Raw genomic sequence first — 57,403 nt, 5'->3', positions numbered from 1 at the left:
AACCTCGCACAGGTGCTCGAAACCATACCTTTGGTAAAAGTCTTTGGCGTTAACATCAATGCAGTCAACCACAACAGCTACTGCTCGCATGTTCTCATTGACCCTTGTTAGGTGCTCTAACGCATTCATTAGCGCGGCCTCTCCTACGCCTTGTCCTTGAGTCTTCTTATCTACCGCTAACTGAGCCACCAGAAATAGTGGTATAGGATAGCGCGGCAGTTTACTTGCTATTGCTTGCGGCAAAGACTCAGCTTGCATCGTTGTTACTGACGTACAGTAAAACGCGCACACGGAGTGCTTGCCGTTGCTTTCTGGCTCAGAGTACGGAAGAACCTTAGTAATGCTCACCCCCGCCTTAAAGTTTTGCAGCGCGTGTTTGGCTAGAAAGGTGTTAAGCCCGGCGATCCCGCAGTCAAACGTGTTGCGCTCATGCTTTGCCTTGTTCAGTTCCTCAAAGTCTTTCGAGTAGGCGATATCCAATTACTTGAAACCTTGTTCTTTATATCGGGCAAATGCGCTCTGTAGTTTTGCGTTAGGCTTAGCTGGCTGTTCGCAAGCGGCCATAAACTGAGTAAAAATATCTTCCCTCACCGAGAAAGACTCATGCTCAGAGATAACCCGCTCTACATCGGCTTCGAGAAGTCTAACAACGTATTCAGTTAAGCTATTTCTGCCAAGCAATGCGCTAGCCTTTTCAGCCTTGCGTCTAAGCTTATCGTCAAGGCGCATTTCAAATCGTTTAGTTGCCATGGCCATATCTCCTTCGGGCGCTTATTGAAGCTATCCCGATTAAAATTATTAGTATCGCTCTAATATCAGCGTGTACGTATCAATGTACGTACACTTTGATATTACGACCGGAAGCAAAAAACAGCAAGTATACTAGCTGTTTCTTTCGCATTATCTGCGCATTAGACATGCCAAAAGCTCAACGCTTGTGATTCAAGAGGGCGGTGCAATCAAAGCCAGCGCAGCAGGCAAGAAAGCATGGCCGGCACCAATAGAGCTAGAAGGGTCAAAGTCAAATTTAATGGGCATCGACTCTGCTGACTTTCGTGCCAATGCACTTCTGTCCAAAGGCGAGCTAACGGGACCTGCGGGATTTAGCTCATAGTGTTCACTTTCTCCGCGAAGTGACTGCCAGACCAGGTCTGAGCTAATGCAGGTTAAGGTAGTTGGTCGCGCAACGTATCTAGTTTCTTGTCACTGGCGCTTAACACCCTTTCTTTGCTGTCTGTCCAAAGGTAGAGCGATGTGGTCTCTATGCTGTCATGCCCTGCGTCTGCTTGAATGTGAAGTAATGGCCGTTCGTTGTAGTTGGCATCATGGGTGATGCCGGTGTGGCGAATGCTGTGGGCGCTCATTTCTTTAACCCTCAATGCTTCAACTTCGAATCCATCAGCTTTGAGTCTGTCCGAGGCATTGTTGAAGACCAGTGCAACCAGATCATGGATCCGACGTTTGCCTAGTCCGGCTTCGCGAACGCCGGCATGTCGACCATGTGGCGCTGCTTGCGTGCGAATGAATAGCGGCGTTTGTTCACCAAGTGAGGGTAAATCGCTAAGCCGAAGATACTTGCGGTAACGTGTAATGGATCTCAGTAGTGCTTTGCTCACAGAGATCGCTCGCCACTTCCGACCTTTACCAAGAACATGAAACTGCCATAAGCTGGTGGTTTCAGGGATGCGTCTAAAGTGTCCCCAGTTCAGCTCATAACTTGGCCTCGCAGCCACTTCCGATATGCGTGGATAGCACGAGTACATCAACGATATCAGGAATAAGGTACGCTCGTGCTCAGAATGCTGTTCAGCCATCTGCTCTGCGGTCTCGATAACATAGCTCCATTCCAGTTGCGTCATCGCTTTGTCCCGCAAACTGTTCGCTTCCATGCTGCTCTCGACCTTGCGTTTTTCCGCTTTAAGTAGGGGAGCGGCTGGGTTGCCCGGCGTTATCTCGTACTCGGCATAGTGATTAAATAGCATTGAAAGCAACGCGAGCTTTTGAACACGCCGTTCGGGGCTTAAGCCTTGCCATTGGTTGCCTTTGGTCACGACGAACGGGCGCCAGTTAGGGTTGGGAACAGGATCTGAATACCCGGGATGCTTGATGAACTGCTTTCTGGAAGCATCGGTAATGAATTCGGTCTGTGGGGTGCTACACCATTGCAAGTAGCTCAATAAGTGCCGTTTGTTCAGCGCTCGAAGCGGTACCGGCCTTTCTTCTTTGCGCCATAACCAGATCAGAAACAGGGTTGCTTCAGAGCGCATAGTGGTAAAGCTAGGTGAGCCAGGTGTAAGCTCCTCTAAGTAGTCAGCGGTAGCATCATAGATAGCCAACACATCATCGTCGATGCAGGCGTTGAGTGCTTGGAGGTGGCGATAAATGTACGAGTTTGCCTCATTGAAACTATTGCCGCTCTCAAATAACGGAATGAGCGGGGGAGGGGTGTACTGTGTTGGCATGGCGTTGGCTTTGTTGGCTGACTGCATCGATGTTACAGCTGAGCGTTAAAGCAATCAAACACCTGCTCGGGTGATTGCTGTTCTTTTGCGTCTTCAGTGACCTGATGAAAGTGCTCAATAAAATGTTGAAAAGAGTCTCGTTCATCATGGCGAAGCGTCGTAACACCAAAGGTCATTTGATAGTTACGTAAATGGTTAATGTTCCTGAGAACGCTGGCCGTGCCTTTTTGCAGGCACTCTAACCATTGACGGTTGCTTGCAAACTCTGCTGGTGGCGAGGCTTGTAGTGTCCTGCAACACTTCTCGATGCCGTCTATGGCTTGGAAGTACAGCTCGCTGGCTCGAGCTTCAGTGAGCCCGCAGTGGTTGACTGCCCAGTTAATCAGATCGCTTTTTCCCGGGAATATGTTGCCTTGTGTGCCCTTAGATGAGGCGGTGGTGCCCGTCGGTAGTGCCTGATGCAGGTTGTCGGCACTGTCATAGGCGAGTCCTGTGTTCAGTAATGTCGTGATGAGGACGTCGTAGGTTGGGCTCATACGATAGCGCGTTTTCTGACCTTGAGGCGTTGCAACCGTTTCTTTAAGCAAGGTCAGGTTCTTAAGGTGTAAGTCATTATTTTGCACAATCACTGACGTGGCGGATTGCAAGAATAGGTTCTCAAAGGCGTCATTTAGCTGCTCTGGATCGGTAATTACATCCCTAAGCGCTCCCGCGACTTGTTCCATGGAGCAATCATACTTCGCATTCGACGATTTGTTTAACAGCGCGGCAAAGTCAAATGGTGCAATCCGACGCTCCAGCAGGGGCTCTTTAGTAATGTCGGGAATATCGAAGCGTTCAATAATGATAAACGGCGGGCAGTCTTTGGGAATGTCCTTGCCAGTGATGGTCCGGCGTAAGCCAGACTGGGTGATGTGTTGCTCAATCTTTGTTTGTAGCTTTTCTTGTGATGTGCTCGGTAATTCGGTGGGGGGCACATGGTAAAACGTAGAATCAGGGTTACTGTAATAGTTGACCAGCTGGAACGTTGGCACTTCCAGGCCGGCGGCTCTCGCCATGGTTAAGCCTAGCCATTCAGCGATGGCAGTGTAGCGAAACTGATCGGCAGTCATGGGGAATTTGGCGATGTGCGTGAACGGCATATTGCCGTCTTGTCGGCGGATAGTCTTTATCCCGTTGCTATCTTCGCTCAACGAAATCGCAAGCTTTATCTGCATGCCCGACAATTGCGACGTGTCTTGATCGCGACTGATGGCTTCAATACTGGCGCCGATTTGATCGTCAAAGTGGGGGACATCATCAATACGCCCCTCAAACACCACGGAATCATCCAGCCGAGTTGTTAAATAATCAACCATGGGCGCGTGAAATCGCATGTCAAATGGGTCATCTGCATGTCGGCTTGAGACGGAGTAGGGGTTCTGGCGGGTGGTGGCACCCATGATTTCGTTTAGCTTGTCTGGTTGAAACCAAAAATTCCCGATAAGTCTGGTTGCATCTTGTGCAACTTGTTGAACTGGTAGCGAGGTGGCTTCCCGCTTCAGCTCGGGCAGTAGGCTGTAGATAAGACAGGCATCAAGGGAAGGGGTGCGTTCGATATCGAGTGGTTTGGCCCAGTCATTGGGGGTCACGTGGAAGATATCGCCATTAGCCAGTTCGACAATGGTTGCGAAGCGCTTCTCGTACCAATTCAAATGAAAACTGGCACGTGAGCGTGTTACCAATGGGCCTTCCAAAAATAAGTGCTCTTCTAAGCGGTCGTGGTGCTCTTTGCAAAACAATTGGATCTTGCTGAGGTTGGACGCCAATTGGCGGGTAACTGGATGGTCTGATGGAAATGTGTTGCCGGAGCTGACCTGAAATTGCAGTTCTTTGATATTGCCCACCAGCTCACTCATATTGCGAGCAGAAAAGGAGTTGCGAATATAGTTGCGAAGCAGATGATCAAGGCCTGATTGGCCGTCATAGTAGGTGCTTGGAGCTATACCCAGTTGAGCGATAGCATTAAGCCGATAACCAGCCATCCCTGCTAACGTATCTCGTGCCAGCTCGGCATCTTTGGCGTCCTTCATGTGGCTTAGCATGGAGGAGGGGATCGGCGGATTGGCAACATCCACTATTTCAGTCAGTAGTGGTTGAAACTCCACTGGTACCGAGATGGATTGGCATCGCATAACTGGCAAGGGTTTACCTTGGCGGCTGATAACGCCAATTACATAATTGGGCGGAAGCGGCTGAAAGTTGATCGAGTGTCCGTGTTGTTGGGACAGGTAGTTACGGCGCTCATGGATGGGGCTGGGGAGGCCTGAAATCCGCTTTTGGATCAATTCAAAATGAAAAGACACAGCATCGCGCAGGTAATACTGGTGGACCGCGGATGGCATTGACTTCGCGATGTCGGCTGGGTGCTCGATATAGAACAGGTCACGCCACATTGGCTCAATGCTGGTGCCTTTCGCTTTGTTTGGCGTTGGCGCAAACACGCACAGCTCTAGTAATTTTCCTTGCTCTACCAGGGCCTTGGCCGTATCGACATCAATGTTTTTACCGGCGAGGAACAAGTTTGGCTTTCTAAAGCGACCTTTGGTCTTGTGCATCTCATTCATCATATCTATAAAATCATTTCTATAATATAATGCAATATACATGGTATTGCATTGTGTTTTGTAGTGTACCACAATGCTTTCTCTATAGGGATGCGCTGTATCCAATAATCCCAATTATTGGACATGAGTTACGGAGGCAAGATGACGGAGTTTTACGCACTTAACGATGAGTTACTCTTAGATGGCCAGATCGTCGCAAAGCGTGACCTTAATAACGCGATAAATCCGGTCATTGCTCATGAGTTACCGCTTGAGGCGACTTTACTGGTGTTAAACACATTGCATGCGTTTGAGCATTTACGACATGGCACACTTGGCAGACTTGCTCTCCATTTGAATCAGTCAGAGTCAGCGCCCAGGCCGAGCAGGCGGATCCTCAGCAAAACCTATGCTGAACGTGGGATGACAGCGCTTGAATCGCCGCGCGTTAGAGAACGAATGATCGGGATGACTGACAGTTGTTCGTATCTGATTGGCGTATTGAACGGAACCGGTGGATTCGACCTCACGTTCGATAAGTATGTTCCGTTGCCAATGCTTCATCAAGTGGCCCACTACATCCATGGGAATACAGAGTTACCCAAAAGTGGTATGGAGTTGGCCAAGAGCTTTAATCAATGGACTGGACATAATGATATTGCGCATCAATGGCCAGCGCGCGTCGAGCTAAACTTCGATGGAATGCTCAATATTGTCACAGAGCTTCAGGCGTATCTTGACTCACCCATCGCTGGGGAACAGCCAACGCCGCGTGCACTGATCAGTAAACTGATTGATGAGCTTTGTGTAGATGATAACACCGTCTCGATCAGTCATGATCTGGCGTGTGATTTTCACAATGCACTGGTCGAATTAATGCCGTCGAATCCATTGATTCCGCCCCTGAGTGAAGCGGTGACAAGCAGTCACGAGCGTTCAGACATGTCGCTCATGACGGTGATTTCTCTCTCTCAAAGAAACAATGCCTCGACAATGCTTATGTAGGACGTTGCCCGCCCTGCTCTCGCGTTATCGGGATGATAGGGGCAAGATTACAGCAAGATTTTTTTTAGAAACAGCTTCACGAGGCCGATGGTAAACATCAATGCAAAAAAGTAAGAAAACCCTTCGATTGGGTGCTCGATAGCAAATAGCACCCAATACTTTCCGCACTCTACAATCCGCAAGAAAATCGCTACAACAGTCGGTTCGCAACCTAGCCAACCGGCGATGATTGCGACTAAAGCATTGCCCAATGATATTCCGAACGAAATAACGAGATATATGATCTCTTGTACAGCGTCCATAGCTGATTCCTTTACCGCGCAATACATAGTATATTGCACACTAATAGTTTTAGGCGCAAGGTTTGGCATGGCTCATGTTACAAATAACGATGAGATAGCGACAGCAGTGCTCGAATGTTTAGCTGATAGACAACATATAGTTCCTCAGGGGATTGAGTACAGCATTGGAAGTGGCTCCTATGGTGAAGCGTTCGATACAAGCGCTGGGCTTGTAGCAAAGATTACCCGCGCCCCACACGAGATTTGCTGCGCTGCTCGGCTACTGGCAAAGCGGTTAGGCCGGGCTCAGCCGTTTCCAGTCACACCAAATCTGATTGACATTGTTGCAGTGTGTGTCGTGGGAGAATTAGGCGTTATAGTTCAAGAGCGCCTGACAACCCCCGAAGATGTAGATGACCCAGTGCTTGTTGACGCGCAAGCGATGTTAGACACGCTCTCCATACCCGTTCCCGAGATCATCCATATAGATACGGATGACAAACACGAGGTCCAGGTGGCTTTCGGCTCGAGCCATCCTCTCGATGATGATGAGCTTAAAGTGTTCGAGCAACTGCAAGCTGCCGTGTTGGCTGTGTCGCACGCTGGGTTGGCAGCAACTGATTTTCATGGCGATAATCTAGGAGTGCGATACGTAGGTGATAGTGAAGAGCTTTGTTTCTTTGACTTGATGAGTGTAGAGCACAACTGCTTCTTGGAGCGGTCGCTTGGTAGTGGCGGTACGATGAGAGACGTCGTTAGCGACTGGCTTACTGAAGAGGAGCAGGCCTCGATGTTTTTCCTCAATGATTTTGAGCGGGCATTAGTCGCGGCCGGTGGTTATGATCTGCTCGAAGAGCTATCAGATCAAATTAATACTGACGTTAGACAGCCAGATTTTCAGACGACTCAGGGACTTGAGCACCTCATGACATCGGTTGCTGAGCCCTTAGCGCAGCTCCCCTACTCTGCCATGCCCTTGGATTTTGCCCTCTCGTTGGCGTCGAGTCATTGGTTTAGCAGGCAGTTAAATGGCGTACCTGCTGCACCCGTCGTGCTGGTTGATGATGCCCATGGCCAAGCCCTTCGCTATGGCATCCGTATAGGGACCCGAGTTTTTGACCATGAGCAGATGGTGTCCGACAGAGATTGGGCTGAGCACTGTGACTATCCTGCTGCCCGAGTAGTAGAACTACCCCAGCTGCCATCATTGAGACTAGACTGCTTAGCTGACATGCCGGCTGTTTGCTATTGTGAAGGCAAGTTAACGCTAGACGAACCGGAAGTAGGTGTGGAGCAAGTAACAGCACCTATTACGTCCCCTACCCATGGAGATACACTTGCATGCACTTAGTACCTAGTCATATGCCATTATTCGAGGCTCATATGGGCAAGCTATTCGGTAGCCTATTCGAACGAGGTGCGCTGTGCGAGGGTATACAGGAGCAAATCGCAAACCACCCTCGCTACCGTGCGCATCCGTTACTTGGCAAGCACGACGACTCGACGCGCTGCCTGGAGATCTACTTGACTCGAAAGCGCGTCACGGTCAGTTACCTGTTGGGGCTGGTGGAAGACTATTTAAACGACCGTTACGCAAGAGATATCAACGAAATGCCTGTTTGCGCAATCCATCGGCGTGATGCGTTGGAAGCCATGTCCCTGGCCAATAAGTTGAAATCTGTCCACCTTGATGAGTGGCAGTCTCGAAGTGGGGACCAATTACGTCAAATGCTGGCAGATTCAATAGCAAAAGAGCGTTCCAATCAAATAAGCAAGCCTGTTCATGCGAGGTTGTGATAACATAGCCCCAACGTACAAAACGTATCAGGCTATTTTTATGACCAGTGAGCAGCAGTTATGGGAGCGGTTTGTTGCTAAAGAAAGCTATCAAGGTTTGATGGTGCCGGCGAATTTCAATTCGCCAGAGCACTATCATCAGCGCCCCGAGGCCCCTGAGTTGTCCAGTTATAAAGAGGTTATGAAGTTATTGCGGCCTCTAATGCTACAAAAAGCTCACCGAACGCTGGGCAGTCGGTATAGAAACTTTCGGTCCAAAAGTCAGCTCAATAAGCGAACAATCACCATTAAGGAAGGCACTTGGCAGGCTGTCGTCGCTACAAAGTTGCATTTGGGTTTCGATGGAACGACGGAAAACGGAATAGATGCGGCACTTGAGTACATCATCGACAGTAAGTCTTGGTCTCTAAGTGAGCAGCTTTCTGATGTCGATGCTCTTCGTTCTGGCAATCCACACCTCAGTCATAATGAGCGCCTGGCATTGTTGTTGAGCAACGCAACCCCGGCTGTACGCGAGGGTGTTTTTTTGCTGTTGGCTGAGGCATACAAGCAGGGATGGAAGAAAGCCATTAATACACGTTGCAGTAGCGCTAAGGTAGATAGCCGTTTAGAGCAAGATTTAAAAACAGCGGGTATCCTGAACAACGACTACGTCTGGGTGTGTGACAACTGACGCGTTAAAGGCCGTGCGGCTCATTGGCTAGGCGAGCTACATTAACGATGTCTTCTACTGTCACATCTTTATGGTTTTGCACGTAATGGATAACTCCCCCGCTTCCAGGCACAAAAAACCAGCAAGAAGCTGGTTTATAGTGAATGGTAATCAAAAGCTTTATCCGTCTATAACCGGAAACACGATTAATTAATACAGGCAGTAGCCATCTTGATAGTAATTCGCAACGGTATAGCCTCGGTGCATGCCAACTCTGTTCGCAAGGCGAGGGTGAGATTTTATCCACATAGCCACATCTTGTCTGGCTTGACTTATCATCCATGCAGAGCGTTTTTCTTCCACAGAGAGGTAATAACCAGCGCTGGACACTGGCAAGCCAGCGTAAGTTGCTATTTGCTTGCCTAATACTGGGGAAACCCCACGTATTAACTGTGGGGTGTCATTGTCCCTATGTAGCATAAACTGATTATCGGTGTAGCTAAACGTCGCTAACCAGTGCTCTACGGGAAACGTAATGTACTGATTGGTGAATTCGATGACCAAACCTCTGTATTCGTGCAAGTAAAGAATGGCCTTCGCTTCTTTAGGGGAATCAGGCAACTCAATTAATGAAATCTGTCGATTTCGCTCCATGAACACAACTCCAAACAGAAGGACGCCCGCCATAAGTATAGAGCATTGATTAACACGCCAAATCTAATTCAGCGGAAAGCCTGGACGTTTATTGAGAGTGCCAGTTGCGTTCACCGCTTTAGTGGAAACACGTTGTCAGTGATTTTTTGGCCAGTGGAGGGTAAGCGAAATTGGATAGGTCTGTTGTTAGCTAGTGCCAAGTAAAGTCCGCCTTGATGGTAGCCACCGACACAATAATGGTTCTTCGCCACGTCCTGCCATGGGGTGTATTCATCTAATCGGTAAGCAGTGAGATCCACGAGTTTGACTTTTTGCCACCTGGGGTTGGCTAGTTGCTCTGCGTAGATGGCCCCGCTGTAGGGGTAATACTGCACAGAGGCATCTCGCATTTGAACTGGGATCCGATTACCGGTGATTAGCTTTGCGCCGTGTAGCACGCCTTGTGGGCCTATCTCGACACTGGCAGCGTTATGTCGGTGGCGTATGATAACGGGGAGTATCGGCACGCGATATTGTTCGTCAGTTAGGTTGAGGTAAGAGATGCTAGCACATCGAAGCGGGTTTGTTGGAGGGTTGGTTTTCTCTTATTTTAAATAGGAGACCAACCCTTGGTCGGCGTCAGCAAGTGTCAGTAATCAAAAGCGAGTTCGCCAGGCTGTTACCAAGCTGAATGTTCCATTTTGAAACCTCCGTTTCTGTTAAAAGCTTACTCGTAGTCCAGGTACCAAATTAAACCGCGATCATCCTCAGGAGGTCCCCAGTAATCGAACCAATAAGGATGTTGTTGCCAGTAGCTCTCGCAATGTGCACTCACGAGCTCGCGGCTGGACCGATACCCTCCGTGTTGTCTGCAGTAGGTGTAGACATAACGGTAGTGCACGTGGCCTTGTGGTACTAAGGGGTCCAGTAGTAGCGCGCGTTCTTCAGTATCTCGATTAAAGTTAGCCTCCCACTCTTTTTTATAGGCGGCGCTGTCATCGATACGGGTCAGCTCAAGCTGCACCCGTTTATTGATGTAATCGTCTTTGATAGCTTCCCCCACAAACTGACCGAACAGCGCCAAGGTGTCGCGGGTACCGCCCTTCCCTTGAATGGCTTCGATGGTCTTGCCTATCAAAAACGCGTGGTTGTAGTGCTCGCCCTCCTTTGCATCGAGGCTATAGTAAGCCCTATCGTTAGGATTGAAGGTGGGATCCACCAGCTGCCCGACCGGAACGCGCAAGCCGTATCGTAAGTAAGTAAGCTGAACCATTAAATCGGTGACCGCCGCCGCGGCCAGATGGGCGTGATTGACCGAGCGTTCGGTTGTATTAGTTGTCATGGGTGGCCACCCTATTGAACGTGGGTAACCCGAAGATGGCAGACGCTATGGTCGATGGACTCATACACACCGATATCGTCGACCGAAGGTAAATTGTAACTGCAGTTGGTGGGGACAGGTATCTGCGTGGTAACCCCGTCGACCGTATGATCGTGCAGATAATGGGCCTTGTGGGTTACGGTGATACCGTCGCTCGTTACCTTGTAGACCAACTCGTTTTCGTGATCGGCTTGTAAAATAGCTAAGCCGGTGTATGAAGCATTGATCTCATGCTCGGCCTCTTTTACATACGTGCTGACTATACGGCTCTTCGCTGTAGGCGCGGTTGTCCAGGTGGTGAGGGTGTTACAGCGCCAGTCTGGAATGGAATTGTCTTCACTGACTCGCGCGCAGGATGTGACGCGCACGTTGCCAGATAAGATCCCGACGTCTTCGGTACCAAAGTGCTGGTGGATTGGGGAGATGGCAGATGACGCCTCAGTAGTCGAAGTGGTAGAGCAACCTGCAGCGGCGAGGCCAATCAGCAGGGGGGCAGACGCTTTCCATAATGGTCGCATAACGAACTCCTCGTTCTCGGTGTGGCAAGATTACCGAAACGAATATCGCATATACACTATACATTGTAAACTATTCGTGGGGTGCCGTATCCATTTTGAACGACTGACGCAAAATCGCCATCACATCACTCACGCTGACGTGCCAGGCCATGGCCAACCGGCGCAGTGAAAATGCCATCAGCTCGGTGCGTTCACTGGGTGTCAGTCCATAGCTTAAGCTCTGTCCGCGCTGATTTTGGGTTAGCCACATGCCCTTGCAGTTGTTGTTGTGCAATTGGAAACCTTTACTGCGTTGTTCACCATGAAAGGCCCCACTCGCTTTTGTACGGATCCCGCAGACGCAGGCACAAACATGATGGAGCTCTTCGGTCGTCAGCTGTAGGGGGGCTAAGACGTTGTAGTCAGCGTTGCCATTGCGCAGCGGCGCAATCTGTAATTGGAGCGTCAGTTTTCCCTGCTTGCTAGCGACGTACTGAAATTGCACGGTGGCGCTGGCATCATCGTTAAAAAACTTAAGGTGTTCTCCGAACTCGCTCATGACAAACAGGCTATCTCACAAAGGTAGTGGCGCTGACTATATCAAATAGGCGACCACCATAAAAGCCCTAATCCCACTAACCGGCGCCGATATAAACTTCAACATTTAAACCATCATGCAATAAGCTATATCCCCCCATAGCCACGCCACCAGCGGCGCTTGATGACCCACTTTCGGCCGCCTTCCCTCCCCTGCCAAACGCTCTTTTTTCTCTCTTTTTCTCTTTTTTATTTCCACTTATCTCTATTGCGGCCCGCCGCTGGCGGGGATGGCAGGGTGGTGTTACCAGGGCGAGTGAGTCGGGCGTCCGACGAATGAGACCTGCGGAGGGGGGGCATGTTGCATGATGGTTTAAATGATGTGTTGGCATGATGGTTTAACGTGCTGGTTTTGGGGCGCTGTTGCTTATATCATATATAAGACACTTTACTTGCCGGCAAACGCTGGTGCATTGTAACTAGGGATGGATAACGGATGGATAACTCGATGGCATTAGCGCAAATTCGCGCGACGTTTGACCTGCTATCACGCGATCTTGGAAAGCTCGAGCAAAGGCTGATGCGCGTCCCGGTCCACCTTGCTCGGGTGGCATCGCTTCCTCCAATTAAGCCCGGTGATGAACACCTTCCGGTGGAGACTATCGTACCCCGTCACCACACGGGGCGCGAGGCGATGGTAACCGCCTGTTCGGCCTTTCGCGATCTGCACATTAAAGATGGCTGCAGTAAGAAATCTGCGCGACGCTATCCCGGGTATTGTCAGATCAGGCCGTCTCAAGTGGATGACCCGGGTCAACTACTGGCACTGGTCGACTGCATCAATCAGGCTAAGCGAGAGATAAAACACTTGGTAACAGACAACTTTGAATCGCGCACCGCCCGTTTTGACGCCCTGCACTCGCAATGCCCTGGGGTCATGACCGTCCATCTCTATAGAGAGATCAGCCTGTTCGCCGAGGGCGATGTTGATAGCATTCGCTGCACCTGGCTTAACAAAGATGCCTTGAATACCCTCAAGCCAAAGAATGCCATCCAATGGCAACGCTCACTCGCGTCGTTATTGGACGCTGTACTTGCTGAAGGTCGAATGGGGGATGCAGACAAGACTGTCGCAATGCACGCGCTGGCAAGTCGTATCGAGTCCGTTCCCCCGGCGAGTTTGCGTTTTCGGCGCCAAGTGAAGGTTCAGCCGGCTGCCAATGTTAAGCGCAGCGGGGCGACTAAGCCCATCACTGCGGCGCTGCCGATCCTGATTGTGCAGGAAGCGCGCATCGAGCATAAGCCGTTGCCCAGCTATGCGCCCAAAGAGCGCGTTGAGCGAAGCGACAAAACCAACAACACGCGTATTGGTAGTCTTCATGGTTGGACCATAGAACAGCGGCTAGCCTAAGTCTGCCGATTGCAGCAATCGCTGGAGGGAGTGATCGGTTGGGTGGACGAACTAGCCGCAAAGGCTCTCTTTAAGTGTATTCAAAGACTCCAAAGCCCCTTCGCATTTTAATGCCTGAGCATAGTTTTGATTCTGCTCAGCTTGGCCACGGATTACCTGCTGACTAACCAGCGCTTCGTTAACCAATGTAAGCGCGGTGCTTTCAAAACTGCCGTGGCCCCCAAGGCTGGCATTCGCCTTCTGTATTGCCGCCAATATTCTGCGGCCTTTACGGCTAAGCGTTACCAGCGAGGCTTTATGCTGGTTCAAGCCCCGGCGTTGCAACTCCGCTTTGGTCAGCTGGCGGCGTGCAAACAGGTCTTCATGGTACTTGACCTTATCGACCAACCACTGCTTTGACGCACTCGTGCGTACCATCAGGGTGGGGTAATCGGCGCCTTCCTGCCCGATGGCTTCTATCAGTGCGGCGATACCCAGCGAAATTCCATGGGGCTTACAGATCTCATTATTAAGTTTTGCGATTACATACATCGTAACCTCTCCTTTTGCCAACCCTTGCCTGCAGCGAGGGCGTTTTTGCCAACTGTAACGCTGTGCCCTCCCTATTATCAAGCCCGTATTCGCAAATTGTTTCAATGGCTTGCGCGGCGACTTTGCTGCTGGTGGTGAGGGCGGCTATCGCCACAACCACGTAGCCTGATACGTTCTTGTGGTGGGGTAAACGCTACTAGTGATGGTCATCCAGAGTAAACAATCGAGCTGGGGTTCGCTTAGCCTGGTCGTTTGCTTACCGGCATAAAGCATGTTGGGCACCAACGCGAGACTTTGCCCATCGAAACGCGGCATCGTAGGCAATATGCATCATGTTCAGCGGGAACCATGGACCAGTCAACCGGCGATGATGGTCGAGATTCACGTGCCGGTGCAGGATCTTGTCGCGAGGTCTGTTTCCAAGCGGCTATGTCGCGTGCTAATTTTTGCTTAGCTTGCGCCATTCTGGGGTGGCTTATCCACCGCCTTGGCGCGTGACAGGCAACATAGTCCAACATGATCTCCAAGAAGGCGCGCTTATTGTCGGCCATGGCCATCGATAGCGCGGTGATGTCGATGAGCAATACCGCGTGCTTAGGGTCGATATGGACGTTTTGGCTCGGTCGCTGAGGGTGCTCGAGTGAAATATTGAGTAGATTACCAGCGACTACCCCGACCAGATCAAATCCCTTGTTCGGGCCATCGTGCGACGCACACACCTCCTCTAGCGTGATTGAGCGCGGGGTGGTGACTGTAGCATGGAACCCTTTTACCCTGCCGTGGGTATCTTCAGCCCATTCATCAATCACCATACCAGGCGTGTCGATGACATAGTTATCGAGTTCATTCAGTGTCTGTAATAGCATCATCCGAGCAATCACATGAAACGACAGCTCGCATGCCTGAATAGGTGCTACCCCGGCTTTCGTATCATGGGCGAAATGATGAGCTCGTTCACCACTATCACCTTTGCGGGCGATTAGGGGTACGCTGCAGCTGGGGCAGATGCAATTGCATTCTCGGCCCCGTTGCACCTCGGCGACGTCCACCAGCTGGTCCGTTGGAATGTACCGAGCAAACGGGATCATGACCCCACTCAACGGCGGTTATCTCGGTAATGCGCTTTACGGGCGGGCGTGGCTATCAACTCCCTTTTGGCTCGCTCAGCTCGGCAAAGCCAATGCAAAACTGCAGCTGCTCGCCATTGAATGATATCTGTTGGTCTACTGCGACATGGCAGGATATGCCGGTTTGCTTAGCCGTTGGGAGCGCAAGCATAAACGTCTGACTGTAGTCGAACTCATAACTCACATCAGCGTCGGGCGACTGGCAATGAACGCTAAGTTTGACAGGTGTATTTTCGTTGTAGGGGTGACCCGGTTGAATCAAGAAGTTGCACTCCTCTGCGTCCTGGTGCTCGCTCACGGCAAGTGGCGTTCCGAACTCCAGTTGCTTCGCTGCCCTAAATACGGTTCCGGTTGGGACTGTCATCTCGATCATGGCCTGGTAATCGTTGCTGTAGGCATTGGCCATTGTCAAGGTTGCCAAAAGCCCCAATAGCGCCAACCCGAAGGTGGAGTTACCGGTTTGTGCATTTCTACTGTTAATCATGCTATTTCCTATAATGAGTACTAACGCTGTGAGCGCTAAGTCCTTGGTTGGCGATTAGGCTTCGACTGTCCTTACTCGAAACGCCCTAGTACGACCAAAGCAGTACAGCCAAGTGCCCCGCAATACATAAATGTTGTCAAACCCGAGCTCACTCCAGTAATTATCAAGCGCTTCAGCTGCGTAGTCTTGTTGCATTTTCGGATCAGGTATCGGCCCTTGGTTATTGAAATATATCAACAAGGAGTTATTGTCATACCGCTGATACTTTTGCAGCTTTACTGTCTTCGCTTTTGCGCAGAGTTTAACACCAAGCGCAAAATCCTTTTCCACTGAGTCTCCCGCCCATGCGACAGCCCGTGCAGTCTGTGAATGTGCCAACCGTTTGAGTTGTTTAGTTGTGTAGGCCTTGTCTGCGAAAGCGAACCTTGGGGCATTATCCATGTTTCCCTTTGTCATCGACTGATACTTCGCAAAGTCTTCTCGGATCGCTTCGGTCAACTCCAGCCCCATACTTATATCGGTAAAATGAAGGGCGATATCCGGCGATTCTCGCCGCTCAAGCGTAAAGGGATACCTCAGCAACCCCAACTGGGGTAGCGCTGCCAAAAACTGGTGGGCCGACCACGACTCCGTCAACTCAGTCGTCCTATCTTGACGTCGTTCTGGAACATCGACATCGAGCTGGGCGAGCGCACGTAGGTAGTCCGCTTCAGACGCTATAGAAATTGACGTGGTGTTGTTTATGCTGGATTTACTCATTTGAGCTCTATCAAATGAAGGTCAGTGTCGAGTTTGTCTGTTAGCCCTTGAAAGCATACGGGGCCTCTTGTTGTTTGATCGGCTGTACTTAACGATAGAAACGTGCGCTTAAACTCTTCAAATGTGTCGCACGGCCCGCTAGAGCCCTGCAGCATCAAAGCTAAACAATCTCGTTGCGCAGTCCCTTTGGCTTTGTCACTTTCGTCCAGTGATGTGACGAGAGCCAGTACCTCACTCTGGTAGGCTAGGTAATCCTGTTCGCAATCCAACGGGTAGGCATTGAACGCGATTATTAATAGTAGAGCTATCCATAGCGGTTTACGGGCGCGTAATAGACATGTGGCTTTAGTAAACAACTGCTCAATTCCTTTATAGTAGAGTTAATCGGCGCCTATCATCTGACGGTCAGAACCATCCGCCTTGCTGATGTAATAGGTCAAGCCGTACTTGTAAGCGGTGACCTCATTGCCGCAGCAAAACATAGGTGCCGTTATTGAGTCAGGGTAAGTGATTTTAAGCTTGTCCATTAACTTGTTCAAATCGCCCAGCGGTGTCTCGCAATAAGGGCAGTGTCCGTGGTTAACCCCCATAAATCCTCCAATAGTCCATTTAGTCACCAGCTTACCGCCAAATTCCACATACTAGAATAGGGATATCAGCAATTAAGCGTGAGCTAGGTAAACGACGCGAAAGCGGCAATCGCTACACAGGTTATGGCTGTCGCCACCTCGAACACAGGATTGGACGCAGGGGTAAATGGGATCCGGTACCGCCTACCGAAGGGCCAAAAGACAGCAACACCGGATTTCGTACACATGTCCCCCACCAAGTGGCCGATGTAGCCGAAAGAAAAGGCAAATAAGATCGTGGAATCCGCCCAACGACACAGGTATACCAGTATGCATACGGCTAACACGCTATGAAGCGCGCCCCGGTGTCCTAGTAGCGCTTTAATTGGGTAACTAATAATGGAAATACGGCGCCCTACCGTGCTTTGGGGATGGTCGATATCCGGTAGCAAGGCCCCAAGCACGATCACCGGTATAGCTAAGGCTGGGTGCGGAAATGCCAGAGCCAAAGAAGGTAGCCATTGGCTGGCGGCTACATACATGCTTAATGTGGTGACTAAGTGGTTATGTGCTTTCAAGTGCTACCTGTGGCGGTTTAGCCCTATCGGCTTAATTCGCAATACGACCGCGGGTTCTACCTGGAAGCCGTTTGGGCGAACAAGCGTTAAGCCTTGTATATTGCTATCTACAGACCACGTTTCCTTTATCACTGCACCGGAGTTGAGTATCAAGCGAACATCAATAGACTGTTTGCTTGATACTTTTAAGCAACTCGACGCATGTTGCGTGAAAGCATCAGGCGGGCACTTGTCATAGCCAAACACGGTCGCGATCTCTGATTCGCCGATGGTCATTTTGCTAGCGCCAATAAGGTAGATAGCTGGCATTTGGTCGTTTAACGACTCACTGGTACTCGCGGTGGCAAATGCAAGTAGCGAGAATATGCAGATTGGCAATGACGCAACCCCTACCAGAACGCTTGCTTTCCTAACATCAGTTCTTTTATTTGGTGGATTACGCCCCACGCTTTACATTCCTTACCTGAAATCTGAACATTGTATCTGTTAGCGACGCTCAGCTTAAATAGCATAAGCATATTGCAATTCGAATTTATTTAATGCCCTGTCTAGCATTATTTGAAGCGTACTGATTTCTAATTAAACGCTCGCAACTTTTTGTCTTTTTGCTTTTAGCACAAGCTTGTCGACCGTGTTTCTGGTTCTTGTTAATAGTGTTAGGGAGTCTCTTTCAAGCGCTGAGCCTGGAGTGAATTTGAAGTTATGTGGCGTTAGGTACTGGTTAGTTGCCTGGGCGGTGTGAGCTAATAATGATGCAGCTCTATATAAAGGAGCTATACTTTCATCGTTATTACAGCATACGGAAAAACCATACATCTCTGCATTTTTGAGAAACTCAAGTAGCGTGGTCAACTCACCTCTGTCACTGCGCGCTTGGTACGCGTCTGTCACTGCTGATCGGGCTATAGTCTCCGGTTCTGAACGTACTGCTTCTCGCTCATACTTAACCACGGTCGCTCCATAGAGCGTTTCGCCAGTAATTAAGGCGTGGACTAATTTCGCTTGAATTTCGGCGCCGGCATCGTGCCTTAACACTACGGTGCTAACAGTGTGCTCCGTCATGGTCACATCATTCCTCCAATCAAATTGCTATATACACTATACATTCTATTGTGTTTACCCGCAACGCAATGTAGGTTAGTTGCATATATTATTTCTATAACCATTGGAGAAAACAGATAGTGAGTAAGGATTTTGTACGCACGTTTACTAACGCTCGTTCTTTGAAAGCTGCTACGAACAGTATGTCGATAGAAGAACTTACTGCCAGCATGCTAAGGCTCGAGAGCGTCATTAAAGAGCGCGAAGAACAAGAGCAAGCGCAATTGGCGAAGATGCGAGCGCGAGAAGAAAAGCTGAACCACGTTTTGGACTTGCTTAAAAAAGATGGTGTTGAACCATCCGAATTAATTGACCATATCCAGAACAGTCCAAAGCCATCCCGCGAACCTCGGCCCGCAAAATACAAGTACGTAAGCGACGGCGTCGAAAAAACATGGACGGGGCAAGGGCGCACTCCTTCTGTCATCCAGCAAAAAATCGAAAGTGGTGAGTGTGTGCTCGAAGACTTTTTGATCTAACCCTTTCGTTAGGCCCCTGCACTTTCGTTTGTGTTGAATGGGGCCTTGCTTTACCTCTACTTGTTATACCTAGTCGGCCTTCTACACTCCTCGCACCGTTCTACTAAAAACCTCTTGCTATATCATATCCGAGACTGCTATGATTGGGCTATATCATTAGTAGGACATGCAAAATGAACGAAAATACCGAGATTGACCACGCTATCGCAAAACAACAACTGGCAGCGAGCGGTTGGTGTTTAGGAGCATTTAATGATCAGGGCACCCCTGTCGACCATCATTTCATCTACATTCGCGACATCAACACTGGCTATACCGAGCTGTTCTCATTGGCACACGACTCGCTTGACGCTGTGCCTCATCAGTTGCGAGACATCCCTATTGGTATGCTGGTTTCAGGTACTGTGCCGCTATTTAAAAAGGCCATAAAACGAAAAATTAAAGCACGTCAGCGGGAAGAGTTGGGGATGATGCTGTTGGCGTATGCCACTCAAACACAGGCCTACAAGCAGTGGCGACTACAAGCGCCTCACGGCGCTAGACTGCACTGTTTAATTAACATGTATCATTCCAAACAGCATGGCCCAATGTTGCGACCGAGTGTGATAGCAAGTGATGGGTTGATTGTTCCAGCTGACGAACTGGTAGAGACTTCGGAAATGCTTCGCCTACGTGACCGGGAGCAGCACCCAGATTGGTTTAACTAGATTACCCCTGTAATTTCCATCAAGTCGGTACATGAGCGCGCTATGTTGCGCTTATGTGCAGCTGCCCATATCAGCCGCATCGTCGCATTAATCCTAAATTGATAACACCTCCCGCCGACTCATGTTCACTATTTGTTAGATTAAGTGCGCGGCAGCTTTTAGCGCACTGTCCCCTCGCTTATCATAGCGCTGGGTTGTAGCCGGATCAGAATGCCCCATTAAGGCCTGTACGGTCAGCAAGTCAGCCTGTGCTCTCAGTAAGTTGGTGGCAAACGAACGCCTCAAGTCGTGAGCTTTAAACGGTCCATACCTCGAACTGCCGTGGTTTGATGCGCGTTCAATGATCGCTCGGATACCAGAAACTGTAATCGGTAGCAGTTCACCGTCCTGCCGGCGGAGGTCGCCATTGCGATTCATTCTGGGCAAGAACATCTGCAGGTGCTCTGGGTGGCGGTCGAGCCAGGTGAGCAGCGGTGTGCGCACTTTGTCAGAGAAATAAACTCGACGCTGCTTGTTACCTTTACCTAATACTGTCACGCAGTTGCTATCGAGGCAGATGTTATCCAGCGATATGCTAGCGGCTTCCGATCGCCTTAGTCCGCAATAGTACATCAGGGACAACAGAACATTATCTCTAATGGACTGCAGCGTATTCGATTCGCGATTAGCCGCAAAAATAGCGAGCATTTCTACCTCTTTGACTTCTCGCCCAGAATCAATTCGACTCCCTTTTGCTCGCTTTACATCCTTAATATTAATCAGCGTGGTTGTATCAATTAAACCTTGCTTGTGAGCATGCTTCATTACACCTTTAATCATTGTCAGGTAGGTGTTGACCGTATTAGGCGCAAGCTCGCTAGATAGCTGCCGCTTAATTGCATCGAGGTGCTCATAGCTTAATTTTTCCCAGTTAAACCGAGCATGCTCGGTAATGCGGTCACTGCTAAGGCGCCGCGCTAAGCGATTTAAAAAGACGGTGGCGGTGTATTGAGTTGTCCGATGTTCAAGTGCATTTATGTATGCCTGACTGGGGCCAAGTGGAGCCTGGCTAGTCTCGACGGTCAGATCGCTTGGTTGCTCGGCACCCCACACTTCGGTGTCGTTGTTATGTTGTCCCTGTTGCACTTTACTTCTCTCCTGCGGCATCGACGTGTGCAGTCTGTTGATACAGGCCATTTTGCCACATTAGGGACTAATAGATAGATATTATGCTGTAATTATACTGCGCAGATAAATGTAGCATGATGCGTTTTAAAACGCTTTCTTATGGGGGTGGTTAATCGACAAAAGTGGCTCAACCGGAGCCACATTTTTACTGCCGTTAGGATCTCGAAGCGTCAGGTAGTCTGCGGGTATCGGCGTCACCCGCAGTCAGTTAACCCTAATGCAATCCAGCGAATCTAGGTCATCTGCATCTGTTTAATGATGTGTTCGTTATTGCGTGTATGTGTACACGATCTTTGCGATTGACACTCTGCAGCTATACAGGTTGGGGTAACTCCCTTCGGTACTCCAATCTCCAGAAATGAAGCTTAGGCCAGCTGTCATCGTACAGCTTGTGGTCGAGATGCTAGCCGTATCTAATGTTTGCATTTGCCCAGTGTTTGTAGCCGTTAGTGTCTTGTTGTGGTTGGGGGTGCAGCTTCCTCCATTCTGCCCTGAAGCTGTACAGGTACCATACGTGATAGTAGCTCTAGTCCAAGATGAAGGTAGGCTATTGCTCCCGAGTGCGTTCGGTGAGTTGATCGTTGTAGTGTATTCAGTGCTTCCCCCGCCACCGCCACCGCCACCAGCAAGGTCCAACCCACAAGTTGTCGAGCTGGGATCGTTCCTGCAAGCGGTCATCCAGCTCGTCAGGGTGCTAACATTCGACTTCAGGGTGCTAACGTCTGATTTCAGCCTATCAACATCGGATTTCAAGGTACTGAACAAAGTACCGTTTACACTGATATCGTTGGTAAAAGTCTGCAGCGAGGTCCAGGTGCCGGCTACGTTGTAGCGAGCGTAGTTTGAGGCGTTAATCCCGCCTAGTTTGGCCGAGTCAGTGGCTTGCGCGTCAATGCCAAGATACAAAGTAGACAATGCTTTGCCACCCTCATAAAGGGTGTTGCCATCGGCGCTCACGACTAACTTGTTGCCGGCATAGATCCCGTTATTGGCATCAATGCGATTGCTGAAGGTTGCGCGTCCACCTACGGTCAACTGACCGGACACATCCAGCGTTTGGGCAGTGGTATAGCCTAAGCTCGCAGTCTGATTGGCGGCTTGGGCTATCTTCCCATTCACTGTAATGTCTCGGGTGGTAAGCAGACCATTCACATTGACCGGTGATCCAATATCGATCGCATTTGCGCCGTTTGCCGCATAGATCTGACGAACCCGTAAGATCGAGGTGTCCGCTTCGTCAATGCTGGCGTGGCGTATGTTCGCGGAGTTAATCGTCGCGTTGGCTAGGTTAGCCTCCTCCGCTTTAAGCGTGGTGATGTCGGCGACGGTTGCATCCAGGTTACCGACGACGATAGTGTCACCGTTGGCCGTGGTGAACGTTAGCCCGCCATTAAAGTTGGTCGGACCATGAAAATACGCATTGCCGTGTTGTACCAAGCTGCCTTCATTGATAATTCCAGCAGAATCAGCGGTGCCTCGGACTCGCAGTGATTGTGCGGTAGTGTGGCCAAGCTCTGCCAGCTCGTTAGCTTGCTGTACGATGCTTCCACTGACCGCTATGTCTTTAACGCTAAGTAGCGCATTAACATTCACTGGCGAGTTCATGTCGATAGCAGCCGCGCCATCGGCGGCGTAGATCTGACGAACCCGCAGCACTGACGCGGTTGCGTCAGCAAAGGTTGCCCGGTCAACGTTCAGTTCGTCAACACTGGCAAAGCGGATAGTCGCGCTATCGATGTCCGCCGCGCCCAATGAGGCTTTATCTGAAAACAGATCGGTGAACTCTGCAACAGTCGCACCCAAGTTGGTAACGGTGAGGTTATCGCCTTGCCCGTTTGTGAAGGTTAGCTCGCCAAGCTGGGCTTCAGTGGCATGTAGCTGTTCAAAAGAACCCGCCACTGCGTCAAACTGATTCGCCGAGAGTGCGCTGGATACTGTGAAATTACGAGCCTGCCCTTCATCGAGCTCCAACTGGTCAATCAGTGCGGAGGCAATCTGCGCAGAATTAACCGTTAGCCTGGCACCGTTGATATCCTGAATGTTGTTGATAGAAAAGCCGCCCATATCCAGGTCGACCAGCATGGTGTTCAGGTTATTGCCTGTCATGTCTGGCGAGCGGGCAAGCATATTCCTTACGATTGACGCCGACGCAGGGGTGGGTACAGCAAGCGAGTATTCCATCGCTCCTTCATCAAAGGCTCCGCCTTGACGCCCCACGAGGGTCTTGTACATGGCGATCCGCTCACTACCCACGCCGCTGGCGCTGAGTGTTAACGAAAATGCACTGGGTGTAACTTGTCCCGAGAGTGTGCCTAGCGGGGTGTTGAAGCTACCCTGGTAGTAGGTGCCTAATCCACTAAGCGATGTTGGCCAAGCGAGGTTGTCAGTGTAAAACGCCGCCAAAGCCGCTTGCACGTTGTGGAGGGTTTTTTCCGTAAGAACTACTTGGCGATCCAAGTTTTCTTGAGACAGCTGGACTCGCTGAGTAGCTAGTTCGCGTTCATTCGCCTGAGTAGGCAAGGCCGTCGCGGTACCAACCATCAACAGGGCCGCTGCGATTAACGATAGACGTCGCATCATAATATCCCTATGTCGAATGGGTCGCGTAACCGACTAATACGTATACCGCGAATCAATATGCATTATACAATGCACCACGCTCATTACAACATTTAGCGCGTTGCGGATCGACTAATCCTTACGCGCACACGAAGGTGCGATAATAGACGGTAACGTTGCTGTCGCTGTTACTGGTGAACTCAGTGACGTCACGCTGAATGGTGACTTCGTTGGTAGAGGGGTTGGTCACTGTGAGTGAAGAGCGCCCGTCGTGTCCGAAAAATTGAAAGCGCGACAGTTGATTGGACTCGGGGAAGCGCGTAATGATCTTGATTTTAGTGCTGCCATCGGCCATCACGTTGCCGTAGTCATTAATCCATACACCCGGCTGCTCAAATTCAAAGGTAAACGGTAAATCTAGTGGGTTTCGAAAGCGCGCGTCCGTTATCCACCCCTCGCTTAGTAAGAGCGATAACGAGGGGGCAGTCGCCACCCCTGCGTTATTCTGGCAATCATACTGAAAATACGCAGCGAGACGCTCTCCTAGATAGTCCACCGACTCTGCGGTTGTCGCTATCAGGCGATCTTGTGCTCTGAGCGTTTCGATACGAAACTGATTGACCGCCGCGACGCTTAACATCGCAAGCGTCGCGCCCAGTAGTATCAACAAATAACCGCGTTGTTTGCGTTGCAACCAACGCTGACCGGGACGATTGTAGTAACTGGGCATTATTAATTACCTACGACGATGTAATGACAACTTGCGTCGCAGACACCGTGATGTTGGCGTCACCATAGGCGACTTCCATTCTTGACCGTAGGCGCTGCTCAGCGATGGGTATGACCACGTCAAACATGTTCACGTTTGAGTTTACACGAACACTATAAGAAGAGTTAAACGGCGTTGAGACAGTGAAATCTTCAGGTAAGAAATCTTCAAGGTCGCTCCACGTTAAACCGGTATAGATCCCAGTTGGATAGGCGCGTTGTGCGGCCTTGATAATCACATTAACTTGATCCATCCCTTGCTGGACCCTCACGGCTTGGCGTTCGTTCTGGGCATTACCCCACAGCCCTAAGCCAATAATGACAATAGCTGCTAGCACAATGCCTAGTTCGAGCAAAGTAAATCCTCGAGCCTTTCTCAGGTTTGCAATCCCTGTGGTGTAATGTCGTTTGTTCATACTGCAATTCCCCTTGTTTAAGAAACTACCAAATAGGCGTTTATAGTATACATTGCATACAGTTATTTTAAATAATTATATTAGCGCTCTTGCGGCATTAATCGCAGTGAAACCCGACTGAACCCCAACGTACAAGGCCATTAGTATCATGATGAACATGATAAACGTGCTGGCGTATTTCAACGCCTTGATGGTCTCTTCTGGGCCGAGCTTGGAGATGACTTTCAGGGCGTCTTCAATTGAGCCTTTGCCGCTTTCCGCTGCCATTTTTAGGTAGATATTTAAACGCGCGGTCAATAGGCCAGTATCAAACTGAGATGCACCGCCAACACCCGCTTCTACATTGTCGAGCATTTGGTCGATGTGCATGCAGTCATACGGAGTGGCGGCCGCTTTCATCTGCTGAAGTGCAATCTTGATACTCAGTCCAGCCTCTCCCGTCATCAGGTGTAATGTTGAAAAAAAACGAATGGCAGTGAGGCGACGATAGAGAATACACGGTGGCCAATAGCGGTCAGCAGAGCGCCGCAGTTCACTGGTCCATGTGGGTAGCCAATAGATATGCATTGCAATCAAACCAATGCACAGTGGGACAAGGAATGGCCACGCTTTGACCAATAAAGTACCTGAATTCAAGATAAACAACGGCGCATCAAAGAACATCATTTTTTGCGGTTCTTCTGTCAACGCCATCTCGTAGGCGATATTGGCGTAGTTGGCGCAGACCAGTGCGGCCAGCAGAGCAAAGGTGCCACCGACTAGCTTAAATACCACCATTCGCTGCTCTTTTTTCACTGTCGCAACGGTTATTGATGCGGCGTTGATACTCTCCACGATATTGCTTGACTCTTCTGCGCTGCGAAACAACATGACGAAGTTCGAGTTAAACAGCCCCTCCATTGCGCTCGACATAGACTGTTCTACCAGGCGTTCCATCAGAATGTCGCACACCTCCAAGTTCGCAGAAAGCAGGTCCTTCTCATGAAGGTAGATCTCCCGCATGATTTTTAACGCAGCAGCATCCGTCATGCCTTCGTTTCCGGCGCCGCGTAACACTTGCATCAAATTTTCAATAAATTGGATCTGAGCCTTCATACCAAACAGCAGCTTAATTTTTGCCCGGGTGACAAAAGTGCTGTGTTCGCGCTTGGCTGCGTCCTCTGTCTGCTGACTGAGCATGTACCGGTTTTCAGTACTCATTACACGCCTCCATCACTGTTAATCTGATAGAAATCACCGTTACTGGTGTGGTAGCAGCATGTGTCAGCGCCCCCCCACAGATTGCAGACCTCATTTTTTAGCAAAAAGGGATCTGTTTCTCCCCGTTTCACCCGCCATTCAGCAATGTCATTGATGGACTTCCACCCTTTAGATTTAAGGTGAGCAACCATACCCTCCATGTCGCCTTTAGCGATAAATGGCAATATGTCCGTAGTGACTCGAATGTACTCCACGATCCCCAGCACCCCTTTTGTGCCGCCGTTGCATACATTACATTTGCCGGGCTCAGGATTTAAAAAGCGCAGTTGCTGTAACGTTTCCTCAGAATAGTTGAGCTCTCGCACTTGCTGTTGTTTGTCGAGTGGCAGCTGATTAATACCAATCTTGCAGCTGGGGCAAAGTCTCGGTGCAAGTCGGCTTGCTACTAACAATTTGATCAATCCAGGGTCCGCCAGATCTTGTCTAGATACTTTCATGTCCGCCAGACGCTGGATGATTTCCGCTGCGGAGTTGGCATGGACCGTAGATACGACCATATGACCCGTTCTAGCGGCGTCACGTAATTGTTCAGCCGTCGTAAAGCCGCGGATCTCACCAAGAAAAATGCCATCAGGGTCTTGGCGCAGGGCACTCTCTACTGCCTCGCCCCACTCGTGCTTGGGTGCCGTAGTTTGGGTAATAACAGGGTTGTAATCAGTAACCAGTTCAACAGGATCTTCAATGGTCACCAGTTTCTTGGCTCGGGGCCAACAGGAGCGCAATGCGGCATGAACCAAGGTGGTTTTACCCGACCCTGTTGGTCCAGATATCAGAACCTGACCATGAGTCGCTGCGCCGATTGTATCGTGAAGTGCCCGCTGCAACGGCAGATCGACATTTAGCTCCTCAAGCGTCGGAGGAGTACTGGAAAAACTTAAACGCAATGAAAGCTGGAGGCATCGGTCGTGGTCGCCTTCAATCGGCGTTTTTTCTCCCCGGATTTCGACTCTAACGCCTGTCTTGTCATGGGCATCCTGGATAGTGAAGCCAAAAGACACAGATTGCGGTGTGGAGTAATCAAGGTTACCCGCCCGAGACTTTGCGCCAAGGTTTTGCACGATTGTGGCAAACAGTGCCTCACCTAAGTCTCTGTCTTGTGACATGGTAAGTTCATCACGTATCAATCGGTCTACACGAAAGCGAGCCTCGATGTTTGAGCGCAGGTAGAGGTGGATATCGGTGGCGCCGCGCGAGTGGGCGATTCGTAGCAGGCGGTTTAAATAAGTCAGGGACATGTGTTTATGTGCCTGAATAGATTGTGAGCCTTCATCAGTTTGAAACTGATTCTCCATCAGTTGTCGCCAAAGTGCTTGAAACTGGTTCTCAGTCACCAATAACAGCGAGGCTGAGTGATGGCAGTTGGCTTGTACCGCCTCTTTGACGTTTTGGCAGTCAGCAAAATGCCGGTCATATGTCTCGCGTGGTACCAGAATGGTCCCATCAGAAAGCGGAATATAGGTAAAACCCGCTTTGTAATCTCTGAGTACGGCGTTTCTAAACGACTTCAAGGGGATCGCATTTTTAAATCGCTCGATAGGATCAGGCGTGTCAACTAGGCGATAAACGGGTTTTGAGTCATCATCTTCGGTATCGATGTACACGACATCGTGCGTGCTCTCACTCGAAACAATCGGCTCAATCTGACTGTCATCAGTGTCAACGTACACCACATCATGGGTGCTCTCACCCGCAGCAACAGTCCCCGCTTCGTTGTCGCCAATCGGGGATGGTGCCCCTATACTGGTGTTTACCGGATTGACTTCTTTTTCTAACGCCTGAGGAATATCGGTTTCGTAAAGGCTTTGGACGCCATCTGAAAGCACTCCTTCTATTGGCGTGTCAAGAAAGATATCTTCCACGTCGTGTTCGTCGAACCCATTTGATACTACCGGTGCTTGATCGTCTCTACTCATAAATCACGCTCTTTCTATGTTTAGCCCAAACAGATTGGGGGTAATTCTCGAATCGGTTCTACTGCCAAATCGACTAACTCGACGCAGTTAGGACGAGGATCATGCAGGGAGCGTATTTCGTAGCGGCCAGCAAGTACCATATTGACGTGCTGGTTGTTATGCGACCGCCCATCCACCACAAAATTCATCCGTGGTCCCACGATGGCTCGAAGTTCAATGATTGGCTCGCGCGTCTGCTGCAGGCCGGCTAACAGCTCAGGGTTTTCTAGCAGCGCCGCTCCTGAAATGTCACCATGCAGCAGCGCGTTCAGGCTGTTTTGATCGAGATTATGTGCGCCGCCACTCAGCAGGCTTGTAGGGGTGTCGCCTTTACTGGGGGTGTTCTCCATTATCTGTTTGCGCAAGGCAGCTTCTCTGTTTTGCAACTCCAGTAGTTCTAGTCGGCCGCGGTACTCGTGTCTGTTTAATAGGTTCGCAGCCGCTGTCTTAGCGTGCTCTTGTTGCTGCTTGGCAACATTCTCCGTCATGTTATAAATCGCCATGGCGCGATTATGAGAGGGAACCGGCACCCTTGGTGGAGCGGGAGCTTCTGTTGTGGTGGTAACTACTCGACCTTCGGGCGTTTGCTCAACCGTTTGGTTAGACGTTAGTGAGACTGGAGGGGCTGAAGGTGAGGCGCTGACCGCAAACAAATCAGGAATGAATGTCCTGATGGCCATAATGATTATAACCAATAGCAAGCCACCTAATATAATAGCTTGATTGCGGGTCTTCGTACTTTTAGCTTTCGTGTTAGTGTTCTGGTTCATGACTATCCCTGCTGGTCCGTATTGAGTTGCAATGAGTCTCCAAAGACTTCCAGTGTGACATGGCCGTTAAAGCCACAGGCATCTCGTAGTGGCGCTAGCGAGTCGTCCGACCCGACACTTGTAGCACTGGCAGCTTCGATTGCCCGCAATCCATAGTTTCGTTCAATCAGTTGTGATGCGAATAGCGCGAAATCTAAAGGCAGCCAGCATTTGAAATTGATGTTCACCAGACTTGACGCCCAGTAGCGTTCACTGACTCGCTGGCCTGGCACTACGCCCCCTTCATACATCATGAAGTTAAATGCATCTGTAAGATAAGAGATCTCGCTGGGTATGCTGGTCAGGTAAACATCCTCTCGATCAGGCTGGATCGCGTAGTGATGGATATGCGTCGCTAACGTAACCGCATTAGGGTTTTCGCCTTGCTCTACACTGGTTACATCACTGAGTAACAACTGGATCCCATTGCTGCTGGCCAGGGTGGTCAGCTCCTTTAGCGACGCATTGGAGGTAATGGGTAATGTGGTAACTGTCAATATATTGCGGTCAACCGAGAAGTCATAAACCCCCCAGTTTATCTCTGCCAAGAGCCTCTCCAGTGTGTCTAGGTTGACGCTTAAGGACACCATGCCCATGTGTGCGTTAACACCAGTCCTAGTGAGGATCTCGTTATATTGCTCCCAATTGTCAATTTCGTTAACGATGTACTGAACGCGTGCTAACTGGGCTTTTTTATCCTGATGCCGTTGATACCAACTTTGTCCAAATAAGGTAGCAAGCGCCAATGACACACCGACGCTGTTTCGAATATAGCGTCGCGTCGCTTTCGCTAGGAATTCGTCAATGGGTACAGTAGGCATCGTTGGCGGTAATTGCTGCCATGCGCTCAGATTGAAAGCCGTCAAAAAAGCCGTCCTAGATGGAATTGCAGTACAAAACCAATCATCACTGATGTGCTCGGTTCCTATGCACAGACTCAGGCTTGGTTCGTTTTCATCATCGGATTTGTTTAACACTAGCGGGCAACCTTCTATTGCATTCATCGTACGTTTCAGGTTGTTTTTGTAATCACTCAATGCATGGTCTTGATGCTCTTCAAGGGTTGCCAGTGCGCCTGTTATCGTGTCAGCCGCTTCTGCATATAACACTCGAGGTTTGCCCTCTCCGACTAACTGCGTCATCGTTTGACTGAGCAACTCGATTCGCTCTCGATCAATGTCACCTTCCCGTATACATAACTTGAGGATCTCTTCGTGGCTAACGCAGCCTTGTTCATCAAAGCGAAGCAAGTAGACCTCTGTGCCCAGCAGTTCAATGTACACAAGCGGACGGTGTTGTAGTCCCCCAACCTCTTCAGCTAGAAGTGCATATAGCTGTTGCGACAAAATGTAACCTTTGGATTGCGCGAGGTAGAGCGAGCGTGTCGCTGCTCCTCCTTTATTTGCGACAAGGTGGTGGCTATACACCCCGCGTGCGCGACGCAGTGCGCGATCCTGCGCGAACGGCCACCGAGAGAGTGGCTGCTCGCGATATGAAGGCATGATTAAGAAGTTCGGATCGTTAATGAACATACCGTAACCTCCCTTAAACTACAGTCGCGGCCGCTGAATACGAGGCGTAATGGCAATAATCGTCTCAATCCGGTCGGAAGAGCCGTAGTTAGCCATACCCAGTAGGCGGCTACCGGAACTATTCTCGCGTACGGATTTAGCTTCGCGACTCAATCCAGCCAACAGAAGTGTATCGCCAGAGCGCACAGTAAAACGGCTTAAGAAGTCCTTGTGTGTAATGGCTGGTGATTCAACGTAACTTGAAGAGTAGTTCTGGTCATCATCACCACCATTTGGCGCATTACCATCGCCGTTGCGATCTAGGCCTAGCAGTGTCGACATATTGGTAGCCATTCGAATATTCACGTCTTGCTCGTAAACACTAGGCAACACGAACAGTGAAAAGCCAACGTCAAACTCATCTTGTATCACGGTAAACTCTGTCCCTACGTTTACCGTCTGCGTGCTGGAGCGTTCTCGGATGTAGGAGATCGAGTCAAGGTCGCGAAGCTTAGCCACCGTATTGTGATGAGTAATCACCTTCGGCAGGGTGCGGTTGGATACCATGCCGCGAGACTTCAGCATTTCAATAAGCATTGACGTGCCACTAGCTCGCCCTTTGGTGATCTCGCCGCTGATAATGTGTGACCCAGCACTTGAGGACAGCGAGTTGACAAAGGTCGTACTCGAGCTAACGGCAATCGCCTTAGAAGTCAGTTCTTGCACCATCAAGTTCAAGTCAAACGCCTCAACATTCTCGTTGGTTAGCTTAACTTCAATCACCTCAACATCCATGATCACTTGGGTCCGGTAGATATCATTTTTTTGTCGAACAATGTCCGCCATTTGTGCGACTACATGTGGATAGTCTCGCACAGTGATAGTGCCTGCAGAGCGATTCAGGAAAATAGGAATTTCATCATCATTCTCGGCCGCCCCTTCTTCACCCCTTGATGCCAAAGAGATAACATCGCGGAACGACGAATAAGTTTTCAGTTCGTCGGTCAATTCACCCAATGGGTCATACTCTGCTGTGCTGTGAATATACTCATCTGATGAGACGATATTTTTGTTATCGCCTTCAGTACCGGAAGGGCCTTTACCTTGCCCAAACGATTCAATCCCTGGCGGTACCGCCACCAAGAACGTGCGCGTTTCGAACTCAGACCAGGAGATCACGTTGTCGCTATGTAGTTGATAGCTATAGCCGCTCGCTGAGGCAATCGAGTCCAACGCTTCACCGATTGTACGCCCGTAAAAGCTCACGGGGCGCTTGCTGTCTAGTCCGCCATCAAACTTAAAGTTAACGTAGATGTCATCGAATATTAGTTGGAGTGCGCTATCCAGCGCGATATCAACCCCTTTTGCGCCTTCTAAGTCTTTAAACCACCAGCGGGGTTTTTGAAGCTCTACGCGGGTAACTGAAGGTACAAAGAGATTGTCGACGATGCGGATGTGCTTATAGCGTCGTGTTTGTGATCGCATCTGCTCTATGTCTGCGACATCTTCAGCTATCGCAGATTCGATCTCTGCTCGCTGCTCACTCATTTCCAAGAATGAACAGCCTGCTAGCATCGCTGGCAACAGTAGGCCCCAAAGTCGAAGATTACGTGCCCTGAATGTAAATCCCTTCATGGTTTATAAATCCCTAGTTTCCTGCTGCGGAACCGATGGTCAGCTCCACAATGTTGTTGATGTAGACGACCGATTCGACGTTTTCTGAGTCAAAAAATGGGGCGATAAGCTTATCGAGTATTTCCAAAACATTTTCCCCGCGAAGGGAAAAATCGTTCTCAAAGCGCAAACTGCTGGGGAAATTTTCACGGGTGTATATAGAGCCGCCCAGCGTATGCCCAATTAACGAACTCGCATTGTGTTTAAGCGAGCCTCGCTTCACCTGGAACTCAATCTCACCATTTGGTAGCACTGATACGCGATCACTAAATGTGATGGCTAGATCAAGATAAGATGGCACCTGCTCATAGAGATTATCCAGAGCGCGGCTGCCATAACGATTGAAACTGAAAGTGTCCACTTTTGTCGCTTGTTTTGGCTGCTCAATCGCTATCTGAGCTTGCGATGCCGGCTCACTGCTGGTGGTTGATACCAGCGGCGACGTGGACCCGCTAGCGGGTTGTGTGGCAACGTTGGATACGAGTGCATGAGAATCTATCAGTTCCACTCTTTCGTTGGCTTGAACTGCGGTGGATTGTCCCGTCAGGAGCAATAGCATTAGCGCGCCGCTTGTCATTCGATTTCGTTTCATCCATCAATTCCTTTTAAATCTATCCCCTGAGGCTAATAGCACTGCGCTATTGCTTTACTTCGATTTTCTTGGCTTGCACGGTGTAATTGCATATACACTAGGCGGGTGTCTGGCTGGATTTGAGCCATCGCGAGTATGCCGTCGTGGTCTCGGGTAATAGCACAGGCGATTTTCGATACATCAACTTCCAGTTTGGAGCCGCTAAAATACAGGTCATACTCAAAACGTAGTGCCCCGCGCTGGTTGGCTGCGAGGAGGCTATTGTCAAATGCCAAGTTGTAATTCCACTGTTCATCCAGGTAACCGCGTACAGCCGTTTCTACGTCGACGCCTGACGCCTGCATTTTCCGGTCAAAATCTGGGTAGTAGCGAACGATCTGTTGAGCAAGTTGTTCTCGGGCCAGTGCTAATTCAGCTTGTTGATTGCGGGTATCAGCGAGCGCTGCCTCCAGTGTTTCTCTATGTTCTCGCTCTAGTTCTAATTTTTGTTGTTCAAGCAACTCGCCTTGCACAATGACGCGCTCACGCTGTGCGACGAGATCTTCGCTGTTCCTTCTTTGTTGTGCAGAGCTCGTTTCATTCACGCTGATTGCCAATTCCAATTCCATTTGACGCTGTTTGTTTAATCGGAAAGAGGCATCGAGCTCCTCACTGCGAGCAGCATGCTCAGCTTGTAGTCGTTCATACTCCGAACGATACTTTGCGTATAGCTCAGCTTTATGTTCAGCCACAACCGCTGCATTGCGAGCTTGCTGTGCCAACAAGGCCTGCTGTTCTCCACGCTTTAGTGCAAGGTCATGTTCTCCAGCGGCGATAGTTGATTGCCCTAACCAATATTGCCATTGGAAGCGAGCTGCATGCTCGGCGACGGTAGATTGCACGTAGTGCACTCCCGGATATCGGAATTCATCGGCCGGTGTCGCGATAATGGATTTCAGTCGAGTATCGGCTAGAAACGCGATACCGAAACGCTTGCCTGCATCATCATAGATCTCAGACCAGCGAACAAGATTGTGGTCATTGCCCTTAAATCGCAGTACCACCTCCCGAAAACGGTTGTCCGCGAACATTAATGTCCACCCTGCTGGTAGTAGCCAGCCACTCGATGTCTCTAGTGTCATGGCCTGCTGCGTCCGCCTGCCGCTCATTGATACATCATGACTCCGGCTACCCGCTCCGCTTATCGGAGGTGAAACTAGCTTCCCTGAATCGTCAGCCGGAACAGTCACATCTTTGGGGGGTGATGTCGGTGTCGCCCTGCCTGAGGAAATGGGTTGCATTCCGCCTTCCCACATGTCCGCGCCGGCAGTGAGGGTGGTTGCCCCTAAGAGCGCAAGTAAGACTGGTAGTCTTTCAACTTTCATATATAGTTCCGACTCAATTCATAGCCTACTGATACGTACTTTGCATTATACATAGTATTGCGCATTTTGACAGGCTTAGGTTTTGCTGGCAATAATCTTCTGAAAAGACCGTAAATGCGTGATTAGTTGGCTTTTATACTTGTGATGGCGCTGTGGATAGCGCCCTTTTATGTTGTAGTGGTAATTCGCGGCAGCCGTGAGCCAGTCTCGCTGGTTGCTGGACAGTTGAAGCATCTCGAAGTTTAACAGGTACGCTGTCACGCCTATCGCAAAGCAAGGATCCGTCATCAACATATCTGCCGTGACCGCAACGCCCCGTTGATTCAGATCTTTAATTCGAATGTCGTTGATACAGCTGATGCCATAGTCTTTGGTGCCATCACTATTCACCAAATATCCATGCCGCGGGCCTCGCTCTTGCCACAACACAGATAACAAGATCCATTCAGGGATTTGGAAGCGCAGTGCGTGGTTTCGTATACAATGCCCCAAGTCTTGATAGCCGGTCATCTTGTGCTTAAAGATCAATGCGCGATTCGTCTCCGCCTCATGACTGTAGGCGCCACAGCTCACCATCATAAGAACAACGGCAATCCTGCGTAGCGGTTTGGCCAACAACATGATTCTTTTCACCGTTAACACAAGCGCTGGCTATAGCCAGCTGAATCAACCGGTATAACCAGCGAGGGAGGTAGCTGTGGTCGCTTGTCGATACCTAAGGCACGCCATACCCGAGAGATCTCACTTAGTGATTGCTCCCGGTGCGGAGTGCATTGGCCGTTATCTATTGCAACGTAAAGCGTATGCGCGCTGCGATTTAGACTCAGATCAATTTGGTATTGGCGCCCTAACCGGCTCAAAATGATCTCAAGCGGTTCTTCGCTAGCAGACCAATTGATCTGCATATCCTTAAGCGCTGGCTCAACAAAACGCACATCAAGTTGATTACGTGATAGTTGCATCAACACGCTCTGAAGGGCCTGCCGCTGCCCTTTCCCGCTGATACTGTCCATGCTAGGTGCCGGCTCAGCTGTTGGTGGTTCTTGAGTCGGCAAATGGACTCGCAGTGCCGCCTGCGATGAAGCGGACAACACCAGTAACGTTGTTATTCCCAAAATTTTAAGCATGACAGTTTTGTATCCCGTTTCAGGTAGTTATGCTGCCGTTCCCTCAGGTTTGATGCATGACTGGGAACTGCGCGATAAATTCGTTGGTAGCGTGTAAGAAAGCTATGTAACAGTTTGGTTGGGGGGATCTTGGTGGCGACAATTAAACGCCGCAAAATGAGGTAGATGGCCATCCACGTAAGCCAGCGCATAAAGCCCGTGCCGAACCCTATGAACATCCCCACAATAATGGACATGAAAAACATCAAGGCGAACATGATGATCACTTCAAGCACCGTTAGTGGCCCCGCGGTAGCTACCATCCTGGATTCTTCACAGTAGGTGGCATCTGGGTCAATTTCGTGTGGGTCAAACTTATCTAGCATGCGCGTGATCCTCCATGTTGCTATTCCTTAAACCCCTGTAAGAATGTTGTCTAGCGCCGCCTGACTGATCACACCCTGCTCAAATAGGGCGCGCGCATGGGCGGTCATCGACTGCCCCTCCTCTTCCACTGCAGCGCCTACAGCTTCTAAAAGCTCCTGCCCTTTGTGCTTAAGCAGGCGTCTTTTTAGCGAGGGCGTAAAGTGCAAGATCTCTTGCACTGCCACGATGCCGCCATCCTTCGCTTGACTGAGGTACTGCACTACAAACAGCTCGGCATACGTCACAAGGTTGCCCAACACGGCATTGGCTTTTTCCGGTTCGACCTCATTATAAAAACGTGTGAATATGGCTGGGATGTTCTTCGCGTGCAGCGTTGTCAGCCCCATGTGGCCTGACTCAGCAATCTTTGGCAGAGTTGCAAATGTATCTTGATCCGATGTCTCACCGAGGTATATCACTTCGGGACCGCTACGTAGCGCATTGACCAGCGCATCATAAAACGTTGCAAAGTCTTCTCCTTCGCCAACACTGTGCTGCCATACAGGATTGTGTCCGGGAGCAGTATGAAGTAGGTATTCGATTGGCTTTTCGTAGCTCAAGATTATCCGATAGTCATCCTTGAGTTGGCGGAGGTGAGCGACGATGGAGGCGCATAGGGTCGATTTACCCGATCCGGTTTCACCGGCAATAATCACTAACCCTTGTCGTGGGCTGCAGTGTTTGCGTATCGTCTCGCAGACATTAAGTTGGTCAAATGTTCGAGGGACAGTTTCTAGAGAGCGAGCCACTAATCGGTAAGAGCGATATCCGTTAGGCGTTAAGTAATTACTTCCAGCAAGGCGGTATCGGTATCGCTCTGCATCATCCTTATGCACCTCTGCTGCATAACCTAATGAGTGGTCGCTTGCTGGATTGACTTCAAATGCATCTTTAACTTCGCCCGAAGGAGCCTTAAGACGAATATTTGCATTAGTACTGAATTTAAACTCGATGAACGATTCCAGCTCAGCCTGTGTCAGCAATGCCGCACGAGGCCGATAGAGTCGCTTTTTTCGCTTGATGACGATTGGCCACTCTGCGCACAGGTATATATCGTCAAAACTTCCTGCTCTTTCCAGCGAAATAAACAGCTTGTCCCACGTTGAGCCTAAAATCGATGCTTGTCGTTCGACGTGCTGGAAATCGGGATCCTCAATGAGCCTTTGTAAGTAATCGGGAGTGGGATCTGTTTCTGCTGGTGTGTCAGGGATACCAAAATTGTCAGCTAGGAAATCTGGCAGTTCAGGTGTATTCACTATTGTGCCCCAACCGTTGTCAGAATACGTAACTGCTCGGGATCGAGTAAGCTTTCTAGCGGTGGAAGCTGCGGGATCGCTATCCATTTGCGGCTGTCCAACTGCATGGTGGGCTCTACTGAAATTTCAACCAGTCTATCACCTAGGTTCATCACTGATTGGTTACCGGAGACGGCATTGCTGACTTCTTGAAAGCGGGGTTCGCTGATGAGGTTCTTGTCCCTCAGTATGATGTAGCGCTGAATTCCTTGAAGATCGTATAGCGTGCGGCCGAGTTGCATGCGGGTGTTTGCTATTGCCTGGTCGATACCAAGCTTCCAGCCTTCATTAAAATGGAGCTCCCAGGTTTTTCGTTCTTCTTTATTACCTGCTTCGGGAAGTGTCGACTGGTAATTGATTACTGGGGGGCGCGCATTTTGAACCATGTACTGGCGCCAGGTAGGTACCGTTTCGATGAAAAAAGGCTGCCGCGTTATCATGTACGTCTTGTCCGAGACTCTAAATGCTCTGCGATCGTCACGGGTGTATATCTTTCTTCCATCAACTTCATTTACCACTGGTGGCATAACGAGATAATGACGATAGGTGGTCAGGTAGGCACTGAAATCTAAGATCTCATCTAGATAACCGCCATAGTTTTCTAGGTACGCGTTAATGATGCGTTGTGCGTAGTATTCGCCGGCCTGCATGCCGAGGGTTCTGGCTGTATGGGCTTTACCCTGCTGTAAAATGTTTCCTTCTCTAGCCCTAGTTCGCACTATCGAGTGCGAGTAATCAATACTGCCCTTGTCGATGGTACTGAGATAGCGATGCATCTCCGCGCCTTCTTTCTCGATTATCGAAAGCTGAGTGTTAATATCAGAGGCGACCGCCGCCGTTCCACCGACGGTACTGAGGAGCAAGCACCAACCTAAACCTATGGCTCTTGTCATTCTGCTCATAGCAAGCTCCTGTAGGTAACAACCATCACGCCATTAGGCATATCGCCACGAGGCTGATGATCAGACGTGTAAGCGGTACCATTGACGTAAATGTCGACATCGGTCTTGTAGCGATCTATCTGTAAAGAGATATCTCGCAACCAATTGATGGCTTCCGTTTGTCGGCCGCTCAGTGTGATCCACAATGGCTCCATCGGCTTTGGGCCTTGATACTCGATCTTGTAGCCAGACAGATTGGCGAGTAAATCAAGCATGGTTTCAGCGGGGCCATGGTAGTCATTAAGGAGTACTGGCACGTCCATTCCGAGGGGAACAACCAGTCGGTCTTCAGTCATCCGGGCGATGTCGTTATCTTCAGTGAGTTGAAGTACTGCGCTTTGGTGTTCCATTGTGATTCGACGCGTCTCGTTAGCCTGCTTGGCTAGGTCGCTCAGGTAGTTGTCTAATGATGCGGTGATCTTCTTGGCATCGTCAGTCATGTCGGATTTAGTGTTCGCACACCCACTTAACAAGGCCATCGCAATTAAAGCGGTCACCGATACTCTGTTTGGCATGCTTTCCCTCACTCGCCCCAAGATATATAATCAAACAACCATATGCAGTATATAGTGTATTGCGTGTTTTTGACAAGGATAAGTCTCCGTGCATTGTAGTCATCTAGAAGCGCTTATAGCTGGTAATAGTCAAATGATCGTTGGGGATAAGCAGCTCAGTAAAAGCTACTACGACAAGTTGCGCTCACTGTTATCACGCTATCAGCAAGAGCACGGCTCCCCTGGTGAGGATATCTCTGCTTGGTTCCAGTTAGTCAATTTCGCCATCGAGCGAATAGCGACAACGAACCAGCATTCCGGTTGGCGTATCTATCGTGGCGCACTAAACCAAGTGTTAAATGCGTATTTGCAGGTCGACCCGCCACTCCCAGAGTCATCGCTAACCAGTCTCCGTCACGCGCTGGCAAATCTCGCGAATACCCGTGGATTAAAGAAAACCGATGTTAAGGTAAAGTCGGCTGATGATACTCAGCGGCGAACAAAGGCCAAGCGTATCAGTGTCGAAGATTTATACACGTTGCGGCGCGTGGTAAAGAGCGACGACGACCAGTTCGCTATAGATTGGCTGGAGTTCACGGTTCTGTGCAATCTCAGGCCAAACGAATTGAGAGGTGCATTTATGCTGCGAGTTCCAGCAAGTGACGGGGGCTATATTCCTGTGCTGTATGCGCCAAATACTGCTAAATCGTCTGCCACACAAGTCCGTCAAGCCCTCAATGATGACGAGCGTTATCGTCAAATACCCTTGGATGCCTTAAGTTTCGCGGAGCGCCGCTTCGTGTCGGATTTTATGGTGCGATACCATGCGAAATGCCGAGCCGTTGGTGATCCGCATGCTGTATTTGAGACCAGTCGAAAGCGTTTGTACACATTGACTAACAACCACTTAGGTTTCTCAATCTCGCTCAGTGTTGGGCGCACCCAATTCGCGGCTAATCTTAAGCGCGCAGAGATAGACGAGGAGACCTTGGCTAATCTGATGGGGCACACTGATGTTAGCCGAGCCAAACGCAGCTATGGCCGAAAAAGCTTTGGCTGGGGAGGTGTGGCGCGTCAGCAAGTTGCATCCGCTGAAGAAGAGGAGGTTAGCGATAGCGGGGAGTGATTGAGATCCAAACGTCAAACGAGGATCAGGCTGAAATTATCTTCTGCCGTTTTGGCTAGATCGCTTGTAAACGCATTTAATGAACCTTGGACTTCCTTTATGGTTCCCTTCAGAAGATCTTCAGCATCGGCCCAGAATCCATCTGAGCAAAGAAGCAACTCACCATGTTCTGGTTTAGGCATGGTTTTGGTTTTAATCATTCCCTGACAAGAATGGCCTACCTTGAGCTTACAGGTTACTAGATTGCGACTTTGCAGGTACTGCTCTTTGGTGACCCTTTCATCGAGATAAAATTGAAAAAGTGGTGAATCATCTTTAGTGAACCACTTAACACCTCCATCCGTTAGGCATCCGACTCTACAATCACCGCAATGGGCTAACGCTATCTCGTTATCTATAGCGAGTACTGCGGCAACGCAGAAACACTTTCCTTGATAGTCGCTAGGAACTGATTGCAGCGCTGTCTCAATGTTATTTTTGAGCATCTGTTCAGCGCTACAGGTTCCGTCCCAGTTCGCTCGTTGTAGTTGCTTGCAAAAAGATTGAACTGCTGATTGCGTATCCTTCGAATGGCCAATCCCATCACATACGATGTGCACATGCCCCCTCCCCGCCTCCCATGAGCAAGCATGATCAGCATTTACAATCTCTTCGATACCGGGGTGACTCATTATAAATCTTGAGGTCAAACTAGCCTCCATTGCTTAATTGAGCAAAACGCTCAGAAATAATATCGTAGCGTTCAGGCTCTTCGCCCTGAAGAGCATTAACAAGCAAGTAATCAAAGCTTGGATCTGCTTTAAATCTTCTAACTCCCTCACTGATATACCCAGACAGGTCATCTGGCCCAGCAGCGATTTCTGTGACTAAGGTGTCTCTTCCATTAACTAGAACCACGATATCCTCTGCATCCTTGCTTTCAAGTATGTCGGTCCCACGATGGAAGAATGCTTCTAGCTTCGTTGCCAACAGGTACTTTGCTTGGGCAATTTGAATTCGTGTTCCCGTTATGGGCAACTCATGGACTATTGGATTCTTTTGGCAAGCTTTAAACCACTTATTTGAAAAACCCAACACCTCTTCATCATCGGGCATTACATCAACTAACACGCCATTGCAGATAAAGCGACACAAGGGGGCAGTCTCGCCTTTTTGGGGGATCTCTTCTGAAAACCCTTTTTCTTTCAATAGGTCGACGAGCTTGTGATAATCGGTATAACTGGTCACGGAGACTATGAAATCGACATCCTTAGTGCTTCGAATATCTATTGGCTGGGCATCATCAAGATGCAACGAAACGGTGGCCCCGCCCACAAAGGTCACTTGGTTGAGAAGCTCTTCTCCAAGCGCATCTGCGATAGTTGATAGCAATACTTCATGCTCGGTCATTGTTTTTACTAAACTCAATTAAATTTAAGAAAGGGGAGAGTCTGTTCTTTTTCCCTCGCTGTTCCTGTTCGGAATATATCAACAGCGGCTAGCATTTTATAGAGATGCCCATCAACCATAACGGCTTTAGTGACAGATTTATATAAGGGTTCAATAGCCACCCCTTTCACGGTTCCCCTCGCGCATGGCCAAACTGGAGGCGTTTCAACTGAGCTAGCAAAGATATCTTCGAATACAGGTGCAGCATTAGCGGTTGGGATCCCACGGACTATGCCTCCTCTTTTTACAAAGAATGAAATGCCGGATCCGTACCGTATGAACTCTACCAACTTTGGGCGATTAACCTTAATCAACCTGGTGCCCATTTGAGTCAACAAGCCTGCACCAATTGCTCTTTTAACTGCATTATTCGTCTCACTAACTGACATAAATAGTTGGGCAGCAAGCTTCCGGTAGGTCCAGTTAGTCATGTCGCTTTCTTGTGGCTTCATCAAGAACATGTCGATCATTCTGAGCTCTTCCTCATCAAAATCAGGCTCTCTCTCTATCGCCTCTGCAGAGTAGACTTCAGGTCCTGAATACACTTCGACATATTTCTCAGTGGGATCATTGGGGTGTAACCATGCTTGCCCTTGAAGCTGGTAAGTTAACTTCAGGTGACTTGGTTGAAAGTCCTCATAAGATAGAATCTTCAAGACAACCAATAAATCTTGGCTTTTTAGCATTTATGAGCGCCTTCTGTTGACAAACGTGATACTTGGCGTTATCCACCGTTCGCTGTTCGCGAACAGCGAACACAGTAGAGCAACTAAACAAAACCATTGCAACTCCAGCTTCATTGCTTATATCTATCAATGGACGCCATTCGATTGGTTTTTGTGAAGCTACGGGTGGCTTGAAGCGTATAGAAGATGGCCTTTAAAAATAGAGGCTACACTTTGCCAAAAACAGTAATACGAACACGGCAAAAGGCCTCTCAATTATCGGCCTTAACGCTAGGCCAGCGGTATCTTTAAACTTCTCCGCATACGCTGCCCGTTTGGCTAGCCAAGCCAGTGACATCATAAGCATCAGCCAGTAGGCTGCGTTAATCAAATTCGTTCTTACATTAACCTTCGTCTCTGTTTGAAGGGTGTATAACTCGGAAGGACTACGCAGAAAGGCTACCTTGTTGAATTGAGGTGTAAGGCGAAGTCGAGTGCTCTCCAGTGCCAATTGGACTCGTTCACCGGGTTCTATTTCTTCCATCTCATAAATGGCCAGTTCTGTAAGCGCTAAATCCTGCCGTACAATTTTGTCCAAGTACACATTTGTCGCCCCATAGCTCAAGACGCTGCTGCTTAACACTGAAATCTGATGCATCATGCCAAGTGCCTACTTTAGATTGTTCACTATTTCATTGACTACGCCGGTGCTGTGAATACGGTCGATTTCACGAGTGACCATCATATATAGCTGCTCTTCGATATCCGCTTCTTTGTCTGCGGTTAAGTCTTCAATCTCTTCATCGCCAGTTTGTAACTCTTCACGTAAACGCTGCTTAATTTGGTCTCGAGTGCCTTTCATGGATCCTGAAGGGAACAGGTTTATCAGAGCTTGCAACCATTGAGAGTCCCCGTACTCTTGCTCCAGTCGCAGTTTATGAGGTAAGTCATCACTGTCGGTGCTCAATCCCCATAATAAAGGTCCACAGCAAAGGAATTTTACTCGCTGAACAAATTGCGAGGCCTTGGTATTAGCGACTTCAAAGTTCTTCACTATATGTAGTATTTCATTACCCACTCCCGGCCGCGGGCCATGCAATGACCCCAGTACATCTGCCGCGGTCGAGTTGGTTAAGCCAAAGTCACTGATAACATTAGCCTTAGCCTCGCCACTGAAACCTGAGTAAAGAAACACGTTTGATGCGATCCCTTTAATGCCAGCTGTAAAATCTGAACTTTCATGGCTGGCCATATTGATTGACAGCTTCCACTTTGGCCCTTCTTTGGCAAAGAAGTTAATGAGCTCTGCACCCGCCACCGGCATTGATACCTCGCGCCCGCTATCCGTTGTCTTCTTCACTGTCACTGAGTGCCACTCATCCAATGACAAGGTTTTATCCAGATTCGAATAGCGATTGACACGCTCTTTCCAATAGTGCTGGTAGCGCTCTGGTACCCGGCGAACCATGTCTTGTGTTAAAAAGAAGTTCTTCATACCGACGCTCATGGCCATCAAGTACTGTGCGAAGGCCTCATTTTTAGACGCGCCAGCTGCATTGGCCAGTACTGGGCGCATATCAAAACAGACCACGTGAGCATCCTGGATGTCTAGCGTGGTAGGCCTAGTCAGATAGTCCATATTCTCGATATGCTCTGATAGGCGTGTGCGAATGTTATCTATCGCCACTTGGGATGTCTGCTTGTAGTGCTCTAGTTCTTGACTGCCGGTATGTAAAACGTCCAATAAATCTCCCGCTAAAGGCAACGCAAGTCGGTGTGCGTAAAGCGCCAGCTCCTCCTCGCCTCTTTCAAATAGCTGGTCTCTTAACGAGTAATATGTGTGCTTACCTTGCTCAATGGGTAGATTAAGTTGTTTAATTGCATCCCTTAGGCTCGCAGGTGTTGAGCCATCCACCAGCTTGGGCTTGCCAGTCCTACATTTTTGAAAGGCAAGCTGAATCAACTTGCCGAGTATTCTATCCGTGTACTCAGGCGTTTCTCCCGTGCGACCATCAGCGCACACCGCCCGATAAAAGTTAAGCATTATGGCCACTTCCTCTTGGGCGGGCATGGTTTGGCCGAGCCTTATTTCCAGAGGGTTGTAGGACCAATTACCCCTATTGGGATCCCATGTGTGTTCAAAGATGAGCTTCTTTGCCGCCACTGTACCAAGTCGCTTTCGCAATAACAGACGTATTAACTGCAGTAACCCTTTACTCGTTGGCCCAACATCGATAATCGTGAGTAGGTTCAAGGTTGCCCCACCTTCTTTTATAAGGGCGATCAGATTCTTGATGTTCATTAACAGCGACTTGCCCTGACGAGGCTGGGCAATAAACAGCGAAATATCAAATGTCTGCCCGCCTGAACCGCTTGGCTGAAAATATAATGGCTTGCCATCATTAGATCTGAACGTCATCCCGCCACCGGTCCACAGTTTCGCTGCGCGTTGGTGCGGAAGCATGATGGGTACCTTGTTGGTATTGATCAGCGCCCCTTGCGAATGGGAACGATAGCGTAAACCTGCTATAGAGCAGACAAATGTCTCAACCGGATCGACGTTGTCAAACCGCATTGCGGCTTTCCCCCAATCATGCAAAGCACGATTAAACGTCTCTGCATCTCGCTGGACTTGTCGAGGATCGGTGCCAATGATGACGATAAAGGTCTGCATGCACACAATGGGGTGGCCTTGGTTCGCAAGGAACTGCCGATACTGTTTCTGGACATAGGCTTTGCGGTTTTCTTCGCCACTTCGGCCAAACGCAATCATGGTGTCATTGATGTGGTCGAGCAAGCCGTAGTCCGGCATCGAGATAATCGACGTCATACGGAAATTCATCTTCGACATCTTTGCCGCTAGCCTGTTGAACGTCACCTTGCTCTTGGGAAATGGCTGCAGCTCGTGAACGCTGTAGTACGTGTTACCAAGGCGAAGTAACTGGCCGTCACCAATGTCTTCATCGCGCATCTGTCGGCAATTGAATTGCTCGGCTAAGGCTGGAATAAACAACCCTGACAGGCTTGGTCTTCCTGTTTCTGGGTCTAATGCTAAGCTGTTATGTCGAACGTCGACCTCTTTGTCATCAACAAACTGCAAGGGAGAATGCATCTCACTCACCTCGCGGTCCAGCTGATATTGCAGTGTCGCGGCTGCTTTTTTCGCGAGCAGCCTCTGATACAGCGCGTTAAACGACTGTAATGCTTCTTCTAGCGCAGCTCGATGGCCTTCATGTGTTTTGAGTGTGTCTGAGGCAAAGGTGAATGGGCTGTGTGCATTGGGAAATAAGTCGGTATGAAGACGTCGACGCTGGCTGGTTTCTCGTTTAACTTGCTTTTCGACTGGAGAAAGCAGGTCCTCTTCCGTTGCTCGGTTAGGTGTCGTCCAAATGGCGATATAGATGTCTTCGGTATGACATAGTGCGCCATTTTGCGTGTCCAGTTGCTCTTGGATGTAATTGTACTCAAACCCTAACTTATTGGCCGCGTTCACCGTGCCTGCGGTCTCTCGTTTTATCTCCTTAGACACCGTGACTGAATCAACTCGCTGCTCGTAACTCCACGAGATTATGGGCTTCCCACCAGGCGACTTGTCATTGCTGTATAGCATCGCGAACATACCTTGAAGCCCATTTATCGCCGCAGCCAGCTCTTTTTTGCCATGTACCGCGGCGATGCCTTCAAGGCGATATAGCGTCATAATGGGTCCGGAGCGAGTCCCTAGTGCATAGCTGTCTTGTGGCAGATTCATTTCTAGATCGATATAACTGAATAGGTCTTTTTGCTTCTTATCAGCGCGCGCGCGTAGCAAGTCTTTAAACGTCTCAAACATGGGATTTGCCTTTGTCCTATTAGACCGCTCTTAAGCGGCGTACAAGTCGATTTAGTCGGTTAAAGCGCACTCCTGCACGAGTCTTCGATAAGCAAGAAGTCGCTCTATACCACTGGCCATCAAAACGCATGAACAGTGGTTTCGTTTTGACTTGGCCATGCAGCGCTTTAGCTCGTGCCCGGGAGTAAGTGGTTTGTCGCTCGTGGTATCGTCTGCGTGGCATTGTTAACTACTTTCCTGTAGGGCCGCCGACACCGACTTTTCTTCTCGATTTCGTAGGCGGTAGTATTTCCGAGTTAGATCTTGGAGCTGCGAACGCTGGTTTTTGTATTGCTTTTCAAAGTAAGCCTGACCCGCGCGAGCGGCTTTTAGTGTGTTGTTCAGCTTTTCAGGATCACCCACGCGAGCCAACATCTTTACTAAGATGAACTGTTCTCGCTCAAAGTCTCGTTCCCACTCAAACGCTGCTAAAACTTCTTTGTATATCCCACCGCGGTTAATACTTGCCGCCGGTCCCACAATCGGTTTTATACCGCCGCGATTGGTAACCCAAAGCAAACCCCACTTGTCGGGGAGTTCGTCTGGCTGGATTAACCCTTCAGGGCATAAGAAATAGCGCCAGCTGCCCAACCCGAGCACATCACCTTTGCGATGCGGTTTCTTTTTATCAGCAAGGAAATCCGAGCGAGACACTTTTACTTCGACGACAATCGAACCATCTTGGAAGCCAGCTGAACGAAAACCTATGGCATCAGGAATCTCACCAGACCACCCAGATTGCGTTTCAGACATCGCCACGTGACACCCGTGAGAAAGCTGGCTTTGCGGTCTGCGCAGCCACTTTACTGCCTTTTCACAAAGCTCTTTGTGCGTCCATTGCTTGAGCTGTTTCGCCATGCTGCTAGTTCGCTTCCTCTTTCTCTCCCAGCTGCTGCTCAAATCGCAGAATTAGCTGGCGTAAGCCGGCTGGACGTTGATGGGGGGCCATATCCAGCAAACTATCCAAAAGTTCAATGATGGGGTCGTGCATAACGTCAAGTTCTGTAATGACATCGGCCAGTGGGCTTAAGGGGCGGAAGTGGTAATCTGACATCTCCGCTCAACCTCGTTCGTTAGTTGTAGTGGGGAATGCAAGCTCATGGCTAGCTGTATCGGGGTTGTTAATCTCTTCGTCCTTCACGTCGAAGACGGCATCGCTAAGGAGGCATTGACGTAATTCCGCTAGTACCGGTTCATCGGACACGTTGAGTACCGCTGCGCGTTGACGTAAATCTGCACAGATCCGTGCCAGATCACCTTGCCAGCAATAAAAGCTCACATGTCCATTGCCGTAGCCTGCGACTAACAATGGATAGCGACTCTGCAGTTCTGCCATACAATGCAGCCACTGAGCGCGTTCAAAACTGCGCAGCCATGCAGAGGCCCAGCTTGTCTGCTGGCATAACTGGTTGACGAGTGACTTCAAGGCGTAGCCATGGCTGATACACAGAAGCTCAGGCGTCTGATTTCTACCGGCATCCGCCGTTATGGAGCCGGTATCGGTGGTAAACATCAGGCAATCCTCTACCGTAAAAGAGGTTTTGGGGTAGTGCTCTAACAAAGCTTGCAGCTCGACGCTGCTGAGCCAGACGGCATCGCGATTAGTGTAATCCAGCAGTTCTAGGTTAATCCGCTTAAAGCGCACTAAGTAAAACCCTGCTCTACTGTTCAGAGCGACACGCTTCGGGTCCGTTCTTAAGGTGCGTAACCACTGAGCATCGCGAGCAGGCGCTTGCAGATACCAGTTTCCACTAGTAAGTAACTCGTGGTAATGCACACCTGGCCAGCGAATTGCGAACGCGAGATGGTCAAATTTTTCGGAGCAGGCGTAAAGTCTTACGGTGGAGCGACTTAACCACCTAAGCATATGACCATACCGAGGATCGGTAGGTGGTAAAGGAGCGTTTAATATCTCTTTGAACTCGGTTTGGTGTTCTGTTATTGCGACGTCAAGGCGATTGAGGGCACGTTCTAATCGCTCACTCAGTTGAGCTAACTTTCCCGGATCGCTTTGCTCTGCAGCACCTTTTTGGCTTTGTTCGGTCAATACGCTGGTGGCGGATTCAAATGGTGATAGTCCAACCAGATCGCCATACATTTCTAAGTCGGCGCTATCCAAATGGACGGTTTCTATGGCGCCGCTGTAAACATTGGCCATCTCATTGCGGATATATTCGGGAGCCCATACGCGCTCGTTGTGATTGAGAGTATCGAGCGCATCAGTGAGTGCTGTAAACGCGCGCCCCTTGGGGCCTGTTAACCAGTGAGTTTGCGCTGCCGTGGGGCATAGTGGCCACAGGAACTGCATCAGATATCCAGTACATCATCAAAACTTGTTAGGTAATCCGCTGAACGCGAAACTACCTCGTGGGGCGCTCGCCCTGCAAATGCGTCACCACTATAGGCTTGGTTAAGTTTGGCGGCCAGATCTGTCTTAAGAATGTAACGGACGGGTCTCAGGAAGGCTTCTCGTTTAGCGTAGCTTTTTTCATCGAGGTCATAGAGCATCGATACCAATGCTCTTAAGTCGGTTATGTCGGTATGCTCGTAAAGCCCCTTCAATTGGGCTTGGCGAGCCTTGATCTCGCTATAAAACGCCCTCGCTTGGTTCTTCATTTCATCGTTATGCTCAGCCTCGCGCTCGGACAGTTCCTCGCCTTCTGGAGCTGTGTACTCCTGAAAATGCATCAAGGCGCGTTGGTAGTGGTTTAAGTAAACCTGTGGCAGTTCTGGCAGGTAGATGAGGTCAATGGCGTCATGCAGGGCCGAGTACCCCAAGCGCTGTCCGTGATAGCAATGGGGGCAACATGTGACCATATTATCCAATGAAAAATCATCATTGGTGTAGCGTCCATTTAACGTCACGACTTGCTGTTGCTTCATCGCGGTAAAGCCGCACAACCTGCATGTTTTTCTATCGCGTTGCAGTACCTTCTTTGCGTTGGATAGAAATTGCTTGGTTGACGTCTCTTCGGCTCTATCTACACACACGGTGCGATTGATGCTAAAGAATGGAAGCTTGATTCCGGCGAGTTTTGCCATCGGTTACCTTATGCCTGACGATGCGTACTGGAGAGAGGCGCAGTGACCATGAAAACCACTGCGCGGTATGTCTTAGAACAGTTGATCTAATACACCTAGATCCTGCTCTGATCCTTCTGGCTTCACGAGGTTAATAATACTGGCTGAGCCAAAGAAGTAGACAAACACTGATACCAGAATAAGCGGCGCAGCCACCATGATCGCGCCACCAATGAGGCCAAAATAGACCTTGGCTTTGGCAGAACGGTCCAGCGAATCTTCGCGCATCTCGGGGATTTTCTGGGCCGCTCGACCAAATACAATGAAACCGGAGATCAGCAAGATAGCCAAGAAGGTTGCCCCTACGGTAAATGCGAGGCCGCCACCCTTTGCAATGTACTCATCAATACCCAGAACTTCCCCTTCAGCAAATGCTGGCGCGGCAACCAGGCTCAATGGAAGTGCGTATTTGAGTTTTGACTTGATTGTATTTGCGGCCTCGTAAATCGCCATTTGCAATCGCAGTAGATTAAACATATTAATGTCCTTACTTGTTGTCTTAAATTGAGCACGTTTCAAATGTTCCACCAGCGAAATGCCAGAGGTCGTGCTTGTCTCCGGCGTGCGGGTCTCTGGTGCCTTGCTTTGGGCTAACTCATGCCCGCCGCTTGCATCAATAAGTTGGCAAGTGAGGTCAGCGATGAAAAACTCACCGCTGCCACACTGACCCAAAATGGCAAAAATATCAGGGCGACACCCACTGGGATCCCTATCACTAGCTTTCGCCTGGCCCGCCTTGCTTGATTACTATCTTGTTTTAATAGTGAACGGCCCGAATTCAGGGCTACATACAACGCAAAGCTGCCCATAAGCCGCAGCATGGCTAATACGGTGGCGGCGATGGCCAATTCATGAGGGGTATTGGTATCAAACGGTTGATAATCGAAATAGCTTTCATAAGGGTTGTAGCTGGTCCAAAGCTCTTGGTTCCCGGCAAACGTAATCATCGTCGAAATAGATAATGTGTTCATCGCAATCAATGCAGCCCCAAACCCGAACTCCACAATGATGTTCGGAACATCTGAATCGACGTGACGACCATATTGCTCATGGATATGCGGAATGCGCATAGTCGCCATACCGACATAAATTAACCCAACAACCACTCCCAGTGTGTAAACAAGGTATGTCAGCCCCGTTGCGATCCTTCGTATGCCTTCATAGGTCTCTAATGGGTCCATAGAAATACTCCGAGAACTTTATTGGTGCTGTGCTGCGCGGCAATACGCGTTAAGTGGTTGATAGTGGCTTCCGTCTTCGAACAATATGCATCCATATTGGTCAATGTCTTCAATCACCCCTCGACCCTGCAGACGTTCGCCTGGTTCTAGCTCGATGGTATTTCGGTCGACGACGCCGTTTCGGATTACCGCAAATGTACTGATGTTAAACATCGGATCATGGGATACACGCTGCAGCTCGGGCAGGTTACGCTTATCTATTTCGTGCTGTCGCCGGTCCAGTGCCTGCGTCACCTGATCAGACATTGCAGTTATCGTCCTTTGCATGGCATCAAGGCTTTGGTTGGAAGATGCAACAAGGGCCTCATAGCGCTGGTTGGCGCTATCGAGTTCCCGTTGTTTGGAGTCTCGTTCTGCGAGCGCCGCATCTGCTTGCTGCTGCGCGTTTTTGACACGCTTATCAGCTTCCCGTACCGTCTGCTCAGACACGACAATCCGATCTTCGAGGTCTTTGATGGACGATTCCCTCTGAACGATGGTTTGCTTCGCACGGCTTAGTTGGCGCTGCAGATTGTCATTCTCCGCCGCTACCGCGAGTCGTTGCTCATTGGTGCTATGTAACTCACTGCGTAGCTGATCATTTTGCTGGACTTGAGAATTTAGGGATTGCTTCAATTCGGTGTTTTCTGCATCCAGTGACGCCAACGTCGCACTGACCACAGGGCTTTGATTGGCAAAATCCTCTCGCGTTAACACCGGCCTAGTTGCCGACTGCGTTTGCTCAACGGTCGACTGATTGGTGGTCGCGCCATACAGTCCATCGAGAGGGTTAGTGGGAGCTTGCTCGGCCGTAGCCGGCGTTGACGCCGCCTGTGTTGTTGATTGAGTGCGGCTAGGCGGGTTGCTGCTAAGTAATTTGACCACGCTAAATGCTAACAGGGCGATGATGGCAATCACTGTCAATCCAACGACTAGAAGTGGGTGAATACCCTTTTTCTTTGCAGGATATGCTTCGTCTTCTTCGTCTTCTTCGTCTTCTTCGTCTTCTTCTTCAGCGACCTTGGCGTTTTCGTCTGTAGTACTATCGGGCGTGTCGAGCGCCAGGTCCTCTTCAGGCTCTGGGTAAAGGCTATTATCTAACTCTGGCTCTGCTATGACTTCGTCGCCAATTTGAGGATCGGGATCGAGATTCAGCTCCGTAACTATATCTAGAGAAGGAAACTCATCATACACCTCGTCGCCTTGAGTCATCTGAGCATGATCTATTGTAGCGCTATCCAAGTCAGGCGCTAAGTCAGCGAAAGCGTTAATAGTTTCTTCTGATCTTTCATCTGAGTGAAGTGCAGCATCACCTTCATCCAAATTGTCTTCGACTTTGTCAGTCATACTTACAAGTTCCATATAAAGCAATGCCCTATATATTGCATTGCATATTAATTATCCTCAAGAATTATTTGAAGATACCTGCGGTATTCTCAGTGATTCTTGGCGACCACTCAGGGTTCCAATCCTCTGTCATCATGATTCCAGCCGCGTCATGTGCATTGACCCACACCGTGGGTGGTTTGGTTGTTTCTTGCTTCACTAGGTCAGTCGCCGCTTCCGCAACCCCGCCTCCCGCCGACCACGCCATTCTGACTGGGTCAAACTCTTTCGAGCTGATAATGACGTTGTCGTTGATGGTGGTGTCTGTCCCTGTAGAGTTGATATAATCGGTTGCGCCTTTGAGCATGCCATGCACGAAAATCATGCCCCATCGATACATGGTGTGGTGATTGACGCCCGAGCGGAAACCAGGCTGTAAGTGCTGGCTGGGCGTTACGAGTATCGAATTGAAGGGGGCTTGGTAACCCTTCCAATAGATTTTAGAGGACTGAAATAAGTAGTTGTCATAAGCTAACGTTGGCGTGTAAATGACCCGAGCACCTTCAAGTGGCCCGGTCGTTATATCAATTATTGCCAGCGACGTTGGATACAGACTTTTCAGTCCATGCCTAAATTCACCAAGCATGAAGTCGCCTACATATAATCCTCGCCCTGAACCACCGGTAGCTGTCGTCGCAGGCCCCCAGGTCCCTGTTGCATCCTGCGCTTGAGGCGGGGGGCTCTGCCCGGGTGTTGATGCTGTCGTGGTTGGCGCAGGTTTGGCTTGCTGACTTGCAACATACTGCGAAAAGCTAGGTCGTGTCGCAGTATTCGTCCCGCCCGGCGTGGGTTCTTGCGCCGATGGAGGTTGCGTACTGGACGGGCGACTGATGCCACGAGAGCGGGTTGGTGTGCTGATCTCACCACTTTGGGCGGCCCCTTGCGTGGGTTCTCGGTACTTAGCAATCAGAGCTGATACGCGTAGCTCTTTCGCTGACGGCTCGCGATTTGCACTCGTTGAGGTCCTTGGTGACGACGAGGAGCTTTGGTTGCCTGTTGTATTGCGACCGTTTGTAGAGCCATTTCCACCAACTCGTGACTGATTTACCGGCTCTTGGTCGTCAAGTAGCGTTACGGTTTCATTCCCTGATTGAGAGTCAGGTGTTAGTTCTGGGGTGAAGTTACTGCCTGAAACCGTCGGAGTTGGGCGCGTGGGGCTCGCCGAGGTGATGTCAAAATTCATCAAATCATTTTCAAAGTAGCTGTTTGAAGCCTCTTCTAGAGCTATTTGACCACGCTGCTCTCTAGCCAGGGCGACATTCTCTTCTTGTTCTGGACTGACACCTTGCTGGCTTATTGTTATATCTGTTGGATCGCTTCCAGAACGTTTACCTGTTGAGCCTCCACCGGAGGAGAAGTAGCTACATCCTCGGTTCGCAGCCAGTAGTAATAAGAAGACGATGAGCACCCAGCGTAGAAACTTTTTCTGAGACTTGGTGGCCCCTTTAGACTTGACACCATTCATTTGCTCCGCGGTATCGGGAGTAGCGCTTTGAGGAGCTTGCTCTTGCTGCGCTTCTTGTTCGTTTGCTTGTTCTTCTATATCGTTCATTACAAGCCGCCGTATAGGTGGTAATCGGGGATAAGTAACTGTCTGGTGTCCCCCCCCTCAACGTGCATCAGGATGCTGGTGTTTAATGACTTCGCCACGTATACCCTCACCCCATTGGGTGCGGGATGCATCTCATCCCAATCGATGACAGGGATATGACGTGAGCGGATTACGAATTGAGAACCCACGCGCCACACTTCGGCCAGCTCTGGTGCCGAGACCAGCACTTTATTAGCCTTTGAGCTCGCTGCACCATCTATCGGCCAATACCCAGTGGTCGCAAAATAGGTAAGTTCCTCATAACTCACCTGTTCCACCTCATCGCCTTGTGTTGCCGTTGATACAGGTACAATCCCTGTCAATCCATCGGTATTGCGCTCTCCATGTTCTGACTCGGGCAGGTTGTCAGGATGGATGAACGGAAGTCTAAAGGTCACTATGCTGTGTCGTTGATCGCGGCTGTAACTGAGGTCGATCATTAGCGGTGATTCATACTGGTCGAGAAACAGAAATACTGAGTTCTCGCCATAGGGTCTGTTTGATTGCACTTCCATAAAGTGCGAGCGGGACCCTGCTTTTAAGATGAAATCTGGAGAGTCGGAGTGATCATTCACCGGCCATGCTTGCCCGGTCGCATCAAGAAACTCCAGTAGTGTGGTGCCGTTGCGATTAACTGTCACCTCGTAGGTTTGGTAACGCTGGTTTGGCGTTACGTTGTAGACGGCGTGATTGGAGGTCACGTCAACAAGCGGCTGGTTTTCTATCTTATCCCGAGCCTCAATAGCCATACGTAGCAATCGAATGTCTCGCAACGACATGTCCAATACTCCATCGGCGACCAATTGCCGGTACATCATTTCGAGATCCGTCTCTTTATCAATCTGACTGAGGATGGCCTCTAACCGCTCGTAATACTCCTCGGTACTTAATGGTCCATTAGAGTCGCTTGAATCTAAGAACTCGCGAAGTGGTGTCCGTCGTTTTGGCGCTCGCGCTCGCGCTGGGGGCTGTTCTTCTTCAACCTGTTGACTTTCACTTTTGGTACTAACTTTGCCAGTTGCGATACCCTGAGTAGATTGTTCTAGCAAGGAAAGTAGCGCCTCTGAGGTGGTAGGCGCTGAGTTCGCCATTGCCACCAGCGGAATTGCGGTCGCGAATACTAAGCCCATGACGACTTGGTATACGCACCTGGCCCATAACGGCATCCCGTTGGTTTCAACTGGTGGATTAAACATGGTTTGCGCCGCTGACAATCTGGAAGGCATCTATCGCGACGCCTTTGGGTTTATCAACGTCATGTACGCGCCTCAAAATGGCCGTCACAGTGAAGTTGCCGCTTCCCGCGCCTCGGCGGCCTTCCTGCTTCGTGATTACAACGGGCAGCCTGACCATCCACCGGCTCACGTTTCTTTTTGTGGACGGATCCACGACTGGCTCAATAGATACAATCTTGCCCGCCGCCAGTTTCGACGCGGACATTTGGATTTCGCGGGTAATAATATTGGCGAGTTGCGAGTCCCTCGGGATATAGACGGTACCACCGAGGTGTACGTCTTTCTGCCCCTTGCCCTCAATCAGCCACCGGTGCACACTCATTCGTCCATCATCGGTATAGCAACGATGCAATGAGGTATTCACTTCCTGGATAGTTTTCACAAAAGAGAGCGACAGGGTGTCAATTAAGCACTGCTCAGCCCAATCCCGCATTCCTGTTTCATCGACAAACGGTTCCGACAGCGGAACAACATTGGTTATCGTGCCATCTCTTTGCTGCGCAAAGTACTTCGGTTCAACTTCCTCGCGATTAAACCCTTGCACGGCGGCGAAAATTGACACGCCTGCCACTACGATACTGGCCATCAAGGCTTTTCTGTAAAAGCGTAACTGTCCAGCCATGAGAATGAGGGCAAATTCACCTGCGTCAGGGTGAAGTAAGCGCATGTCTGTCGGACTGGATATCTTTCTCTTTTTCGAGAGTTTTTCAGCATTTTGGGCCAGTTTTTTGCCTTGTTTAGCCGAAGTGGTATCTTTGGTCACTACTATATCCTTGTGAACGCGGCCATCATTGCCAAATACACATAATACAATATACCATGCACATTATTAGTTCAACGACACCTGATTATATTGCGTCGCAGTGAAGATATAGTTACCGCTAGGCGCAGGGAGGAAGTCCAGATGTTAATGTTTTTGGGGTTGTCGAAGGCCATGAGTGATTATTGGCACGACACTATGGTGGGGCCGACGCGTCAGGAGCAGGCTTACTGGCAACGTCAAAGATCCCTGCAGGACGCATTGGCGCGACAGTCTCATAAGGAGGCAACATTCGCGCAAGAGCACGCTGCGTTTGGTTCCATTCTTGAGTTGGCTAATCATGCTGGGGGCAAGTGGACCACACGCAAAGCGCTTGAGCAGTCAACTGCCAGTAAACAAAAGGCGATTCACGCCGTCAATGCCTTAAGTAACCCCCTCCACCCTATCTTCAGTACCGTAGAGAAAATCCGTCAGTGCCCTTTGGGTGGAGTCAGGACATTCCTGTTCACCAGTAACCTGCTTTGCCAACAATTTCTAAATGAGGGCGCGGGTAATCAGGGTGAGTTCCAGGCACATCTTGAATTACTTGGCTATGTCGAGCGCGCCGAACGCTTAGATGCCGTAGAGCAATTGCTTTGGGCCGGGATTCAGGGTGAGTTAGCCACCGCAATGTTAACTGTTAGCGCGTGGATGGCGGGAGACAGCCAGGCCCACTCTTTGGTAGAGCAACTCAGTGATTACGATAAACTTCGCGTCGAGCTTGCTAGTCTTTGCTTGATGGGGGGGCATGGGCTCATCGAGATCGACTACTCCGCAACGCCATCCTATGATGAGTACCCAGCTCTGGTAGAGGTGCTGTTAAAAGCTTCGACTTCAGACACGCCACATGCTCCTTGGTCAGAGCAAGAGCAGCAGACAGTGTTACGGTGGCGCCAGCGTTATCCACTACATCTGTTCGCGATCATGACCTTCATTAATCCGGGTAATCAGTTCTCACCCCTTGCTACGCTCAATAACGTATTGCTTCATGCCACGCAAAGCAAAACCATTGAGCCCATATTCGATTCGAGCCTTCTATTTTTTGAGCGCCGTCTGGGATTGCCCGCCTTTGGTGATCAGTGGCAAGCTGCCATGATGCAGCCCTCGCCTGAGAAGATGTGGGAAGCGCTGGAGTCCATGACTTCCAGTGATTCGCCGCAGGCTCGTGCGCTCCGAGAAAGCGTAAATCTAGTGTTTGGTAAACCAACGGCTAGCCGGAGTGCGAGCGTACCGCCACCTCATCCAGCCTGGTTCAGGATCACCAAAGATGAACATGTTCGCTACACCTACCAAGGTTATCCACTGATTTGCTCGGATACTCAACATGCCGTTGAGGCGGTGGCTGCTTTTTACGAAATGACTCAGCTACTCCCTTCCCCGCCTGCATTAGACACGGCACCTTTGGCCAATGTCAGTGATTTGCACCGGCAGTTGTTGATGCTGGATACGCCTCATGAGAATCACGCCATCAAGGATGTCGATTGGAGCGCAGCACTAGCCTGCCTTGCTCAATGCAACGGACGCTTCATGCCTGCAGATTGGAGCCACCACACCAAAAGGCTCAGCGACTGGGCAGACCAACAAAAAGCCCAGATCATTGGCCGCTATGGCTGGTCGGGACTGAGGGTGCCTGACATCCGCGGAAGCGAAGTGGTAGGGGACGTTGGCATGGATAGGGTGATGCATTGCTACCAGCAGAAAATGCGTGCTAACAGGCCGCGACGAGGGAAGCGGTATCCATCTAGTCGCCCCAAAAAAGTTGCTATCACCAAGGCCGCAACCGGCGAGCAATGGTATGCCCAAACCCCTGTGCACTATTTACTTTCGTCGGTCTCTGGATTGTTAGCTCAAGCAAAGGCCGCCTTCGATGAGGTGGGCACCGGTACCCAGAAAGAGCGCATTATATTGTGCTTTGCGATTGCTGAAGTAGAGCGTCTGGCTAACCAATATGAACAGTTCGAGACGTTGCATACACACCTCGATGTACTTGATATGCCGACTCACACAGCCGGCATCAAAGATCTGTTCTCTGAAATGTGCCAGCATCAAAACAAGCGCAACGGTCAACAGGATGCAGCGCAGTGTTTAACGCAGTTCATGCAGGTGTTGGAGAAGCGAATTAGTGAACACTTGTCGTTGCCGATAGAGCAAGTTCAGTTAGGGTCCTTGTTAAATAAGGTGCTACCGAATGTACCGGGCGAGGAGTTAGCAGGCAGGTTGTTCTCAGGGTTGCCCTATGGGCGTTAGTTCGCAGGGTTTAAGCCTATCACATAGCCAACATCTACACCGGCACTGGCTGCTTTGATGAGGTACAAAATATCGGGGGCGCGTTTTTCTTTTTCATATGTATTAGTTCCGACCAAATCTGACACATCTATTTGAAAAGTAGAGAGTTACCCGTTTTGATAAAGGTGTCGAATCTTCAATCAAAACAACAAAAGAGGTAACTCTCTATGCTGCATACTAACAACCCGATCATCAAACACAAAGCTGGCTTGCTCAACTTAGCCGAAGAACTTGGAAACGTTTCAAAAGCCTGCAAAGTCATGGGCGTATCGCGTGACACCTTCTACCGCTATCAGGAACTTGCAGAGGAAGGTGGCTTGGATGCCTTAATCAACAAGTCCCGCCGAACACCAAACATTAAGAACCGTGTCGATGAAGCGACAGAGAAAGCGGTCGTTGAGTACGCTATCGCCGAGCCCGCTCATGGCCAGCACCGCACCAGCAATGAGCTACGCAAACAAGGTGTGTTTGTTTCTGGTAGTGGTGTTCGTTCCATCTGGCTGCGCCATGATTTAGAGAACTTTAAGAAGCGACTCAAGGCACTTGAAGCCAAGGTGGCTAGCGAGGGCATTATCCTTAGCGATTCCCAAGTTGCGGCTCTAGAGAAGAAGAAGCAAGATGATGAGGCCTGCGGAGAGATAGAAACGGCTCACCCCGGTTATCTAGGCTCTCAGGACACGTTCTATGTGGGCAACCTCAAAGGCGTAGGCCGCATCTACCAGCAGACCTTTATCGATACTTACAGCAAGGTGGCATTCGCCAAGCTCTACACCACCAAAACGCCAATTACGGCTGCCGATGCCCT

58 protein-coding genes (1 of these 58 cut by a window edge) are annotated in these 57,403 nt (G+C 49.8%); 10 read left to right on the top strand and 48 right to left on the bottom strand.

The genetic code is table 11. The features are described 5' to 3' along the window. The 4 genes from G462_RS0115645 to G462_RS0115625 form a co-directional block, all read right to left on the bottom strand. Window positions 1-480, bottom strand: partial view of a GNAT family N-acetyltransferase gene (locus G462_RS0115645; protein WP_245579582.1) — the 5' portion only. Its footprint begins 63 nt before the window's first position; 480 of the gene's 543 nt are visible here — the first part of the coding sequence; the start codon lies at window positions 478-480; its stop codon lies off the left edge, out of view. Next, a complete protein-coding gene (locus G462_RS0115640; RefSeq protein ID WP_026959825.1) occupies window positions 481-750 on the bottom strand; it encodes a type II toxin-antitoxin system TacA family antitoxin in 270 nt (89 codons plus the stop codon). Between the two features lie 416 nt (window positions 751-1,166). Next, window positions 1,167-2,489: a tyrosine-type recombinase/integrase gene (locus G462_RS0115630; protein WP_051326791.1), complete on the bottom strand. Its 1,323-nt coding sequence runs from the start codon at window positions 2,487-2,489 to the stop codon at window positions 1,167-1,169. 5 nt (window positions 2,490-2,494) lie between these two features. Beyond that, window positions 2,495-5,110, bottom strand: coding sequence for a HipA domain-containing protein (locus G462_RS0115625; RefSeq protein ID WP_084405090.1), 2,616 nt, complete (start codon window positions 5,108-5,110; stop codon window positions 2,495-2,497). A 99-nt stretch (window positions 5,111-5,209) separates the two neighbouring features. Here G462_RS0115625 and G462_RS0115620 point away from each other — a divergent pair, with 99 nt between their 5' ends. After that, on the top strand, window positions 5,210-6,052 hold the full coding sequence (locus G462_RS0115620; protein ID WP_026959822.1) for a hypothetical protein: 843 nt from the start codon (window positions 5,210-5,212) through the stop codon (window positions 6,050-6,052). A 47-nt stretch (window positions 6,053-6,099) separates the two neighbouring features. Here G462_RS0115620 and G462_RS0115615 read toward each other — a convergent pair whose 3' ends face one another. Then, on the bottom strand, window positions 6,100-6,354 hold the full coding sequence (locus tag G462_RS0115615) for a hypothetical protein (protein WP_026959821.1): 255 nt from the start codon (window positions 6,352-6,354) through the stop codon (window positions 6,100-6,102). A 67-nt stretch (window positions 6,355-6,421) separates the two neighbouring features. Between G462_RS0115615 and G462_RS0115610 the strand changes: the two genes are divergently transcribed. The 3 genes from G462_RS0115610 to G462_RS0115600 are packed head-to-tail and all read left to right on the top strand — an operon-like array spanning window position 6,422 to window position 8,803. Further along, complete coding sequence (locus tag G462_RS0115610; RefSeq protein ID WP_026959820.1) at window positions 6,422-7,684, top strand: hypothetical protein; 1,263 nt, start codon at window positions 6,422-6,424, stop codon at window positions 7,682-7,684. Next, on the top strand, window positions 7,675-8,130 hold the full coding sequence (locus G462_RS0115605; RefSeq protein WP_169720179.1) for a hypothetical protein: 456 nt from the start codon (window positions 7,675-7,677) through the stop codon (window positions 8,128-8,130). The genes G462_RS0115610 and G462_RS0115605 overlap by 10 nt, the downstream gene beginning before the upstream one ends. 40 nt (window positions 8,131-8,170) lie before the next feature. Further along, complete coding sequence (locus G462_RS0115600) at window positions 8,171-8,803, top strand: hypothetical protein (protein WP_157378644.1); 633 nt, start codon at window positions 8,171-8,173, stop codon at window positions 8,801-8,803. A gap of 189 nt (window positions 8,804-8,992) precedes the next feature. On the opposite strand, the gene G462_RS0115595 is transcribed toward G462_RS0115600, so the two are convergent. The 4 genes from G462_RS0115595 to G462_RS0115575 all read right to left on the bottom strand — a co-directional run bounded on the left by G462_RS0115595 (window position 8,993) and on the right by G462_RS0115575 (window position 11,852). Further along, entirely contained in the window at window positions 8,993-9,436 is a 444-nt protein-coding gene (locus tag G462_RS0115595) for a hypothetical protein (protein ID WP_157378643.1), read from the bottom strand. Window positions 9,437-10,142: 706 nt separating this feature from the next. Then, window positions 10,143-10,757: a hypothetical protein gene (locus G462_RS0115585; protein WP_026959815.1), complete on the bottom strand. Its 615-nt coding sequence runs from the start codon at window positions 10,755-10,757 to the stop codon at window positions 10,143-10,145. Between the two features lie 11 nt (window positions 10,758-10,768). Continuing rightward, the gene (locus G462_RS0115580) at window positions 10,769-11,314 is read right to left on the bottom strand and encodes a hypothetical protein (protein WP_026959814.1); all 546 of its coding nucleotides are present in this window, start codon (window positions 11,312-11,314) and stop codon (window positions 10,769-10,771) included. Between the two features lie 70 nt (window positions 11,315-11,384). Further along, the gene (locus G462_RS0115575; RefSeq protein ID WP_026959813.1) at window positions 11,385-11,852 is read right to left on the bottom strand and encodes a hypothetical protein; all 468 of its coding nucleotides are present in this window, start codon (window positions 11,850-11,852) and stop codon (window positions 11,385-11,387) included. 486 nt (window positions 11,853-12,338) lie between these two features. Here G462_RS0115575 and G462_RS0115570 point away from each other — a divergent pair, with 486 nt between their 5' ends. Continuing rightward, window positions 12,339-13,241 carry a DNA replication terminus site-binding protein gene (locus G462_RS0115570; RefSeq protein ID WP_026959812.1) on the top strand — a complete coding sequence of 301 codons (903 nt, stop codon included), beginning with the start codon at window positions 12,339-12,341 and terminating at the stop codon, window positions 13,239-13,241. Window positions 13,242-13,292: 51 nt separating this feature from the next. Here the strand turns inward: G462_RS0115570 and G462_RS0115565 are convergent, their stop codons facing one another. The 7 genes from G462_RS0115565 to G462_RS0115525 all read right to left on the bottom strand — a co-directional run bounded on the left by G462_RS0115565 (window position 13,293) and on the right by G462_RS0115525 (window position 18,351). Next, window positions 13,293-13,772 (bottom strand): hypothetical protein, encoded by a 480-nt coding sequence (locus tag G462_RS0115565; protein ID WP_026959811.1) that lies wholly within the window; start codon window positions 13,770-13,772, stop codon window positions 13,293-13,295. 239 nt (window positions 13,773-14,011) lie between these two features. Further along, window positions 14,012-14,641 carry a hypothetical protein gene (locus G462_RS0115560; protein ID WP_157378642.1) on the bottom strand — a complete coding sequence of 210 codons (630 nt, stop codon included), beginning with the start codon at window positions 14,639-14,641 and terminating at the stop codon, window positions 14,012-14,014. 274 nt (window positions 14,642-14,915) lie between these two features. Further along, entirely contained in the window at window positions 14,916-15,383 is a 468-nt protein-coding gene (locus tag G462_RS0115555; RefSeq protein WP_026959809.1) for a hypothetical protein, read from the bottom strand. Window positions 15,384-15,437: 54 nt separating this feature from the next. Next, on the bottom strand, window positions 15,438-16,142 hold the full coding sequence (locus G462_RS0115550) for a response regulator (protein WP_026959808.1): 705 nt from the start codon (window positions 16,140-16,142) through the stop codon (window positions 15,438-15,440). 380 nt (window positions 16,143-16,522) lie between these two features. Then, window positions 16,523-16,732 carry a hypothetical protein gene (locus G462_RS0115540; RefSeq protein ID WP_026959806.1) on the bottom strand — a complete coding sequence of 70 codons (210 nt, stop codon included), beginning with the start codon at window positions 16,730-16,732 and terminating at the stop codon, window positions 16,523-16,525. An 83-nt stretch (window positions 16,733-16,815) separates the two neighbouring features. Further along, window positions 16,816-17,289 carry a metal-dependent hydrolase gene (locus G462_RS25130; RefSeq protein ID WP_157378641.1) on the bottom strand — a complete coding sequence of 158 codons (474 nt, stop codon included), beginning with the start codon at window positions 17,287-17,289 and terminating at the stop codon, window positions 16,816-16,818. 579 nt (window positions 17,290-17,868) lie between these two features. Then, window positions 17,869-18,351 carry a hypothetical protein gene (locus G462_RS0115525; protein ID WP_026959804.1) on the bottom strand — a complete coding sequence of 161 codons (483 nt, stop codon included), beginning with the start codon at window positions 18,349-18,351 and terminating at the stop codon, window positions 17,869-17,871. 119 nt (window positions 18,352-18,470) lie between these two features. Here G462_RS0115525 and G462_RS0115520 point away from each other — a divergent pair, with 119 nt between their 5' ends. Both G462_RS0115520 and G462_RS0115515 read left to right on the top strand, forming a co-directional pair. Next, the gene (locus tag G462_RS0115520) at window positions 18,471-18,869 is read left to right on the top strand and encodes an H-NS family histone-like protein (RefSeq protein WP_035477943.1); all 399 of its coding nucleotides are present in this window, start codon (window positions 18,471-18,473) and stop codon (window positions 18,867-18,869) included. Between the two features lie 173 nt (window positions 18,870-19,042). Further along, window positions 19,043-19,576 carry a hypothetical protein gene (locus G462_RS0115515; RefSeq protein ID WP_026959802.1) on the top strand — a complete coding sequence of 178 codons (534 nt, stop codon included), beginning with the start codon at window positions 19,043-19,045 and terminating at the stop codon, window positions 19,574-19,576. Window positions 19,577-19,711: 135 nt separating this feature from the next. Here G462_RS0115515 and G462_RS25070 read toward each other — a convergent pair whose 3' ends face one another. The 17 genes from G462_RS25070 to G462_RS0115430 form a co-directional block, all read right to left on the bottom strand. After that, window positions 19,712-20,752: a tyrosine-type recombinase/integrase gene (locus tag G462_RS25070; RefSeq protein ID WP_026959801.1), complete on the bottom strand. Its 1,041-nt coding sequence runs from the start codon at window positions 20,750-20,752 to the stop codon at window positions 19,712-19,714. Between the two features lie 258 nt (window positions 20,753-21,010). Then, on the bottom strand, window positions 21,011-23,323 hold the full coding sequence (locus G462_RS0115505; RefSeq protein ID WP_157378639.1) for a hypothetical protein: 2,313 nt from the start codon (window positions 23,321-23,323) through the stop codon (window positions 21,011-21,013). Between the two features lie 118 nt (window positions 23,324-23,441). Continuing rightward, the gene (locus tag G462_RS0115500) at window positions 23,442-24,032 is read right to left on the bottom strand and encodes a hypothetical protein (RefSeq protein ID WP_026959799.1); all 591 of its coding nucleotides are present in this window, start codon (window positions 24,030-24,032) and stop codon (window positions 23,442-23,444) included. Window positions 24,033-24,042: 10 nt separating this feature from the next. Continuing rightward, entirely contained in the window at window positions 24,043-24,486 is a 444-nt protein-coding gene (locus G462_RS0115495) for a type II secretion system protein (RefSeq protein WP_026959798.1), read from the bottom strand. A 75-nt stretch (window positions 24,487-24,561) separates the two neighbouring features. Further along, a complete protein-coding gene (locus tag G462_RS0115490; protein ID WP_026959797.1) occupies window positions 24,562-25,686 on the bottom strand; it encodes a hypothetical protein in 1,125 nt (374 codons plus the stop codon). Next, window positions 25,686-27,659, bottom strand: coding sequence for a GspE/PulE family protein (locus G462_RS0115485; RefSeq protein ID WP_026959796.1), 1,974 nt, complete (start codon window positions 27,657-27,659; stop codon window positions 25,686-25,688). The genes G462_RS0115490 and G462_RS0115485 overlap by 1 nt, the downstream gene beginning before the upstream one ends. A gap of 20 nt (window positions 27,660-27,679) precedes the next feature. After that, the gene (locus G462_RS0115480; protein ID WP_026959795.1) at window positions 27,680-28,468 is read right to left on the bottom strand and encodes a hypothetical protein; all 789 of its coding nucleotides are present in this window, start codon (window positions 28,466-28,468) and stop codon (window positions 27,680-27,682) included. 2 nt (window positions 28,469-28,470) lie between these two features. Continuing rightward, the gene (locus G462_RS0115475; protein ID WP_026959794.1) at window positions 28,471-30,039 is read right to left on the bottom strand and encodes a hypothetical protein; all 1,569 of its coding nucleotides are present in this window, start codon (window positions 30,037-30,039) and stop codon (window positions 28,471-28,473) included. Window positions 30,040-30,057: 18 nt separating this feature from the next. Then, window positions 30,058-31,653: a hypothetical protein gene (locus tag G462_RS0115470; protein WP_084405089.1), complete on the bottom strand. Its 1,596-nt coding sequence runs from the start codon at window positions 31,651-31,653 to the stop codon at window positions 30,058-30,060. A 13-nt stretch (window positions 31,654-31,666) separates the two neighbouring features. Continuing rightward, window positions 31,667-32,284, bottom strand: a complete 618-nt coding sequence (locus G462_RS0115465; RefSeq protein ID WP_026959792.1) for a hypothetical protein — start codon at window positions 32,282-32,284, stop codon at window positions 31,667-31,669. A gap of 32 nt (window positions 32,285-32,316) precedes the next feature. Continuing rightward, window positions 32,317-33,354: a hypothetical protein gene (locus tag G462_RS0115460; RefSeq protein WP_157378638.1), complete on the bottom strand. Its 1,038-nt coding sequence runs from the start codon at window positions 33,352-33,354 to the stop codon at window positions 32,317-32,319. A gap of 369 nt (window positions 33,355-33,723) precedes the next feature. After that, entirely contained in the window at window positions 33,724-34,269 is a 546-nt protein-coding gene (locus G462_RS0115455) for a lysozyme family protein (RefSeq protein WP_026959790.1), read from the bottom strand. Between the two features lie 14 nt (window positions 34,270-34,283). Next, entirely contained in the window at window positions 34,284-34,661 is a 378-nt protein-coding gene (locus G462_RS0115450) for a hypothetical protein (protein WP_026959789.1), read from the bottom strand. A 92-nt stretch (window positions 34,662-34,753) separates the two neighbouring features. After that, the gene (locus tag G462_RS0115445) at window positions 34,754-35,140 is read right to left on the bottom strand and encodes a hypothetical protein (protein ID WP_026959788.1); all 387 of its coding nucleotides are present in this window, start codon (window positions 35,138-35,140) and stop codon (window positions 34,754-34,756) included. A gap of 27 nt (window positions 35,141-35,167) precedes the next feature. Continuing rightward, window positions 35,168-36,436 carry an ATPase, T2SS/T4P/T4SS family gene (locus G462_RS0115440; RefSeq protein ID WP_026959787.1) on the bottom strand — a complete coding sequence of 423 codons (1,269 nt, stop codon included), beginning with the start codon at window positions 36,434-36,436 and terminating at the stop codon, window positions 35,168-35,170. Then, window positions 36,436-37,377, bottom strand: a complete 942-nt coding sequence (locus G462_RS0115435; protein WP_026959786.1) for a type IV secretory system conjugative DNA transfer family protein — start codon at window positions 37,375-37,377, stop codon at window positions 36,436-36,438. Before G462_RS0115435 ends, G462_RS0115440 begins: the two co-directional genes overlap by 1 nt. Continuing rightward, window positions 37,374-37,931, bottom strand: a complete 558-nt coding sequence (locus G462_RS0115430) for a DotD/TraH family lipoprotein (protein ID WP_026959785.1) — start codon at window positions 37,929-37,931, stop codon at window positions 37,374-37,376. Before G462_RS0115430 ends, G462_RS0115435 begins: the two co-directional genes overlap by 4 nt. Window positions 37,932-38,019: 88 nt before the next feature. Between G462_RS0115430 and G462_RS0115425 the strand changes: the two genes are divergently transcribed. After that, window positions 38,020-39,036 (top strand): hypothetical protein, encoded by a 1,017-nt coding sequence (locus G462_RS0115425; RefSeq protein ID WP_026959784.1) that lies wholly within the window; start codon window positions 38,020-38,022, stop codon window positions 39,034-39,036. A 14-nt stretch (window positions 39,037-39,050) separates the two neighbouring features. Here the strand turns inward: G462_RS0115425 and G462_RS0115420 are convergent, their stop codons facing one another. The 15 genes from G462_RS0115420 to G462_RS0115350 all read right to left on the bottom strand — a co-directional run bounded on the left by G462_RS0115420 (window position 39,051) and on the right by G462_RS0115350 (window position 54,276). After that, window positions 39,051-39,707, bottom strand: a complete 657-nt coding sequence (locus tag G462_RS0115420) for a PP2C family protein-serine/threonine phosphatase (protein ID WP_026959783.1) — start codon at window positions 39,705-39,707, stop codon at window positions 39,051-39,053. Window positions 39,708-39,726: 19 nt separating this feature from the next. After that, a complete protein-coding gene (locus G462_RS0115415) occupies window positions 39,727-40,425 on the bottom strand; it encodes a nucleotidyl transferase AbiEii/AbiGii toxin family protein (RefSeq protein WP_035477955.1) in 699 nt (232 codons plus the stop codon). Window positions 40,426-40,439: 14 nt separating this feature from the next. Then, window positions 40,440-41,150, bottom strand: coding sequence for a hypothetical protein (locus G462_RS23010; protein WP_026959781.1), 711 nt, complete (start codon window positions 41,148-41,150; stop codon window positions 40,440-40,442). 193 nt (window positions 41,151-41,343) lie between these two features. Further along, entirely contained in the window at window positions 41,344-41,790 is a 447-nt protein-coding gene (locus G462_RS0115405) for a hypothetical protein (RefSeq protein ID WP_157378636.1), read from the bottom strand. Window positions 41,791-41,799: 9 nt separating this feature from the next. Next, on the bottom strand, window positions 41,800-44,961 hold the full coding sequence (locus G462_RS0115400; protein ID WP_026959779.1) for a hypothetical protein: 3,162 nt from the start codon (window positions 44,959-44,961) through the stop codon (window positions 41,800-41,802). A 225-nt stretch (window positions 44,962-45,186) separates the two neighbouring features. Then, window positions 45,187-45,858 (bottom strand): hypothetical protein, encoded by a 672-nt coding sequence (locus tag G462_RS23005; RefSeq protein ID WP_051326787.1) that lies wholly within the window; start codon window positions 45,856-45,858, stop codon window positions 45,187-45,189. A 4-nt stretch (window positions 45,859-45,862) separates the two neighbouring features. After that, a complete protein-coding gene (locus G462_RS0115390) occupies window positions 45,863-46,054 on the bottom strand; it encodes a hypothetical protein (protein WP_026959778.1) in 192 nt (63 codons plus the stop codon). A 6-nt stretch (window positions 46,055-46,060) separates the two neighbouring features. Continuing rightward, on the bottom strand, window positions 46,061-47,308 hold the full coding sequence (locus G462_RS0115385) for a hypothetical protein (protein WP_026959777.1): 1,248 nt from the start codon (window positions 47,306-47,308) through the stop codon (window positions 46,061-46,063). Next, window positions 47,308-48,042, bottom strand: a complete 735-nt coding sequence (locus G462_RS24015; RefSeq protein ID WP_026959776.1) for an HNH endonuclease — start codon at window positions 48,040-48,042, stop codon at window positions 47,308-47,310. The genes G462_RS0115385 and G462_RS24015 overlap by 1 nt, the downstream gene beginning before the upstream one ends. A gap of 72 nt (window positions 48,043-48,114) precedes the next feature. Next, on the bottom strand, window positions 48,115-48,558 hold the full coding sequence (locus G462_RS0115375) for a hypothetical protein (RefSeq protein WP_026959775.1): 444 nt from the start codon (window positions 48,556-48,558) through the stop codon (window positions 48,115-48,117). Window positions 48,559-48,671: 113 nt separating this feature from the next. Next, window positions 48,672-49,262 (bottom strand): hypothetical protein, encoded by a 591-nt coding sequence (locus tag G462_RS0115370; RefSeq protein ID WP_026959774.1) that lies wholly within the window; start codon window positions 49,260-49,262, stop codon window positions 48,672-48,674. 18 nt (window positions 49,263-49,280) lie between these two features. Further along, the gene (locus tag G462_RS0115365) at window positions 49,281-50,513 is read right to left on the bottom strand and encodes a hypothetical protein (RefSeq protein ID WP_169720178.1); all 1,233 of its coding nucleotides are present in this window, start codon (window positions 50,511-50,513) and stop codon (window positions 49,281-49,283) included. A gap of 199 nt (window positions 50,514-50,712) precedes the next feature. After that, the gene (locus G462_RS0115360) at window positions 50,713-52,239 is read right to left on the bottom strand and encodes a TraB/TrbI/VirB10 family type IV secretion system protein (RefSeq protein WP_026959772.1); all 1,527 of its coding nucleotides are present in this window, start codon (window positions 52,237-52,239) and stop codon (window positions 50,713-50,715) included. Next, window positions 52,239-53,474 carry a DotH/IcmK family type IV secretion protein gene (locus G462_RS0115355; RefSeq protein ID WP_026959771.1) on the bottom strand — a complete coding sequence of 412 codons (1,236 nt, stop codon included), beginning with the start codon at window positions 53,472-53,474 and terminating at the stop codon, window positions 52,239-52,241. Before G462_RS0115355 ends, G462_RS0115360 begins: the two co-directional genes overlap by 1 nt. Beyond that, complete coding sequence (locus G462_RS0115350; RefSeq protein WP_026959770.1) at window positions 53,467-54,276, bottom strand: DotI/IcmL family type IV secretion protein; 810 nt, start codon at window positions 54,274-54,276, stop codon at window positions 53,467-53,469. The genes G462_RS0115355 and G462_RS0115350 overlap by 8 nt, the downstream gene beginning before the upstream one ends. Before the next feature lie 141 nt (window positions 54,277-54,417). On the opposite strand from G462_RS0115350, the gene G462_RS0115345 reads away from it, so the two are divergent. Together G462_RS0115345 and G462_RS0115340 are read left to right on the top strand one after the other, a co-directional pair. Beyond that, window positions 54,418-56,559 (top strand): hypothetical protein, encoded by a 2,142-nt coding sequence (locus G462_RS0115345; protein WP_026959769.1) that lies wholly within the window; start codon window positions 54,418-54,420, stop codon window positions 56,557-56,559. Window positions 56,560-56,765: 206 nt separating this feature from the next. Continuing rightward, a partial coding sequence (locus G462_RS0115340) for a helix-turn-helix domain-containing protein (protein ID WP_026959768.1) occupies window positions 56,766-57,403 on the top strand: 638 nt, incomplete at its 3' end.

Source organism: Aliagarivorans taiwanensis DSM 22990, assembly GCF_000429505.1.
Lineage (GTDB): Bacteria > Pseudomonadota > Gammaproteobacteria > Enterobacterales > Celerinatantimonadaceae > Aliagarivorans > Aliagarivorans taiwanensis.
This window is presented reverse-complemented; position numbering and strand designations above follow the sequence as displayed.

Bases quoted from the DNA above. Each gene is read 5' to 3' on its own strand.
- G462_RS0115480 (WP_026959795.1), bottom strand. From the start codon at position 28,468: ATGAACCAGAACACTAACACGAAAGCTAAAAGTACGAAGACCCGCAAT.
- G462_RS0115470 (WP_084405089.1), bottom strand. From the start codon at position 31,653: ATGAAGGGATTTACATTCAGGGCACGTAATCTTCGACTTTGGGGCCTA.
- G462_RS0115485 (WP_026959796.1), bottom strand. From the start codon at position 27,659: ATGAGTAGAGACGATCAAGCACCGGTAGTATCAAATGGGTTCGACGAA.
- G462_RS0115620 (WP_026959822.1), top strand. From the start codon at position 5,210: ATGACGGAGTTTTACGCACTTAACGATGAGTTACTCTTAGATGGCCAG.
- G462_RS0115375 (WP_026959775.1), bottom strand. From the start codon at position 48,558: ATGTTTAATCTACTGCGATTGCAAATGGCGATTTACGAGGCCGCAAAT.
- G462_RS0115585 (WP_026959815.1), bottom strand. From the start codon at position 10,757: ATGACAACTAATACAACCGAACGCTCGGTCAATCACGCCCATCTGGCC.
- G462_RS0115390 (WP_026959778.1), bottom strand. From the start codon at position 46,054: ATGTCAGATTACCACTTCCGCCCCTTAAGCCCACTGGCCGATGTCATT.
- G462_RS0115500 (WP_026959799.1), bottom strand. From the start codon at position 24,032: ATGCCCAGTTACTACAATCGTCCCGGTCAGCGTTGGTTGCAACGCAAA.
- G462_RS23010 (WP_026959781.1), bottom strand. From the start codon at position 41,150: ATGCTAAAAAGCCAAGATTTATTGGTTGTCTTGAAGATTCTATCTTAT.
- G462_RS0115450 (WP_026959789.1), bottom strand. From the start codon at position 34,661: ATGGACAGTATCAGCGGGAAAGGGCAGCGGCAGGCCCTTCAGAGCGTG.
- G462_RS0115525 (WP_026959804.1), bottom strand. From the start codon at position 18,351: ATGACGGAGCACACTGTTAGCACCGTAGTGTTAAGGCACGATGCCGGC.
- G462_RS0115630 (WP_051326791.1), bottom strand. From the start codon at position 2,489: ATGCAGTCAGCCAACAAAGCCAACGCCATGCCAACACAGTACACCCCT.
- G462_RS0115385 (WP_026959777.1), bottom strand. From the start codon at position 47,308: ATGCAGTTCCTGTGGCCACTATGCCCCACGGCAGCGCAAACTCACTGG.
- G462_RS0115615 (WP_026959821.1), bottom strand. From the start codon at position 6,354: ATGGACGCTGTACAAGAGATCATATATCTCGTTATTTCGTTCGGAATA.
- G462_RS0115435 (WP_026959786.1), bottom strand. From the start codon at position 37,377: ATGAGCAGAATGACAAGAGCCATAGGTTTAGGTTGGTGCTTGCTCCTC.
- G462_RS0115420 (WP_026959783.1), bottom strand. From the start codon at position 39,707: ATGAGTCACCCCGGTATCGAAGAGATTGTAAATGCTGATCATGCTTGC.
- G462_RS0115405 (WP_157378636.1), bottom strand. From the start codon at position 41,790: ATGATGCATCAGATTTCAGTGTTAAGCAGCAGCGTCTTGAGCTATGGG.
- G462_RS0115355 (WP_026959771.1), bottom strand. From the start codon at position 53,474: ATGTTTAATCCACCAGTTGAAACCAACGGGATGCCGTTATGGGCCAGG.
- G462_RS0115460 (WP_157378638.1), bottom strand. From the start codon at position 33,354: ATGTTCGCGGACAACCGTTTTCGGGAGGTGGTACTGCGATTTAAGGGC.
- G462_RS0115610 (WP_026959820.1), top strand. From the start codon at position 6,422: ATGGCTCATGTTACAAATAACGATGAGATAGCGACAGCAGTGCTCGAA.
- G462_RS25070 (WP_026959801.1), bottom strand. From the start codon at position 20,752: ATGGCCTGTATCAACAGACTGCACACGTCGATGCCGCAGGAGAGAAGT.
- G462_RS0115595 (WP_157378643.1), bottom strand. From the start codon at position 9,436: ATGGAGCGAAATCGACAGATTTCATTAATTGAGTTGCCTGATTCCCCT.
- G462_RS0115365 (WP_169720178.1), bottom strand. From the start codon at position 50,513: ATGACTCAAGGCGACGAGGTGTATGATGAGTTTCCTTCTCTAGATATA.
- G462_RS0115430 (WP_026959785.1), bottom strand. From the start codon at position 37,931: ATGCCAAACAGAGTATCGGTGACCGCTTTAATTGCGATGGCCTTGTTA.
- G462_RS0115600 (WP_157378644.1), top strand. From the start codon at position 8,171: ATGACCAGTGAGCAGCAGTTATGGGAGCGGTTTGTTGCTAAAGAAAGC.
- G462_RS0115415 (WP_035477955.1), bottom strand. From the start codon at position 40,425: ATGACCGAGCATGAAGTATTGCTATCAACTATCGCAGATGCGCTTGGA.
- G462_RS0115640 (WP_026959825.1), bottom strand. From the start codon at position 750: ATGGCAACTAAACGATTTGAAATGCGCCTTGACGATAAGCTTAGACGC.
- G462_RS0115605 (WP_169720179.1), top strand. From the start codon at position 7,675: ATGCACTTAGTACCTAGTCATATGCCATTATTCGAGGCTCATATGGGC.
- G462_RS0115455 (WP_026959790.1), bottom strand. From the start codon at position 34,269: ATGTTGTTGGCCAAACCGCTACGCAGGATTGCCGTTGTTCTTATGATG.
- G462_RS0115560 (WP_157378642.1), bottom strand. From the start codon at position 14,641: ATGATGCTATTACAGACACTGAATGAACTCGATAACTATGTCATCGAC.
- G462_RS0115505 (WP_157378639.1), bottom strand. From the start codon at position 23,323: ATGATGCGACGTCTATCGTTAATCGCAGCGGCCCTGTTGATGGTTGGT.
- G462_RS0115555 (WP_026959809.1), bottom strand. From the start codon at position 15,383: ATGATTAACAGTAGAAATGCACAAACCGGTAACTCCACCTTCGGGTTG.
- G462_RS0115475 (WP_026959794.1), bottom strand. From the start codon at position 30,039: ATGTTCATTAACGATCCGAACTTCTTAATCATGCCTTCATATCGCGAG.
- G462_RS23005 (WP_051326787.1), bottom strand. From the start codon at position 45,858: ATGGCGAAACAGCTCAAGCAATGGACGCACAAAGAGCTTTGTGAAAAG.
- G462_RS0115495 (WP_026959798.1), bottom strand. From the start codon at position 24,486: ATGAACAAACGACATTACACCACAGGGATTGCAAACCTGAGAAAGGCT.
- G462_RS0115550 (WP_026959808.1), bottom strand. From the start codon at position 16,142: ATGAGTAAATCCAGCATAAACAACACCACGTCAATTTCTATAGCGTCT.
- G462_RS0115370 (WP_026959774.1), bottom strand. From the start codon at position 49,262: ATGGACCCATTAGAGACCTATGAAGGCATACGAAGGATCGCAACGGGG.
- G462_RS0115565 (WP_026959811.1), bottom strand. From the start codon at position 13,772: ATGTATGTAATCGCAAAACTTAATAATGAGATCTGTAAGCCCCATGGA.
- G462_RS0115625 (WP_084405090.1), bottom strand. From the start codon at position 5,110: ATGTATATTGCATTATATTATAGAAATGATTTTATAGATATGATGAAT.
- G462_RS0115400 (WP_026959779.1), bottom strand. From the start codon at position 44,961: ATGTTTGAGACGTTTAAAGACTTGCTACGCGCGCGCGCTGATAAGAAG.
- G462_RS0115575 (WP_026959813.1), bottom strand. From the start codon at position 11,852: ATGAGCGAGTTCGGAGAACACCTTAAGTTTTTTAACGATGATGCCAGC.
- G462_RS0115345 (WP_026959769.1), top strand. From the start codon at position 54,418: ATGTTAATGTTTTTGGGGTTGTCGAAGGCCATGAGTGATTATTGGCAC.
- G462_RS0115465 (WP_026959792.1), bottom strand. From the start codon at position 32,284: ATGAAACGAAATCGAATGACAAGCGGCGCGCTAATGCTATTGCTCCTG.
- G462_RS24015 (WP_026959776.1), bottom strand. From the start codon at position 48,042: ATGGCAAAACTCGCCGGAATCAAGCTTCCATTCTTTAGCATCAATCGC.
- G462_RS0115580 (WP_026959814.1), bottom strand. From the start codon at position 11,314: ATGCGACCATTATGGAAAGCGTCTGCCCCCCTGCTGATTGGCCTCGCC.
- G462_RS0115515 (WP_026959802.1), top strand. From the start codon at position 19,043: ATGAACGAAAATACCGAGATTGACCACGCTATCGCAAAACAACAACTG.
- G462_RS0115445 (WP_026959788.1), bottom strand. From the start codon at position 35,140: ATGCTAGATAAGTTTGACCCACACGAAATTGACCCAGATGCCACCTAC.
- G462_RS0115360 (WP_026959772.1), bottom strand. From the start codon at position 52,239: ATGAACGATATAGAAGAACAAGCAAACGAACAAGAAGCGCAGCAAGAG.
- G462_RS0115540 (WP_026959806.1), bottom strand. From the start codon at position 16,732: ATGGGGGTTAACCACGGACACTGCCCTTATTGCGAGACACCGCTGGGC.
- G462_RS0115490 (WP_026959797.1), bottom strand. From the start codon at position 25,686: ATGAGTACTGAAAACCGGTACATGCTCAGTCAGCAGACAGAGGACGCA.
- G462_RS0115570 (WP_026959812.1), top strand. From the start codon at position 12,339: ATGGCATTAGCGCAAATTCGCGCGACGTTTGACCTGCTATCACGCGAT.